This window comes from Jatrophihabitans endophyticus (assembly GCF_900129455.1).
Taxonomy (GTDB): Bacteria; Actinomycetota; Actinomycetes; order Mycobacteriales; family Jatrophihabitantaceae; genus Jatrophihabitans; species Jatrophihabitans endophyticus.
In genome coordinates this window covers 168,295-224,727 of the sequence record NZ_FQVU01000003.1, presented here as the reverse complement: position 1 = coordinate 224,727, position 56,433 = coordinate 168,295, and the positions used below count along the sequence as shown (strand labels likewise).

The window sequence follows — 56,433 nt, the reverse complement described above, 5'->3', positions numbered from 1 at the left end:
GACGAGCCGCACCGAGGAGTTGCCGTCGTCCCAGTAGTCGACGGTCGACACCGACGCGGTGTCGAGGTGCAGCCGGAACATCGCCGCGGGCGGGGCGTCCAGCGCCAGCCGCACCAACGTCTTGATCGGCGTGACGTGCGAGACGACGACGACGGTCCCGCCCGGGTGCGCGCCGATGACCTCCTCGCGAGCACGGCGGACGCGCCGCGCGACGGCCGCGAACGACTCGCCACCGGGCGGCGCGGCGTCGGGCGACGCCCGCCAGGCGTCGAGCGCGGCCGGGTCCAGCTCGCGCGCCTCGGCGAACGTCAGCCCCTCCCACGCGCCGAAGTCGGTCTCGACGAGGTCGTCGACGATCCGCACCGCGAGCCCGAGCGGGCCGGCGACGGCCTCGGCGGTCTCGACCGCCCGTCGCAGCGGCGAGGAGACCACGGCGGCGACCTGGCCGTACCGGCGGCCGGCGAGCGCGGCCGCCTGCCGCCGCCCGGCGTCGTTCAACGGCAGGTCGTTGCGACCGGAGAAGCGCTTGTCGGCCGAGTGGACGGTCGAGCCGTGGCGGACCAGGACGAGCCGGGTCGGCGGCCCGGCCGGCGGCACCCAGGCCGGCGCGGCCACGACCGGGGTCCGGGCCGGCTTCGGCGTCCTGCCCGCCGCGCGGTCCATCGCCTCGTTCGCGAGCCGGTCGGCGTGCTTGTTCTTCTCGCGCGGGATCCACCCGAAGGTGACCTCGTCGAAGCCGCGCCGCAGTGCCTGCGCCTCGCGCGAGAGCCCTTGCAGCACGGCATTCTTGACCGACCACCGACCCGACATCTGCTCGACGACGAGCTTGGAGTCCATGCGGACGTCGACGCGGTGCGCTCCGAGCGCGTGCGCGGCCTGCAGTCCGGCGATCAGCCCGCGGTACTCGGCCACGTTGTTGGTGTCGACACCGATGGCGTCCGACTCCTCGGCCAGGACGGCCCGGGACGCGGCGTCGAAGACCACCGCGCCGTAACCGGCCGGGCCGGGATTGCCGCGGGACCCGCCGTCGGCCTCGACGATGACGTGCTCGACGCCGCCCGCGCTCACAGTCCCGACTCGGCGGTACGGACGAGGATGGCGCGACAGTTGTCGCAGCGCACGACCGCGTCCGGCTCCGCCTTGCCGACGGCGGCGAGGTCGCTGCCGGACAGCTCGATGCGGCAGCCCTCGCAGCGCCGTTGCCGCAGCAGGGCGGCGCCGTTGCCGCTCTGCGCGCGCGCCTTCTCGTACAGCGCCACCAGGTCGGCCGGCAGCTCGCCGGCGATCGCGGCGCGCTCGGGCGAGCGCTGCGCGGCGGCGGCGTCGATGTCGGCGAACGCGGCGTCGCGCTCGCCCTCGAGCGCCCGCTGCTCGGCGACCAGCGCGTCGTGGCGCGACGAGGCGTCGGCGAGCGAGGCCTGCGCGGCCTCGGCGCGCTCCATGACGTCGAGCAGCTCGTCCTCGAGGTTCGACTGGCGGCGGGCCAGCGTCGCGATCTCGTGCTGCAGCCCCTCGAGCTCGCGCGACGGCAGGCCACCGGCCTGCAGCCGCGCGTCGTCGCGGGCGGTGCGTGCGCGCACCGTCTCGACGTCGTTCTCGAGGCGGGTCTGCTCGAGCTCGATGTCGGCGACGGCGGTCTGCGCGTCGATCACCTCGGTGTGGACGGCGTCCGCCGCCGTGGCCTTCTCGGCGATCCGGGCGATCTCGGGCAGCGTGCGGCGGCGGTGCGCCAGCTGCGACAGCGCGGTGTCGGCGGCCTGCAGGTCGAGCAGCCGCAGCTGCGTGGCGGGGTCGGCGTTCACGTGCTCTTCGTGCTCCCTCGTTCGGGCAGGTCGGGCGATGCCGCGTGGATCGTCCACGGGTCGGTGACGAGCCGCGACACCCGGACGTCCACCGTAGTGCCGAACCGGCCGCGCAGCGCCGCCGCGACGTCGTCGAGCCACGGCGCCTCCGTGGCCCAGTGCGCCGCGTCGACGAGCGCCATGGCCTCGGGTCCGCGCTCCGTGACGCCCTCGACGACCGGATGGTGCTTGAGGTCGGCGGTGAGCAACACGTCGGCATCGGCGGCGCGGGCGAGATCGGCGTAACCGCCGCCGGACCCCCCGCACACCGCGACCCGGCGCACCGGCCGGTCCGGATCGCCGGCGGCGCGGACGCCCCACGCGGTCGGCGGGAGCACCGCGGCCGCGCGCTCGGTGAACTCCCGCAGCGTGCTGCCCGCCGCCAGCTCGCCCACCCGCCCCGTCCCGCGCGCGCCCGGGATCGGCGCCATGGGCAGCAGGTCGAAGGCCGGCTCCTCGTAGGAGTGCGCCGCGCGGAGCGCCGCGACCACCGAGGCCCGGGCGTCGCTCGGCACGATCATCTCGACGCGGGACTCGCCGACCCGCTCGATCTCGCCGACGGCGCCGAGCGTCGGGTGCGCGCCGGCGAGCGGGCGGAACGTCCCGTCCCCCTCGCTCGACCAGGCACAGCGGTCGTAGTCGCCCAGCCGGCCGGCGCCGGCGGCGGCGAGCGCGTCGATCATCGGCTCGCGCTCGGCGGTCGGGACGAACACGACGAGCTTGTCCAGCGCCGGCCCGGGCTGCGGGTCGAGCGGCTGCAGGTCGCGCAGTCCGAAGCGGGCGGCGAGCGCGTCCGACACGCCCGGGGACGCGACGTCGGCGTTGGTGTGCGCGACCAGGTGGGCGACCCCGCCGCGGATCATGCGGTGGACGAGGCCACCCTTGGGGTCGTCGGCCGGGACGCCGTGCACGCCGGTCAGCAGCAACGGATGGTGCGTCACGAGCAGCTGCGCGCCGAGGCCGACGGCCTCGGCGACGGTGGCGGGCACCGCGTCGACGGCGAGCAGGACGCGCTCGACCGGCTCGTCGGGGTCGCCGCAGACGAGTCCTACCGCGTCCCACGACTCCGCCCACCGCGGGTCGAACCACGCGTCGAGGACGGCGGTCAGGTCGGCGAGGCGGGGCACGCGGCGAACCTACCTCGCGTTCCGCGGCACCCCGGCGCCGCACAGCTTGACCGCGTACCGTCGCCGGCGGCGGACGTCCGGGAGACGGAAGGTGTGCGCATGGTGCTCTTCGGTGGTGCGCTCGGCCTGCTGGCGCTCGGGGTGTGGATCTTCTGCGTCATCGACGCGATCACCACACCGGCCGACCAGGTGCGGACGCTGCCGAAGCTGCTGTGGGTGCTCGTCGTCGTCCTGCTCGCCGACGTCGGCTCGCTCGCGTGGCTGATCGCGGGCCGCCCCTGGAACGCGCGGGCCACGACGCCGCGGGGCGCCGGACGCGGCACCGCCGGTTACGGGATGTCGGCGCTGCCGGCGCGGCGCGCGCAGGCCCGGCCCCTGAGCCCGGACGACGACGACGAGTTCCTCGCCGGGCTGGCCGAGCGCAACGAGCAACAGCGCCGGCGCGAGCAGGGCGGCGACGGCGCCGGACCGGTCACCTGACCTCCTGCAGCACCCAGCCGTTGCCGTCGGGATCGGTCAGCTCGGTGAACGAGTTGTAGCGGGCATGGTTCGGATCGACGCCCCGTTGCCATCCGTGCGGGGTCATGTGCCGGATCTCGCCGACCTCGACGCCACGGCTCACCAGCTCGTCGCGGGCGGCCTCGAGATCGGCCACCACGAGGTGCGTGCCGACGACCGACCCCGGTACCGCGTCGGTGATGCCGAAACAGACGGAGCACGCCGAGCCCGGCGGCGTGAGCTGCACGACGCGGAACCGCTCGTTCGGGTGATGGTCGACGTCGAGCGCGAAGCCCAGCCGCAGGGAGAACTCCTTGGCGCGGTCGACGTCGGTGACGGGCAGCTGCACGAGTTCCAGTCGGTAGTCCACGATCCTCCATCCGGTGCGGTGCTGCCACGCAGCCGCGGCCCTGGGCGGCGACGTCTCGACGTCCGCAATTAGCACCGACGCAACGCGACCGCCGTCGCGACACGCCGAGGCAACGCATCTTTTTCGCTCGTTGCCTTGTCAACTGGTGGGACTTGTGTGACGGTTGAGACCGCTGAGACGTCGTGGGACTGCCCGCAGGGGGCAGCAAGACAGCGCGACACCGACGCGGGAACCTCGCCGGACGAGCCCCGCCGCCGAAAGGTTTCCTCGACGATGCCGATCGCCCCCAAGCCTGGTTCTGCCGCGCCCTTTTTCGCCGACTGGACGCAGGAGAACATCGAACGGCCGGCCCTCGCCGAGCGGCTGCGCGAGTCGCGCGGGCCACGCAACTGGGGCATCGCCGCGGCGGTCGCGACCCTGATCGGGCTCGGCGTCTCGACGCTCGTCGCCCCCGGCGGGTCGGCCTCGGCCGACCCGAGCTCCAACACCTGGTACCGGCTGCGGATGTGCGAGTCGTCCAACAACTACAAGATCAACACGGGCAACGGCTACTACGGCGCGTACCAGTTCGACCTGCCCACGTGGCGCAGCGTCGGCGGCTCGGGCTACCCGAATCAGAACTCCAAGGCCGAGCAGGACTACCGCGCGCTGCGGCTCTACCGCTCACGCGGCTGGCAGCCGTGGGAGTGCGCGTCGATCCTGGGCCTCGCCGAGGACTCCGACGCCCGCAGCGGCCGGTACGGCGACATCCCCAAGCCCGGCTCGGGCGGCTCGTCCGGCGGCGGGAGCAGCTCCGGCGGCAGCTCCTCCGGCGGGAGCAGCTCCGGCGGCAGCTCCTCCGGCGGCAGCTCCTCCGGCGTCCCGGCGTTCCCGGGTGGCTCGCACTGGTACACCTACGGCGAGACCAACCGCCACATCAAGACCTTCCAGGACCAGATGCACAAGCGCGGCTACTTCCCCGTCGGCACCGGCGAGTACGGCCCCAACACCCGCCGCATGATCAAGCGGCTGCAGCAGCTGAACGGGCTCGTCCCCAACGGCTACCTCGGCCCGAACACCTGGCGCCTCGCCTGGAAGGGTCGGTACTCCACGTCGGCATCGGCCGCAGCCCCGAAGATCCCGGCGTTCCCGGGCGGCTCGCACTGGTACACCTACGGCGAGACCAACCGCCACATCAAGACCTTCCAGGACCAGATGCACAAGCGCGGCTACTTCCCCGTCGGCACCGGCGAGTACGGCCCCAACACCCGCCGCATGATCAAGCGGCTGCAGCAGCTGAACGGGCTCGTCCCCAACGGCTACCTCGGCCCGAACACCTGGCGCCTCGCGTGGGTGGGCACCTACCGCTGAGCGGGGGCCGCCGCCGCGTCAGTGGTGGCGGTGGTGGTGCTTGTGCTTGTGCTTGTGCGCGTGCTTGCCGCGATGCTTGCTGACGGCGGTCCCGATGCCGTAACCCGCCCGGTGCTTGCTCACCGCGGTCCCGATGCCGTAGCTGCCCTTCGCCGGCTGCGCGGACGCCGCCGACGCGGTGCCGAGCATCGTGAGGACGAGTGCCGCTGACGTCGCGATGGCGACCAGGACGCGGGCAGTCGCGCGACGCACGGACGCGCGCATGGACGTGTTGCTCATGTGATCCCCCTGAGTCACCCGTCCCCCGACGGATGTGAAACAAGCGTAAAGCATGCGCCGGGCTCCGTCGAGCACGGTCGCCCGCCGGACGGGCACCGCCCGGGCGCCGGTGTGCGGTCAGCCCGGGCCGGGGCCGATCGTCGTCACGGCGGCCGCCGCACCCGCGGCGTTCGCGCCGTCGGTCGCCGCGTGCGTGCACGCGGCGTCGACGGCGTCTCGAGCCGCCTGCGGGTCCTCGCCCCGCGCCTGCGCCTCCCGCGCCGCAGCGCGTCGCCGGCGTTCGGGTTTGCTGACCAGGATCTCCGACAGTCGCATGCGAGGACGATGCCCATCGCAGCGGACGGCCAATCGGTTGCGGACGACCGGCGGCTTCGTGGGCGTTACTGGGATCGAACCAGTGACCGCTCGGGTGTAAACCGAGTGCTCTCCCGCTGAGCTAAACGCCCGGGACGCCGCGACGCGGCGCCGCTCAGGGTAGCCGGTGCCGCGGCTGCCACTCGGCTGTGCGGCCGGGTGGTGCCGACCCCGGCACGCCGTACCGTGAGGTCGTGCTCCGGACGCTTCGCCAGCCGCGCTACGCGGCGCTCGGCGTTCTCATGCTCGTCGTCGCGCTGGTGTGCGTCGCGTGCGGCGTCTGGCAGGTGTACCGCTTCGAGAGCAAGCGCGACGACAACGCCCACCTGCGCCGCAACGCCGACCGCGCGGCGACGACGGTGGCGGCGGTGCTGCCACTGGTCGGTCGGGGCCCGGCGCCGTCGCGCGACGACGTCGAGTACCGGCAGGTCCGCGTCACCGGCAGCTTCGACCCGTCCGGCGAGACGCTCGTCCGCAACCGCACCGACGGCGACGACACCGGTTTCCTCGTCCTCACCCCGCTGCGGACGGCGGGCGCGACGCTGCTCGTGGTGCGCGGGTTCGTGGTGCAGCCCAGCTCGGGGGCGATCCCGACGGCACCCGTGCCGCCGGCGGGGCGGGTGAGCGTCACCGCGCGCACGCAGTCGCCGGAGACGCGCAACGACCAGTTCGCGGCGCTGAACCGCCGTCAGGTGCTCTCGATCAACCCCACCCAGCAGCGGCAGCGCCTCGGCGGGGCGATGTACGACGGGTACGCCGAACTCGAGGGCGGTCAGCCGGGCACCGCCGGCCTGCGCGACCTGCCGGCCCCCGACCTCTCCAACCCCGCCGGCGGCGCGCTGGAGCCGCAGCACTTCGCCTACGTCATCCAGTGGTTCCTGTTCGCCGCCCTGGCGCTCGCGGCCCCGTTCACCATGGCTCGCGCCGAGACCAGGCGCCGCGACACCGGCGAGTTCGACGACCTGCCCGAGGAGGTCGAACCGGTGTCGACGCGGGACGCGTTGGAGGCGTTGGGCACAGCCACACCCACGGCGGCGGACGACGTGGTGGCCGTCCGCGCGGCCAAGCTCGCCGACCGCTACGGCCGGCCGGCGCGCTGAGCGCTCACAGCTCCTTGATCGCGGCTTCCCACGCCGCCGGATCGCGCCCCTCGCCGGGCCCGTTCATCTCGCTGAAGCGGACGACGCCGGTCTTGTCGATGAGGAACGTGGCACGGTTCGCGATGCCGGCCTCGGCGAAGAACGCGCCGTAGGCCTGGGCGACGCCCCCGTGCGGCCAGAAGTCCGACAGCAGCGGGAACTCGTAGCCCTCGCGCTCGCTGAAGATCTTGTGCGAGTACGCGGAGTCGACGCTGACGGTGAGCACCTGCACGTGGTCGTTCTGGTACGTGTCGAGATTGTCGCGCAGCGCGGTCAGCTCACCGGTGCAGATGCCGGTGAACGCGAGCGGATAGAAGACGAGCAGCACCGCCTTGTCGCCGCGGAACGACGCGAGCTCGACCTCCTCGTTGTTCTGGTCCTTGAGCGTGAAGTTCGGCGCGTCGGCGCCGACCGCCAGCGGTGTCGCCTGGGTCATCGTTTCCCTCCCGGAGTCTTGCGGCCGACGAGGCGGGCGGCCGACCACCCGTCGCCGACGGTGGTGATGGAGGTCTGCGACAACCCCGCGATCGAGGCGGCCTCGGCGATGTCGGACGGCTCCACGTAGTCGTCACGGCCCCGCTTGGGGGTCAACAGCCAGATGTAGCCGTCGTCGGCGAGCGGGGAGATCGCGTCGACCAGGACATCGGCCAGGTCGTCGTCCCCCTCGCGGTACCAGAGCAGGACGACGTCCACGACCTCGTCGGAGTCCTCGTCGACCATCTCCTCGCCGGTGTGACCGACGATGGCGTCCCGGAGTTCGTCGTCGGCATCGTCGTCGGCGCCGACCTCCATCACGATCATGCCGGGCCGCAGGCCCAACCGCTCGGCGCTTCCCACACCGTTGCCCAGGCCGTTGCCCGGCTGGGCTCCCGCGTTCACGGCGACTGCCTCCTCGAGTCCATCGGCACCATCGGTCTTGCATACCAATCGGTCAGTGATCCGTCGACCCTAGCGGGAGTCGAGGGTGTTGACTGGGGGGGACGCAAACGCCACAAGCACCAAGCGTGAGGAGCTCGCGTGACCCGCGATCGGTACAGCATCATCACCGACGGCCTACCCAATCAGCTGCCCGACATAGACCGCGAGGAGACGCGGGAATGGCTCGAGTCGCTGGATGCGGCCATCGACTCCGACGGCCGGCAGCGCGCCCGCTACCTCATGCTCCGGCTGCTCGAACGCGCCCGCGAACGACAGGTCGGCGTCCCCGGCCTGCGCAGCACCGACTACATCAACACCATCCCGCCGGAGCGCGAGCCCTGGTTCCCCGGGGACGAGGACATCGAGCGCCGCATCCGCGCCTACATCCGCTGGAACGCCGCGGTCGCGGTCTCCCGGGCCAACAAGACGGTCGGCGTGGGCGGCCACATCGCGACCTACGCGTCGGCCGCCTCGCTCTACGAGGTGGGCTTCAACCACTTCTTCCGCGGCAAGGACCTCGCCAGCGGCATGGGCGACCAGGTCTACTTCCAGGGCCACGCGGCCCCGGGCATCTACGCGCGCGCCTTCCTGGAGGGCCGGCTCACCGAGCAGCACCTCGACGGGTTCCGGCAGGAGGTCTCGCGCGCCCCGCACGGCTTGTCGTCCTACCCGCACCCGCGGCTCATGCCGCAGTTCTGGGAGTTCCCCACCGTCTCGATGGGGCTCGGCCCGATCGGCGCGATCTACCAGGCCCGGTTCAACCGCTACCTGCAGGCACGCGGCCTCGCCGACACGTCCAACTCGCACGTGTGGGCCTTCCTCGGTGACGGCGAGATGGACGAGGTCGAGTCGCTCGGCGCGATCGGTGTCGCGGCCCGCGAGGAGCTCGACAACCTGACGTTCGTCATCAACTGCAACCTGCAGCGGCTCGACGGTCCGGTGCGCGGCAACGGCAAGATCATCCAGGAGCTCGAGGCGTACTTCCGCGGGGCCGGCTGGAACGTCATCAAGGTCGTCTGGGGTCGGGACTGGGATCCGCTGCTCGCCGCCGACGGCAACGGCGCCCTGGTCAACCAGATGAATCAGACGCCCGACGGGCAGTTCCAGACCTACACCGTCGAGAGCGGCGCGTACATCCGCGAACACTTCTTCGGCAACGACCCACGGCTGCGCAAGATGGTCGAGGACCTCGACGACGACGCGCTGCGCAAGCTCTCGCGCGGCGGTCACGACTACCGCAAGGTCTACGCGGCCTTCGAGGCGGCGCGGGCGCACACCGGGCAGCCCACCGTCATCCTGGCCAAGACCGTCAAGGGGTGGACGCTCGAGTCGTTCGAGGGCCGCAACGCCACGCACCAGATGAAGAAGCTGACGGTGGCCGACCTCAAGGCGTTCCGCGACCGGCTCTACCTGCCGATCTCGGACAAGGAGCTCGAGGCCGACCTCGCGCCGTACTACCACCCCGGCGAGAAGTCCGACGAGATCCAGTACATGAAGGAGCGGCGGGCCGCGCTCGGCGGTGCGCTGCCCAAGCGCGTGATCCGGGCCAAGCCGCTCGCCCAGCCCGGGGACAAGGTCTACGCCGAGTTCCGCGGCGGGTCGGGCAAGCAGCAGATCGCGACGACGATGGCGACGGTGCGGCTGTTCAAGGACCTCATCAAGGACAAGGAGATCGGCGCTCGCTTCGTCCCGATCATCCCCGACGAGGCACGCACGTTCGGTCTGGACGCCATCTTCCCGACGGCGAAGATCTACTCGCCGCACGGCCAGGAGTACGAGGCCGTCGACCGCGACATGCTGCTGTCCTACAAGGAGTCCCAGCAGGGGCAGATCCTGCACGAGGGCATCAGCGAGGCCGGGTCGGTGGCGTCACTGATCGCGGCGGCGACGTCCTACGCCACGCACGCCGAGCCGATGATCCCGTTCTACATCTTCTACTCGATGTTCGGCTTCCAGCGCACCGGCGACCAGTTCTGGCAGCTGGCCGACCAGCTCGGCCGCGGCTTCGTGCTCGGCGCGACGGCGGGGCGCACGACGCTGACCGGTGAGGGCCTGCAGCACGCCGACGGGCACTCGCTGCTGCTCGCGTCGGCGAACCCGGCGTGCGTCGCGTACGACCCGGCGTGGGCGTTCGAGGTCGCGCACATCGTCAGGGCCGGGCTGGCCCGGATGTTCGGTGTCGGGGCGTACGAGTCGCACGAGGTCAGCGACCACGACGTCTTCTACTACCTGACGATCTACAACGAGCCGATCGTCCAGCCCAAGGAGCCCGACGACCTCGACGTCGACGCGCTGCTCAAGGGGCTGTACCGCTACTCCCCCGCCCTGGCCGACAACGGCCGGCCACGTGCGCAGCTGCTCGCGTCGGGGGTCGCGATGCCGTGGGCGCTCGAGGCGCAGCGGCTGCTCGGCGAGGACTGGGGCGTCGACGCCGACGTCTGGTCGGTGACGTCGTGGAACGAGCTGCGTCGCGACGCCGTCGCGTGCGAGGAGCACGCGCTGCTGCACCCGGGTGAGGACGCGCCGGTGCCGTTCGTGACGTCGTCGCTGGCCGACACGCCCGGTCCGGTCGTCGCGGTGTCGGACTACATGCGCGCGGTGCCCGACCAGATCTCACGGTGGGTGCCGAACGACTACGTCTCGCTCGGGACGGACGGCTTCGGCTTCGCCGACACCCGCGGCGCCGCCCGCCGCTTCTTCCACATCGACGCGCAGTCGATCGTGGTGGCCGCCCTCGAGCGGCTGGCGCGGGCCGGCGAGGTCAAGCCCGAGGTCGCCCGCGAGGCGTTCGAGAAGTACGAGCTGTCCTCGATCGAGGCGGCCGGCACCGGCACGGTCGGCGGCGACGCCTGACCGCCCCTCGTTCTGCGCCTTCCTCGGCGAGTTGGTTGATCAACAGGCCGTTCGATCAACCAACTCGCCGAGGAAGCCGGAAGATGGGCCGGAGATACGCCGAGGTCCGCGGCCAGCCGGCGAACACGTCCTGGGCGATGACACGCTCGACGCGGTAACCGTGCTGGCGCACGATGTGCTCCCGTTGCTTCTCCCGCCAGAGCACGTCGTCATCGAGGCCGACGGCGGTGTACTTGACCCGGCCGTCCACCTCGAGCACCAGCCGGAACCGCGGCCAGCACAGGTCGACACGGTAACCGCCGATCCAGCACTGCAGCTCCGGTGGTGGGAAGCCGTCGTCGTGCAGCCGCAGCCGTGTCACCGACTCGAGCGGTGACTCCGCCAACGGATCGGCCAGCGCCAGCACCTCGCGCGCCTGCCGGACGCCCGGCCACCCGACGGCCCGCACGAGCGCCGACTCGATCGTCGCCGGGGTGGCCATACCCAGTCGCACGGCGGCGTCGGCGGCCATGATCGCGTCGAAGCGATCGTGACGTGCGAGGTCGACGAGCGTGCGCGACGGCGTCGCCACGGCCACGCCGTACCAGGAGGTGATCTCGTCGTTGGCGAGCCAGCCGGTGAAGCACCCGGCCGCGGCCGGACGCACGCGGCCCAATGACTCGTCGCGCACGGTCAGCCGTGGGACGTCCGGCACCCCCATCAGCGGCAGACCGTGCAGCACCGCGCCACTGCGGCCGCTGATCGCGTCCGCCGGCCTGCGCCGGCCGGCCGCGGTCGCCGCGAGGGCGTGGGCATGCCGCGGGGTCGGCGCAGCCGTGGGGGCGACGTAACCGTGCCCCGCGATCGTCCAGGTGCCGTGGTGAGTACGCGTACGCGCCGCCGCCCGGGTGATGCCGAGCCCGGCGAGTTCGGCCGCGGTGAGGACGAAGCCACGCGTGGCCGCGAGCTCGAGCACGGGATCCGGCGGCATCCGCTCCGCCAGGCCGCGCCAATGGTCCGGCCACCGCGGCTCCGCCACGATCCCGCGCGAGTCAGGCATCGCGTCATCGTCCGGCCACGACGTCGACGGTTCGGGTTATCCACAACCCCGCCTTCGTCTTCCTCGGCGAGTTGGTTGATCAACAAGCCTGTTGATCAACCAACTCGCCGAGGAAGCGGGTGGGGCGGCGCACATCGGGGGCTGGGAGGATGGCCGGCATGACCGTCATCAAGATCAATGCGATCACCGTCCAGTCCGACAGCGGGGACGAGCTCGCGCACCGGTTCGCGGCGCGGGCCGGGGCCGTCGACGACGCCGACGGCTTCGAGGGCTTCGAGCTGCTCAAGCCGACCGACGACCGCACCCAGTGGCTCGTCATCACCCGCTGGCGCGACGACGCCGCCTTCGAGGCGTGGACGTCCTCGCCGGCGTTCGCGCACGGTCACCGGTCCGAGCAGGAGCGCTCGGGCGGCGACGCCCCCAAGCCGGTCGGGGTCCACAGCGAGCTGTGGAGCTACGAGGTCGCGGTCACCAACTAGTAGCGCGCACCCTGCGTCTGCTCGCCCAGCCCGTCGAGCGTCGCGAGCTCGTCGTCGGCGAACGCGACGTCGAAGGCGCCGACGTTCTGCTCCAGCCACTTCGTCCGCTTGGTACCGGGGATCGGCACGACGCTGACGCCCAGGCGCGGCGCCTGTGCCTGCACCCACGCCAGTGCCACCTGCGCCGCGGGCACGCCCTTGCGCTCGGCGAGGTCGACGACGGCGGCCGCGATGCGCTCGTTCGCGTCGCCGGCCTCGCCGACGAAGCGAGGGTTGTTGGCGCGAAAGTCCGAGGACGGCAGCGACGAACGGTCGAGCGTGCCGGTCAGGAACCCGCGACCCAGCGGCGAGAAAGGCACGAGCCCGACGTCGTGCTCGCGCATCGCCGGCAGCACGGTCGTCTCCGGGTCGCGGGTGAAGATCGAGTACTCGCTCTGGACGGCCGCGATCGGGTGCACGGCGACGGCGCGCCGCAGCTGCGCGTCGTCGACCTCGGAGAGCCCGAGGTGGAGCACCTTGCCCTCGTCGACGAGCTCGGCCATGGCGCCGACGGTCTCTTCGATCTCGGCGTCCTCCGGCGGGCGGTGCATGTAGTACAGGTCGATGTGCTCGACGCCGAGCCGCACGAGCGAGTCCTCGCAGGCCTTCTTCACGTAGGCGTGCGTGCCGTGGGTCCGCCGGTCGTTCCAGCCGAGGGACAGGTCGATGCCGAACTTGGTGGCGAGTTGGACCTCGTCGCGCCGCCCGACGAGCGCGCGCCCCACGAGCACCTCGTTGTGCCCGACGCCGTAGATGTTGGCGGTGTCGAGCAGGGTGACGCCGAGGTCGATGGCGCGGTGGATCACCGCGATCGACTCGTCCCAGTCGCCCTTGCCGTAGCTCTGGCTCATGCCCATGCAGCCCAGGCCCTGCGCCGAGACGGTGAGGCCGCCGAGATTCGAGGTGGGGATGCTCATGACTGCGACGGTAGTCAGACGTCCCAACCCACGACGAGGACGACGGGCCCCGCCCGCACCGCGAAGTCGTCCGGCGCCGGCTCGTCGAGGCGCAGGACTCCCCCGCCCGGCAGCGGCACCGGCGGCGCGGCGACGTCGACAGAGCGGTCGGCATCGGCGAGCAGAGTCGTCTGGACGAACACGAGCTCGTCGTCGCCACCGTTGGTCTCGGCGTGCCGGATGCCCGACCCGGTGGCCTGGACGAGCACGTCGCCCTGGCGCACCAGCAGCGCGCGCCCGTCGTCGTCCTGGTGTCGCAGCGTGCCCGAGACCACCCACGAGACGATGACCACGCCGCGGTGGGCGTGCCAGTCGAACCCGGCGCCGGGCGCGACCGTGTGCTCGTCGCAGCCGATCACGGCGCCGGCCGAGAGGTACGCCGGGTCGTAGTGCGGCCCGGCCGAGAAGACGTGCCGCGTGACGATGCCGGGCTGCTCGGTGCGGAACCGGAAGCCGTGGATCACGGCCGGACGGCGTGGTCGGCGGTCCAGGCGAGCAGCTGCTCGCGCGACCACGTGTTGACGACGGCCCCCGCGTCGACCCCGCACCGGGCCGCCCGCTCGCAGCCGTTGGGCTGCCAGTCGAGTTGCCCCGGCGCGTGCGCGTCGGTGTCGATCGAGGTCAGGCAACCCGCCTCGACGGCCAGCCGCAGCAGTCGCTTGGGCGGGTCGAGCCGTTCCGGACGCGAGTTGATCTCGACGGCCACGCCGAACTGCGCGCAGGCGGCGAACACGACCTCGGCGTCGAACCGCGACTCCGGGCGCGTACCCCGGCCACCGGTGACGAGCCGGCCGGTGCAGTGGCCGAGGACGTCGGTGTGGCGGTTGGCGACCGCGGCCACCATGCGCGGCGTCATCTCGTCGGCGGGCATCGTGAGCTTCGAGTGCACGCTCGCGACCACGACGTCGAGCCGTTCGAGCAGCGACGGCCTCTGGTCGAGCGTCCCGTCGTCGAGGATGTCGACCTCGATCCCGGTGAGGATGCGGAAGTCGCCGTCGGCGGCGTAGCGCTCGTTCAGCGCGGCGACGACGTCGAGCTGCCGTTCGAGCCGGTCGGCGGACAGCCCGTTGGCGACGGTGAGGCGCGGCGAGTGGTCGGTGAGCACGACGTACTCGTGCCCGAGCCGGCGCGCGGTCTCGGCCATCTCCTCGATCGGCGAACCACCATCGGACCAGTCCGAGTGCGTGTGCAGGTCGCCGCGCAACGCCGCACGCATCGCGGCCGTGGCCTCGTCCAGCGGCTCGTCCTCGGTGGCCTGCAGCCGACGCAGGTAGACGGGCGGTTCGCCGCGCAGCGACTCGGTCACGCACAGCGCCGTCACCTTGCCGATGCCGGTGAGCTGCTGCAGCGTGCCGGCGTCGGCCCGCTCGGCGAGCTCGCCGGGGTCGAGCTCGGCGACGACGCCGGCCGCCGTGCGGAACGCCTTGACCCGGTAGGTGGGCTCGCGGGCGCGCTCGAGCAGGAACGCGATCTCGCGCAGATCCGCCACCGGGTCACGAGCGTCGGGCACGCGTCGACCGTACTGGCACGTGGCAGGCTGGCGGGATGACCGAGGGACGGACGAGACACGCCGGCCGTCCCGGCATCGGCGAGCAGACCGTCCGCGCGATCGAGCAGGCCACCGGCCGGCTCGCCACGCAGAGCGTGGCGCGCATGGACGAGGAACTGCCGTGGTTCCGCGAGCTGCCCTCGGACCAGCGCTCGTGGGTCACCCTCGTGGCGCAGTCGGGGCTGCAGTCCTTCGTCGAATGGCTGCGCACACCCGACGACGTCCTGCACCTCACCGGCGGGGTCTTCGCCGCCGCGCCGACGGCGATGGCCCGTTCGGTGACGCTGCAGCAGACCGTCGAGCTCGTCCGGACGGCGATCGCGGTGGCGGAGGCGAACCTGCCCACCCTGGCCGCCGGCTCGGACGTCCCCGTCGTGCGCGAGGAGCTGCTGCGCTTCAGTCGCGAGATCGCGTTCGCGGCCGCCCGCGTCTACGCGACGGCCGCGGAGAACCGGGGCTCCTGGGACCGCCGGCTCGAGGCACTGGTCATCGACAACCTGGTGCGCGGCTCGGTGGTCGGCGACCCGCTGCCGAGCCAGCTCGCCGCGCTGGGCTGGCGCGAGACGGGCCCGATCTTCGCGGTCGCCGGGGCCGCGCCGGACGGCCCCGGGGACCTCATCCTCGCCGCCGCCCACTCCCGGACGCGCCGGCTCGGCGCCGATCTCATGGCCGGCGTGCACGGCGACCGGCTGATCGTCGTCGTCGGTGGCGCCGCCGACCCCGACGACGTCGCCGCGCACCTGCTGCCCGCCTTCGGCGACGGCCCGGTCGTCATCGGCCCGCTCGCGCCGGACATCGAGCACGCCCCGCTCGTCACGCAGGTCGCCCTGAGCGCGCTGCGGGCGGTGCCCGGTTGGCCGGCGGCGCCCCGCCCGGTGCACGCCGACGCCCTGCTGCCCGAACGTGCCCTCGCCGACGACGCCGAGGCGCGCACCCGGCTCGTCGTCGACGTGTACGCGCCGCTCGTCGCGGCCGGCGGCTCGCTGGTCGAGACGGTCGCGGCGTTCCTCGACGCCGGGGGCGCGCTGGAGGCCACGGCGCGCGCGCTGTTCGTGCACGCGAACACCGTCCGCTACCGGCTGCGGCGGGTCGCCGAGGTCTGCGGCGAATCACCCACCGACCCCCGGGGCGCGCTGACACTGCAGGTCGCGCTCGTGCTCGGACGGTTGGAAACAGCACGTTAACCCACAACCAAAACGGACATTCCCGGGACAGAGTTTCCGTGACGTTTGGCGGCTTCCTACAAAAGCTGATCGGCAACTGTGTGGGTGTCGGCGTCGCCACGGTCCGGGTCGGAGGACGATCCTGAGACGGTGATCGCCGTCTTCGCGCCCGGCCAGGGCGCCCAGTCCCCCGGCATGCTCGCCCCCTGGCTCGACCTGCCGGGCGTGGCCGAGGAGCTCGCCGGGTTCAGCGACGCGACCGGACTGGACCTGCAGCGGCTCGGCACCACCGCGGACGCCGACGAGATCAAGGACACCGCCGTCACCCAGCCGCTGCTGGTCGCGCTCGGCGTGATCGCCGCCGGCCGGCTCGGACTGGACGGTGGCGAACGCGTGGTGGCCGGTCACAGCGTCGGTGAGCTGACCGCGGCCGCCGTCGCCGGTGCCCTCACCCCGGTCGACGCCGTCGCGTTCGCGGCTCGCCGCGGTGCGGAGATGGCTGCCGCCTGCGCCGTCACGCCGACCGGGATGTCCGCCGTCCTCGGTGGCGAGGCCGACGAGGTCGTCGCGGGCATCGAGGCCGCCGGGCTCACCGCCGCCAACCGCAACGGCGCCGGCCAGATCGTCGCCGCGGGCGAGCTCGACCGGCTCGAACGGCTGGCCGCCGAGCCGCCGGGCGGCGCCCGCGCGGTGCGGGCCCTCGCCGTCGCCGGCGCCTTCCACACGCACCACATGGAGCCCGCGGCGAAGGCCCTCGGCGAGTACGTCGACACGCTGGACGTCGCCGACCCGCGCCCGATCCTGCTCTCGAACGCCGACGGTGCCGCCGTGACGACCGGCGCCGACCTCGTCGCCCGGCTGGTGCGGCAGGTGACCCTGCCGGTGCGTTGGGATCTCTGCCTGCGCTCGTGCGCCGATCTCGGCGTCACCGCCGTGATCGAGCTCGCGCCCGGCGGCGTGCTCACCGGCATCGCCAAGCGGGAGCTGCCGGGCGTCGAGCTGCTGGCGATCAAGTCCCCCGACGACCTCGAGAAGGGTCGCGCGCTCGTCGCCAGCCGGCCGCAGCACGGCCAGGGTGAGCACACGCCGGAGTTCCGGATCGTCGTGACGCCCACCAAGGGCGTCTTCACCCGTGCCGGGGTGGACGAGGGCGGCCAGGTCGCCCGCGGCGCGCAGCTCGGCACGATCCGCACCAACCAGGACGAGCACGTGATCGTGGCGCCGCAGGCCGGCGTCCTCGCCGAGTGGCTGCGCCACGACGGCGACATCGTGGCCGCGGGGTTGCCGGTGGCACGCCTCGCCGACGGATCGGAGTACTGAGTGAGCGACACCGCCGCTGCCGGAACCCCTGGGACCGCTCCGGGTGCCGCCCGGCTCGCCGTCACCGACGGCGCCACTGCCACGCGCATCCTCGGTCTCGGGCACTACCGCCCCAGCAACGTGATCACCAATCAGGACCTCGTCGACCGCGGTGTCGACACCGACGACGAGTGGATCAAGACCCGGGTCGGCATCGCCGAGCGCCGCTGGGCCGACGCCGACGAGACGGTCGTCGACATGGCCGAGCAGGCCGGCGCCAAGGCGCTCGCGAACAGCGGCGTGGCGGCGACCGACGTCGACCTCGTCCTCGTCGCCACCTGCACCATGCCGACCCCGGTGCCCGCGGCGGCCCCGAACCTCGCGCACCGGCTGGGCATCGACGCCCCCGGCGCCTTCGACGTCAACTCCGGCTGCTCGGGCTTCGTGTACGCGTTGAACACGGCGTCGGCCGCGGTCCTGACCGGTCAGGCGCGCAACGTGCTGGTGGTCGCCTCGGAGCGCTTCTCCGGCTGGCTGGACATGGCCGACCGCAGCACCTGCATCATCCTGGGCGACGCGGCCGCGGCCGCCGTCGTCGGACCCGCCGACGCGCCGGGCATGGGCCCGGTGGTGTGGGGCAGCGCCGGCGACCAGTCCGACGCCGTCGTCATCGAGGAGGACACCCGCTTCTTCAAGCAGGAGGGGCAGGCCGTCTACCGGTGGGCCACCGGCGAGATGGCCCCGATCGGCATCGAGGCGTGCCGCCGCGCCGGCGTCGCCCCCGAGGACATCGCCGCGTTCGTCCCCCACCAGGCCAACCTGCGCATCATCGACGCCCTCGCCCGCCGCATCGGCCTGCCCAACGCCGTCGTCGCCCGCGACATCGTCACGTCGGGCAACACCTCGGCCGCGACGATCCCGCTCGCGTTGTCGCGCATGGTCGAGCGTGGCGAGATCGAGTCCGGGGCGCCGGTGCTCATCCTCGGCTTCGGCTCGGGCCTGGCCTACGCCGGCCAGGTCGTGCTCGCCCCGTAGCGTCGGGCGCGCAGCCAGCAGACTGCCGCGCCGACCCGACCGGGTCGGCGCTCACCAATCAGAAGGGAACCGTTCCGTGCCCAGTAGCGACGAAGTCCGTCAGGGACTCGCCTCGATCCTCGCCGAGGTCGCCGACGTCAACCCCGACGACGTGTCGGACGACAAGAGCTTCGTCGACGACCTCGACGTCGACTCGCTGTCCATGGTCGAGGTCGCGATGGAGGCCGAGACGCAGTTCGGCGTCAAGATCCCCGACGACAAGCTGTCGGACCTGAAGACCGTCAAGGACGCCGTCGACTACATCGTCGAGAACGGCTGAGATGACTCCGAGCGCACACACCGACAGCGACCACGACACCGTCGTCGTCACCGGTCTGGGCGCCACGACCCCACTCGGCGGTGACGTGGCGACGTTCTGGAACGGCCTGATCGAGGGCCGGTCCGGCGTCGTCGCGCTCACCGACGAGTGGGCGACCGACCTCTCCGTGCGCATCGCGGCCCGGATGGCGGTCGAACCGACCGAGGTCCTGCCGCGCGTCCAGGCGCGCCGGCTCGACCGCAGCGAGCAGGCGGCCATCGTCGCCGCCCGCCAGGCCTGGCATGATGCCGGGTTCACCGGCAGGGCCAGCGAGAACGGCCTGGATCCGCTGCGCGTGGCGGTCGTCATCGGCACCGGCATCGGTGGCGTGACGAGCCTGCTCACGCAGTACGACATCCTGAACGAGAAGGGCCCGAACCGCGTCTCGCCGCTGCTCATCCCGATGAACATGCCCAACGGCGCCGCGGCGTACGTGGGTCTGGAGATCGGCGCGGGTGCTGGCGTCCACACCACCGTCAGCGCCTGCGCGTCGGGGGCGGAGGCCGTCGCGCACGGCCTCGACCTGCTGCAGCTGGGCCGGGCCGACGTCGTGCTCGTGGGCGGCACCGAAGCATGCATCCACCGGCTGAACATCGCCGGCTTTGCGCAGATGCGCGCAATGTCGACCCGCAACGACGAGCCCGAGCGTGCATCCCGGCCGTGGGACAAGAACCGCGACGGCTTCGTGCTCGGGGAGGGGGCGGGCGTGCTCGTCCTCGAACGCGCGTCCGACGCGGCGGCCCGCGGCCGCACGCCCTACGCCGTGCTCGCCGGCGCCGGCATCACCGCCGACTCCTACGACATCGTCAAGCCCGACCCCGAGGGCGCGGGCCAACGACGGGCCGCCGAGTCCGCGATCCGCCGTAGTGGCCTCGCCACGGCCGACGTCGTCCACGTCAACGCCCACGCCACCTCGACCCCCGCCGGTGACGGCGCCGAGGCCGCGTGGATCGCGGCGCTGCTGGGGGATTCGGCCGTCGTGACGGCCACGAAGTCCATGACCGGGCACCTGCTCGGCGCCGCGGGCGCGATCGAGGCCATCGCCACCGTCCTGGCGGTCAACAACGACCTCGTCCCCCCGACGATCAACCTCGACGACCCCGACGACGGCCTGCGCGTCGACGTCCCCGACAAGGCACGCGAGATGCCTGTGCCGGCCGCCCTCAACGACTCGTTCGGCTTCGGCGGCCACAACGTCTCACTCCTGTTCCGAAAGGCGTAGCACCATGACCGCGCTCGCGAGCCCGCCCGAGATCGATCCCCGCGACCCGGTCCTGCGCCTGGAGAAGCTCTTCGACGCCGGCACCGTCGAGCTGCTGCGTCCCCGTGACGACAGCGGTGTCGTCGCCGCGCGCGGCCGCGTCAACGGCTCGCCCGCCACGGCGTTCTGCACCGACGCCACCGTCATGGGCGGCGCGATGGGCTCGGCCGGGTGTCGGCACATCGTCGACACCATCGACATCGCGGTGCGCGAACGCGTCCCGGTGATCGGGCTCTGGCACTCCGGCGGTGCGCGTCTCGCCGAGGGCGTCGAGGCCCTGCACGCCGTCGGGCTCGTCTTCCAGGCGATGATCCGCGCGTCCGGCCGCGTGCCGCAGATCTCCGTCGTCCTCGGCCCGGCCGCCGGCGGCGCCGCGTACGGCCCGGCACTCACCGACGTCGTCATCATGTCCACGGGCGGCCGCGTCTTCGTCACCGGTCCGGACGTCGTCCGCTCGGTGACGGGCGAGAACGTCGACATGGAGTCCCTCGGCGGCCCGGACACCCACGGCCGGCGCAGCGGCGTCGTCCACGTCGTCACCGACGACGAGGACGCGGCGATCGCGGCCGCCCAGTCGGTGACCTCACTGCTCGCCCGGCAGGGCTCCTTCGACGTCGCGCAGGTCGGGCCGGGCACCGACCTCAGCGCGCTGCTGCCGGAGAACCCGAAGCGCGCCTACGACGTCCACCCGCTCGTCGTGTCCATGCTCGACGAGGGCGGGTTCCTCGAGCTGCACGCCAAGTGGGCCCCCAACATCGTCACCGGGTTCGGCCGGCTCACCGGCCGCACGATCGGCGTCATCGCCAACAACCCGCTGCGCCTCGGCGGCTGCCTCGACTCGCCGTCGGCGGAGAAGGCCGCGCGCTTCGTGCGGATGTGCGACGCGTTCGGCGTGCCCTTGCTCGTGCTGGTCGACGTCCCCGGTTACCTGCCCGGCGTCGGCCAGGAGTGGGACGGCATCGTGCGCCGCGGCGCCAAGCTGCTGCACGCGTTCGGCGAGTCCGTCGTCCCGCGGGTCACGCTCGTCACGCGCAAGACCTACGGCGGCGCCTACATCGCCATGAACTCGCGCGCGCTCGGCGCGACCAAGGTGTTCGCGTGGCCCGGCGCCGAGGTCGCCGTCATGGGCGCGTCCGCGGCCGTCGGCATCCTGCACCGCAAGAAGCTGGCCGCGGCCCCGCCCGGCGAGCGCGAGGCGCTGCACGCGCAGCTCGCCGCCGAGCACGAGAAGATCGCCGGCGGCGTCGCCCGCGCCATGGAGCTCGGCACGGTCGACGAGATCATCGACCCCGTCACGACGCGCGCCGCGCTCGCCGAGGCGCTCGCCGCCGCGCCGTCCGGTCGGGGTGCGCACGGCAACATCCCGCTGTAGCCCCGCAGACTCCTCCACCTCCCGGCGGACTCCGGCAGGAAGATCCGCCCCGCCTCGCGATCTACAGGCGTCGCGCGGGCCGAGGTCCCGTCAGCCCGCGGAGTGCAGCAGCGTGACGGGGGCACCGTCGCCGCCGGCGCGGTAGGGCTCGAGCTCGGCGTCCCACGCCGAGCCGAGCAGCTCGGTGAGGCCGTGGCGGTACTCCTCGACGGTGCGCGCCCGCGAGAGCAGGCCGCGCAGCCGCTCCTCCCCCACGATCACGTCGCCATTGGCCGAGACCGCGCTGCGATGGAAGCCGCGACCGGGGACATAGGCGAGGCGTTCGCCGTCGGTGATGGCGGTGCCGTCCTCGGTGATCTCGAAGACCAGCATCGGCCAGGCGCGCAGCGCCGCGGCGATGGCGGCGGCGGTGCCCACCGGGCCGGACCACGCGACCTCGGCACGCAGGTGCTGCGGAGCGGCCGGCTGACCCACCCACTCCAAGCGGGCGGGACGGGCGAGCACACCGGCCAGCGCCCACTCCACGTGCGGCGCGAGGGCGGACGGGCAGCAGTGCATGAAGACGACGCCTCGCGTCGTCTTCGCAGCCGAATTGGACCCCGTGCGGGCACTGGACATCGCACACCTCCCGTTGCTCGACGGCGACGCCTTCCCCAGCGGTCCGTCTCACGCGAGCTGCGCGACATCCATTGTGTCGTATGTGCCCACTGATACGCCAGTGGTAGATGTGATTGGCGTGAAATTCAGCCCTCGGTGGCGAGCCGGACGCCGAAGCCGATGAGGACGGCGCCCGCCACGGCGTCCATGCGGCGACGGACGCGCTCGCGCGAGAAGAGCTCGGTGACCTTGGTGGCGAGGAGTACGAGCGGTAGCTGGTAGGCCAGGTTGAGCAGCACGAAGACGGCGCCGAACAGCAGCAGGGTGGGCGTCACCGGCGAACCCGCCGGGACGAACGCGGGCAGGAACGTCACGAAGAACACGCCCACCTTGGGGTTGAACAGGTTGCTCAACAGCCCGGCCCGGAAGCCCGTGCCGGCGAGCGCGCGACGCCCCGCGGCACCGGCAGCACCCTCGACGGCGGCACCCTCGACGGCCGGATCGGCGACGGCGCGACCGCGGGAGCGCCACGACTGCACCCCCAGCCAGATGAGATACGCGGCACCGACGATGCGCAGGGCGGTGTAGGCGACCTCGCTCGCGCGCAGCAGCGCGGCGAGGCCGAGGACGGCGGCGGTGATCCACACCACGAGACCGGTCTGGATGCCGAGCACGGTCGCCACCCCGCGACGGCGGCCGCCGCGGACGATGCTGCGGATGATCACCAGCGTGTCCGGCCCGGGCAGCAGCACGAGGACGGCGGCGGCGAGGGCGAAGGAGCCGAGGGCGACGAGCACCCGGTCAGGCTAGCCGGGCCGCGCCCCGCGGCGTAGCGGATTGCGTCATCCGGCGAGGGCGGCCAGCACCCGGCCGAGCGGGGCCGCCACCTTGACGTCGGCCAACGGGTCGCCGCGCGTCTCGCCCTGGTTCACGATCGCGACCGGTATGCCCAGCTTGGCGGCCCGTCGGACGAAGCGCAGCCCGGACATCACCGTCAGCGACGAACCGAGCACGAGCAGCGACCGGGCACCCTCGACGATGTCGTAGCAGGTGGCGACCCGCGGCTTCGGGACGTTCTCGCCGAAGAACACGACGTCGGGCTTGACGAGGTCGGAGTCGCAACGCGTGCAGCCCACGAGCGCGAACCCGTCGAGCTCGGCGTCGTCGATATCGGCGTCCCCGTCGGGGTTGACCCGCGTCACGGTGGCCCCGAAGCCGGGGTTGGCCGCCCGGAGCCGCTCCCCGAGCGACGTCCGACGTTCCCGCAGCCCGCAGGCGAGGCAGACGACGAGGTCGAGGCCACCGTGCAGCTCGACGACGTCGTGCGCGCCCGCGGCCTGGTGCAGGCCGTCGACGTTCTGGGTGATGATGCCGGCGAGCCGACCCTGCCGCTGTAACCGCGCGACGGCGCGATGGCCCTCGTTGGGCCGTGCGGTCGCAATCTGCGTCCAGCCGAGGTAGCTGCGTCCCCAGTAGCGCCGCCGGGCCGCCGCGGAGCCCACGAACTCCTGATAGGTCATCGGCGTCGAGGTGCGCCGTGCGCCGGTCGGCCCGCGGTAGTCGGGGATCCCGGACTCCGTCGACAGGCCGGCGCCCGACAGGACGGCCACCCCTGCCGACGAGACCAGCTCGCGCAGCGCGTCGAGGCCGGGTCCGGCCACGGGGTCGAGGTCGGGCTGCTCGACGAAACCGGCGGTCACCTCACCATGGTGCCTGGCCTCGGCCACACCCGGCAGCACGGCGTCACTCCTCGGCGAGCGCCCGCCCGTAGCGCTCCGTGACGCGCTGCCGCAGCAGCTCGTCCCCGCGAGGCGCCGGCTGGATGAAGATCTCGTCGAGGAACGGCCACTTCTCGCGCATCTCGCGGTCGAGCCGGACGCACGTCTCCTCGAGCTCGCCACCGGTCGTCGTGTCGACGAAGTCGACGCGGGCACAGAGCAGGATGCTGTCGACGCCGGTCATCATCGTGAGCAGGTCGACGACGTCGACGACCTCGGGCTGCTCCTCGAGCCACGCCTCCGTCGCGCGCACGAAGCGCCGGTCGGCCTGCTTGCCGACGAGCAGGGTCTCGCAGGCCCGCGCGAGCGTCAGCGTCACGGTGAGCAGCAGCAGGCCGATGACGATCGAGGCGACACCGTCGAAGACCTTGTTGCCGGTGACCTGGTGCAGCGCGACGCCGAGGGCCGCCACGGCCAGGCCGAGGATCGCCGCGCTGTCCTCGAGCAGGACGCTGTTCACGGTGGGGTCGCGGGGCGTGCGGACGTAGTCGGCGAGCGACAGCCGCAGCCGCTTCGTCTCCTTCTTCATCTGCTTCGCCGCCTGCCGCAGCGAGGTGCCCTCGAGGATCGCGGCCAGTGCCAGCACCGGATAGTTGATCCAGAGCTTGCTCGCGTCCTCCTCGGGACCGACGATCGTCTCGTAGCCCTGATAGAAGGAGAACATCGCGCCGGCGACGAAGATGCCCACGGCGGCGATCAGGGACCAGAAGTAGCGCTCCTTGCCGTAGCCGAAGGGGTGGCTGCGGTCGGCCGGCCGGGCCGAGCGCTTCTGCGCCACCAGCAGCATGATCTCGGTGATGCAGTCGCCGACGGAGTGCGCGGCCTCCGACAGCAGCGCGCTGGAGCCGCTGACGAGACCGGCGATCAGCTTGAGGATGCCGACACCGGCGTTCGCGGCGAGGGCGAGCAACACGGTGAGCGAACTCTCACCCTTGTCACCGGCGCTCGGGGCGACGGGCGATGCCGGATGATGGATGGGGGCTTCGGTCACCGATCCAGCCTGCCCGCGCGGTCGGTCCGGTTACCCGCGGGTCGGCCGAGCCGGTCCTCGTGCCGCGTTCACACGCACGTTCAATACCCTGACCGGAGCCCGCGACACGAAATATCGCCGTGCCGCCGGGCATTGAGACCACGGAACCGTACGACCGGCATCCGAACGTTGCCGCCCGACCGTCGCAGGAGGACGCCGCCGATGAGTTCCGCCGTGGGGTACGAACTGACCCACCTCGACCGGCTCGAGTCCGAGGCGGTCCACATCTTCCGCGAGGTCGCCGCGACCATCGAGAAGCCGGGGCTGCTCTTCTCCGGCGGCAAGGACTCGGTCGTCATGCTGCACCTCGCGGTGAAGGCGTTCTGGCCCGCGCCCGTCCCCTTCCCGGTCATGCACGTCGACACCGGCCAGAACTTCGACGAGGTCATCGAGTTCCGCGACCGCACCGTCGAGCGGTACGGCCTGCGCCTCGTCGTGGCCAAGGTGCAGGACGACATCGACGCCGGCCGCGTCGTCGAGGAGGGCGGGCCGCTCGGCCCGCGCAACAAGCTGCAGACGGTGACGCTGCTGCGCGGCATCAACGAGAACCGGTTCGGCGCCGTGTTCGGCGGCGCGCGCCGCGACGAGGAGAAGGCCCGCGCCAAGGAGCGCGTCTTCAGCTTCCGCGACGAGTTCGGCCAGTGGGACCCGCGCAACCAGCGTCCCGAGCTGTGGAACCTGTACAACGGCCGGCACCGCAAGGGCGAGAACATCCGGGTCTTCCCGCTGTCGAACTGGACCGAGCTCGACATCTGGTCCTACATCGAGGCCGAGGGCATCGACCTGCCCGACCTGTACTACGCGCACACCCGTGAGGTGGTCGAGCGCGACGGCATGCTGCTGGCGGTCAACCGGTTCATCAGCCCCGAGGGCACGGAACAGCCCTTCACGGCCACGGTGCGCTTCCGCACCATCGGCGACGCGACCTGCACCGGCTGCGTCGAGTCCGAGGCCGCGTCGGCCCAGGACGTCGTCGCCGAGGTCGCCGCGGCGCGGTTGACGGAGCGGGGTGCCACCCGCGCCGACGACCGGATCAGCGAGGCCGGCATGGAGGACCGCAAGAAGGAGGGGTACTTCTAGATGTCCGAGCTGCTGAGACTGGCGACCGCGGGCTCGGTCGACGACGGCAAGTCCACCCTCATCGGGCGGCTGCTCTTCGACTCCAAGGCCATCTTCGAGGACCAGCTGTCCGCCGTCGCCAAGACGAGCGAGTCGCGCGGGCAGGCCGCGCCCGACCTCGCGCTGCTGACCGACGGCCTGCGCGCCGAGCGCGAGCAGGGCATCACGATCGACGTCGCGTACCGCTACTTCGCGACCCCCAGGCGCAAGTTCATCATCGCCGACACCCCCGGCCACATCCAGTACACGCGCAACATGGTCACCGGCGCCTCCACGGCGGACGTCGCGATGATCCTCATCGACGCCCGTAACGGCGTGCTCGAGCAGTCACGCCGCCACGCGTTCCTGGCCAGCCTGCTCGGCATCCCGCACCTGATCGTGTGCATCAACAAGATGGACCTCGTCGACTTCTCGCAGGAGCGCTTCGAGGAGATCCGCAGCGAGTTCCGCCGGTTCGCGACCAAGCTGGAGATCAGCGACCTCGCGTTCATCCCGATGTCGGCGCTCTCGGGCGACAACGTCGTGCAGCGCAGCGACGCCATGCCCTGGTACGAGGGGACGTCGCTGCTGCACCATCTCGAACAGGTGCACATCGACTCCGACCGCAACCTCATCGACGTGCGGTTGCCGGTGCAGTACGTGATCCGGCCGCAGCAGACGGCCGGCACCGAACTGCACGACTTCCGCGGTTACGCGGGGACGATCGCCGGCGGCGTCATCCGTACCGGGGACGAGGTCACCGTCCTGCCGTCGGGCTTCACGACGTCGGTGTCGGCCGTGTGGGCACCGGGCGGACGCAAGCTCGACGAGGCGTCGGCCGGCCAGGCCGTCACGCTGGAGCTCGCCGACGACATCGACATCTCCCGCGGCGATCTCATCTGCCGGCCGCACAACCGGCCACACGTCGGGCAGGAGCTCGACGCGATGGTCAGTTGGATGACCGCCGAGACCGAGCTCAAGGCCGGCGGCCGCTACGTCGTCCAGCACACGACCCGCTCGACGCGCGGCGTCGTCCGCGAGCTGGACTACCGCCTGGACGTCAACACGCTGCACCGCGACGAGACCGCGCAGTCGCTGCAGCTCAACGAGATCGGTCGCATCCGCTTCCGCACGCAGCAGCCGCTGCTCTTCGACGCGTACCGGCGCAGCCGCGAGACCGGCAGCTTCATCCTCGTCGACGAGGCCACGAACAACACCGTCGCCGCCGGCATGATCACCGGGCCCGCCCAGCGCGAGTCGCACGTCGTGTGGCACAGCGGCTCGGTGCAGCGCGGCGAACGCGCGACCAAGGGCATCACCGTCTGGCTGACCGGGCTCTCGGGCTCGGGCAAGTCGACCGTCGCCGCCGAGGTCGAGCGCCGCCTCGTCGCCTCCGGCCGGCCGGCGTACCTGCTCGACGGGGACAACCTGCGGCACGGCCTCAACGCCGACCTCGGCTTCTCGGCCGCCGACCGGGCCGAGAACGTCCGCCGGACCGGCGAGGTCGCCCGGCTGCTCGCCGACGCCGGCCTCGTCACCGTCGTGTCGCTCGTCAGCCCCTACGCGGCCGACCGCGAACGGGTCCGCGCCGCGCACGCCGAGGGCGGCCTGCCCTTCGTCGAGGTCTTCGTCGACACCCCGCTGTCGGTGTGCGAGCAGCGCGACCCGAAGGGCATGTACGCCAAGGCGCGGGCGGGCGAGATCTCGCACTTCACCGGCGTCGACGATCCCTATGAGGCCCCCGAGTCGCCGCACCTGCGGCTGCGGCCGGAGGACGGCGACGCCGCCGCCCAGGCCGCGCTCGTCCTGGACCTGATCGAGCGCATCAGTGACTGAGCCGGCCAGCACCGACGCCCGGTTGGCCGCGGAGCTCGCCGGCCGGGCCGGCGACCTGCTGCTGGCGCTGCAGGCCGACAGCGGACTGACCGGCAAGGAGCTCGGCGCGCGGGGCGACCACGACGCCAACGAGCTGCTGCTGCGCGAGCTGGCGGCCCGGCGTCCCGACGACGCGGTGCTCTCCGAGGAGTCCGCGGACTCCCCCGCGCGGCTCCGGGCCGAGCGGGTCTGGATCGTCGACCCGCTCGACGGCACCCGGGAGTACGGCATGCCCGGCCGGCCGGACTGGGCCGTGCACGTGGCGCTCTGGCACCGCGGTCGCGGCATCACCGACGCCGCGGTCGCGCAGCCCGCGCTCGACGCCGTGTACGCCTCCGACCACGCCCGCGCCGAGTCGTCCTCGGCGCCCGACCGGCCGCGCTTCCTCGTCAGCGACAGCCGGCCGCCGGCCTGGGCACAGCCGGTCGCCGACGCGCTCGGTGCCGACCTGGTCCCGATGGGCTCGGCCGGGGCCAAGGCGATGGCCGTCCTGCGCGGCGAGGCGGAGGCCTACCTGCACGCGGGCGGCCAGTGGGAGTGGGACTCCGCCGCACCGGTCGGCGTCGTGCGCGCGGCCGGCCTGCACGCGACCCGCATCGACGGCAGTCCCCTCGAGTACAACCGCGAGCACCCGTACCTGCCGGACCTGCTGATCTGCCGCGCCGAGCTGGCGACCGAGCTGGTGCGCGCCGTCGCCGCCGCTGCCAGCTGATCGCCGCACGCCGCTGACCGCCGGCTGGACGTCGTGCCGGTTCGGCCTTCGTACGTCCAGGACGAATTGCCGGAGATCCTTGGCGCATTTCGTCAGATCGCTGTACATGGCCGGCGTTGTGATGTTTGCTCCTCGTGAGCTCACTCACGGTATTTGACTCTTACGCTCCGTTTCTCCCTTTACATCCTCACGCGACGCGCATCCTGCCGGCCGCGATCCGGTGCTGTCCGCGCGTCCTTCCGCCGACCCCAGGAGGGCCATCATGACCATGACTCCGGTTCGCCACGAGCTCGCCGACGTCCGAGTGCTGCACGGGCGCGTCTTCGACACCGAGGTGTACGACGGCGCGCAGTGGGTGCCCGCCGGACGGTTGCTCCTGTCCCCGGACTTCGTCGCGCACGACGACGCGCGTGTCCACACCAGCGTGGTCCGCGAGTCGCAGCAGGCCTTGCTGCTGCACGGGAAGGTGGGAGATCCGGCCTTCCGTGCCCGGTTGAACATGACGGCCGACGGCACCGCGTTCGTCGGGACGATGGCGAGCGGCACGGCTGCTCCCCGCGCGTTCCGCGGCGCCGGGCTGACCGTCACCTACCGCACCCGACGGCGCCCCCAGGACGACCCGAACGCCCCGTTCGAGTCGTGGGACGACCTCTCGATCCACACCGAGTGGGTCGAGGGCGAACTCAAGGTCACCTATCTGCTGGGCGACCAGGACATCAGCGACCGCACCCGCGTGACGAAGGTGGACCGCGCCAAGGGCGAGACGTGGTTGGAGATGGCCCAGGAGGTCACCCCGCCGTTCGACTCGGACCACTTCGCGATCCTGCTGGTGTCGGGCAGTCGCTCGTTCGGCGGCACCTACACCAGCGACGACGAGACCACGTACGACTGGACGGGCGAGATCGCCGACCACGTCGCCGACGAGCACGCCACGGCATTTCGATCCGCCCTCGCCGCCGCGCCGGCCGACGCCACGGTGGGCGCTCCCGACGCGACGCTGTCGCTGCAGGATCTGGACAACATCTCCTCGATCCAGATCGTGACCGCGCCCGACGGCAAGCAGATGACCGTCGACTACGCGCAGACCACGTGCGGCAAGTACTTCAACAAGGGCCTGGCGAATTGCCTGGACGACCAGTGGGTGAACGGCATCTACGGTCACCGCTACGACCTGCCGGCGGGCGCGCAGCAGGTCGTCGACGCGTCGAAGACCTTCTTCACCGACAACGCGGTGCTCGGAACGGGGCAGATGCTCTACGACAACCTGGCGACGTGGCCGCAGTACAGCGATCTGCTGAAGCGGGTGGACGGGTCCACGATGGAGACCGCGTGGAAGCAGCTGGGCAAGGACCCGAAGACCGCGCCGGCGTACGAGACCGCGACCAACGCCATGTACATCCAGGGTTACCGCGACGGCGTCCCGCAAATGCAGGGCTACCTCGAGGACGACCCCGAGGGGTGGGCCAGCCGGTACTTCGACTGGCTCAGCGATGACGCCAACCTGCTGACCTGGCAGCTGCAGGTGGCGAGCGGCCAGTTCGACAACGTGAAGACACGCATCTACGAGTGGTACGTCAAGCTGCAGGTGCTCGCCCCCGACCACGACTACGGCGAGCGGTTCACCAGCATCGCGTACGCCGCGCTGCTCGGCGTCGCCTTCTCGCGCTCCACGTGGTCCGACGACCTCAAGCCGTACCTCGAGGCGATGATCGAGAACGCGGTCAAGGGCCAGGTCGACCCGTCGATCATGACCGAGATCCAACAGCAGGCCGCGAAGGAGAACCAGGAACTGCTGCAGTCCCTCGTCACCACCGCCGACCAGATCACCCTGCTCGTCGACGCGATCGCCGCCGGGCTCACGTCGTACGCCGCGAAGAAGCGGCTGCAACAGCTCGCGAACGACCCCGGCGCGCAGGCGGCCATCGCCCAACACCTCGACGGCGCGCAGTTCACCGCGTGGAGCGACCTAAGCACCCGCGGCAAGCTGGGCGGCGTCCTCAGCACCGCGTTCTACGGCGCATCGGCCGCCTTCCTCATCTACAACATCGTCGAGGACTCCAAGAGCCCGCAGACGCCCAAGCAGGTCGTGAGTGAGGTCAACCTCGGCGTGCTGGCACTCGCCATCCTCGTCAAGGGCGTCGAGAAGCTGATGTCGATCGGCGTCGGCCGTGCCCTGCAGCGGTTCGCGAGAGCCGGCGAGGGCGGCGCGTTCCGCACGTTCGCCGAGCAGTTCGCGACCTGGTTCCAGGAAGGCGGCAAGGTCGTCCCCGAAGGGCCGTTCGGCAAGGCGATGGTGTCGATCTTCGGCGAGAACTCCGCCGAGTTCCTCGCCCGCCGCATCGGGCCGGCGATGGCGGTCGTCGGACTCGTGCTGGCCGCGTTCACGCTGGCCGACGCGATCAAGTCCGGCGACGTCCGCAACATCATCTTCGAGTCGCTCAACACCTTCGTCGCCCTCGCGTCCGTGGTTCTGATCGGGCTGGAGCTGATGAGCTTCGCGTGGGCCGGGCCGGCGGGCCTGGTGGTCGCCGCGATCGGCATCGTCATCACGCTGGTGCAGTTGATCTGGAACCTCGTCGACCCGCCGGCGCCGCCGCCGGACCCGATCACCGAGTTCGTCACCGGCCCCATGGTCACCAAGGGCTACGCGCACTGAGCGCGGCGGAACGGGACAAGCATGATCATCACACTGTCGAGCCCGCCGATCTCGCTGGTCGGCGACGTCGACCCCACCATCCAGGAACTCGTCAACCTGATCCCGGACTTCAGCGCCGGGCAACGCCTGCACGGCCTGTACGTCAACCACGTCATGGCCCAGCTGCCGGGCAACTATTCCCAGATGTTCGGGACCGGGCCGTCGTTCCGTTCGGTCTTCTACCCCGGTTGGCAGCAGGACCCTCTCACCGGGCTGCTCGGCGACACCGGCCTCGACGACGGCTGGTGGAGCGGCTTCGCGATCGCCGTGCTGTGCCAGGCGATCGCCGACATGGGAAGCGACATCCGTGGTCAGATGCTCGGCGACAAGATCAACGGCGACATACAGGGCATGAACGCGACACTGCGATCCCGGTCCGCACGCGTGTACGCGAACGTGCTCGGGGCCTCGTTCACGCCGTTGACCGAGCTGTTGACGCGCCTGCCCGACCGGGCCGCGGCGAAGCAGCAGTACCACGATGCGCTGCTCGACAACGTGCTCAACCATCAACTCTGGTATCAGGCCGGCGCGTGGACGAACCCCGACTGGGAGCTGTTCAACGCCTACGCGAAGTACATCGTGTTGGGGGCGAGCGACGCCGAGGTCGACGCACTCATCGGCGAGCTGGCCGCCGACGGCCTGCCCATCCCGCCCATCGTGGACCAGTCGGGCTGGCGCACCTACGCCAATGAGCTCCGCGACAAGCCCGACGTCGACCTCAACGACGTCCGCGACGCCTGCGCGGGGCCGGTGACCGCGGCCACCTACGTGTCCCAGTCGCGGATTCCCAACGGCAACTGCTACGAGTTCACCGCGAACTCGCAACCCGGCAGCTCGTACCGGCAGCTGCCGGGCGGCGGGTGTTGCTTCGCCGCGGACACGCAGGTGCTGGACGGGACGGGCCAGCCGGTTCCGATGTCGGGCCTGCGGCCCGGCGATCTCGTCCTCACGCGCGATGCGACCGCGGCCGTGGGCTACGTCGCCACACCACTGCGTGGCGAGCGGCCGCTCTACCGCCCGGCGGGCGGCGGTGCCGCCTTTACCGCCACGCATCCGGTCGTCAACGCGGCCGCCGAGCTGCACGGGCAACCGCAACCGGCGGTGCTCGCGGTGGAACCGACCGCGTTGCTCGACGCGCTCCCACTGTTCGCCGCCGGCGGCGTCGGCCCCCTCGGCGCCGGATCGCGGCTGTGGCATCGTCGCCCCGGTTCCGGAGTTCCGGTCGACGCGGTCACCGTCACCGGGGTCGAGCCGGTGAGGCCGATACCCGCCGACGAGCACCTGCTCGACCTGCACCTCGCCCCGTCGGACGGGTCGCGCCAGGAATTCTGGGTCGGCGACGGCACGACGTTCCACCTGGCCTGCCCGGAGTTTCCCGTCCTCGACAGTGCCGGCGCGTCCGCCTACTCCGTCGTCGCGTTGATGGAGGCGCTCGTCGCGTCGAACGGGCCCGACGGAGCAGGGTGGCCCGCCGACACGGTGCAGGTGATCCAGGACCTCGGCGTCGGCATCTTCGGAAACGCGCTCGAGCACGCGCTGGCCACCACGCCGTCGTTCGACGCCCCGCCGGCGACGGGCACCGTCGTCGAACGGGTGGCCCGCCTGTACTCCCAGCTCGAGGACTCCTCCCCTGCGACGTCGGCGCTCGTCGCGTCGCTGTTCGACGGCCTCCTCAGCGCGACGGGCCAATGGCTGCCCTCGCTGGTCTCGACCGGCTGGCGCACGTCGACACTGCTGGGAGGTGGGGTCCTGGCCCTCACGGTGTTCGACCTCGCGCTGCTTCCCGGCTCGCTGATCCGACACGACGACGACCTGCGCCTCGACCTCACCGTCGTCGGCCGGCGATCGTCGGAGTCGGTGTCGCTGTGGCCGCAACCCGGGCCGGACGACACCGCGTTCCACCGCCGGATCGACCGCGTCACCCACATCGACCTCGGTGCCGACGAGCCGACGTCGATCTCGTTGCGGATCGTCAGGAACGGCGAGACGCTCCCCCGCGTGTTCGCCGACGCCCCGCTGGGGTCGGGCGAGCACCGGCTGCGGTCCGCGCTGCTGCGCGACGCCTCGGGCAACACCGTCGGCGAGGTCCGCTTCGACGCACGCTGCCTCGGCCGCGAGGCCGCGGCAGCCGAGCTCGGCAGCAGCGGGTTGTGGACCGGCGCCGCCGCGTCGAGCTACGCGCAGGCGCTGGGGACGGCCATGGTCGCGCCCGTCCTCGCCGGCATCCGGACCGCATGCGCGAACCGGCCGATCGTCGCCGTGGCGGGGTGAACCCGCGTCGCGGGCGCTCGGCCGGACGGCCGGGCGCCCGCGGCGTCATTGCGGGCGCAATTGGCTACGGAGCCGCCGGAACGGGCGAAACCGGCATCGGCGCGGTAACCTGATGCGCGCACCTGACCCGACCGGAACCGCCGCCGGGTTGCTGGCGTCCGGACCGGACGCCGAAAGGCGAACTCGTGACGTCCGAGCACAGCACCGCGCCACATCCGCCCACGTCCGCCGACGCGCCCCTCGAGATGTCGGTCGAGACCGTTCGCTGCGACGCCACCCACGCCCTGGTGCGGGTCGCCGGCGAGCTGCGGCTCGCGACCTCGGCCCCGCTACTGGCCGTGCTGCGCTCCCACCACCGGACCGGACGCCGGTTCGTGCGTCTCGACGTCTCCCGCGTGACGCATGTCGACGACGCCGCCCTTCCCGACATCGTCCGCGTCCACCAGGATCTGCTGGCCACGCGGGGCACGCTCGTCGTCACCGGCGTGCGCTCGGCCGTGGCCCGGGCCCTGCGTCGAACCGGCCTGGACGAGGTGCTGTTCGTCGGCGGTGCGCGGGCCGACGGCGACACCCCGGACGGGTTCGAGCTGCGCGACGTGCTGGCGCTCGCCGCGCGCTGACCCCGGTTCCCGCGGCGCGGCCCGCGGCGGATCGCGCCCCCCGCGGCATCCATTACCGTGACGACGTGGCCGCACCCGATCCCCGCGTCCGGCTGCCCGACCGCACCAAGGTCCGCAGCCCGATCGCCAAGATCAGCATCCGGTTCGGCATCGCGCTGGGGATCGTGCTGGTCAACTGGGCCATGGTCGTCGTCGAGCGTGGCGGGTACCGCGACAGTTTCGACAAGGACGTGTCGGTCTTCGACGCGCTCTACTACACGACCGTCACGCTCTCCACGACCGGGTACGGCGACATCACCCCGGTGACGACGAGCGCCCGGGTCATCAACGCGATCGTGGTGACGCCGCTGCGCCTGGTGTTCGTCGTCCTGCTCGTGGGCACGACCATCAACGCCCTGACCAGCCAGTCACGGCAGGAGTTCCGCCACGCCCGCTGGAGGAAGCGCGTGCACGACCACACCGTCGTCCTCGGTTACGGCACCAAGGGACGCAACGCCGTCCGCGCGATGGTGCTCAAGGGGGCCGATCCGAGACAGATCGTCGTCGTCGACGCCCGTTCCGCGGCGGTCGGTGCCGCCACCGAGGCCGGGCACGTGGCCGTGCAGGGGAACGCGACGGACGAGGCGACGCTCCGGCGGGCGCTGGTGGACAGGGCCGCGGCGGTCATCGTGGCCCTCGACCGCGACGACAGCGCGATCCTCACGACGCTGACCATCCGGCGGCTCACCGACTCGGCGGACGTCGTCGCCGCGGCCCGCGAAGCCCAGAACGCCGAGCTGCTCAAGCAGGGCGGGGCCAACTCGGTCATCGTGTCGTCCGAGACCACCGGCCGGCTGCTCGGGCTGGCCCCGACGAGCCCCGAGTCCGTCGCGGTGGTCGAGGACCTGCTCGCGTTCGGCGTGGGGCTCGACATCGCCGAGCGTCCGGTCCGGCCGGACGAGATCGGCCGGCACGCCCTCGAGCTGGACGTGCCCGTGCTGGCGGTGCTGCGCGACGGCGCCGTGCTGCCCTACGACCACGCCGACTCGGCCTCCCTGCGCGCGGGCGACCGGCTCGTCCACGCCGTCGCGGTGACCGACGGGTAGGGAGCCGGGACGGAAGGTCAGACTGTCAGTCGTGACCGACAACACCGAGACGTGCGTCGAGGGCTCCACCACGGCGGCCGAGGGCCCCGACAGCGAGCCGGACGCCCCGAACGCCCGCGGTTCGGCGACGCACCCCAGCGCGCGGAGCGCGAGCGTCTTCGGCCTCGCTCTCGGCGCCCTGGGCGTGGTCTTCGGCGACATCGGCACCAGCCCGCTGTACGCGATGCAGACCGTCTTCTCGCTGGACGGGGGGACGATCAAGCCCAACTCCGGCGACGTGTACGGCATCATCTCGCTGGTCTTCTGGTCGATCACCATCGTGGTGTCGATCAAGTACGTGGCGTTCGTGATGCGCGCCGACAACGACGGCGAGGGTGGCGTGATGGCGCTCGCTGCGCTGGCCCGGCGCTTCGCCGGTGACGGCCGCCTCGTCGGGTTCTCACTGCTGCTCGGCGTCTTCGGCGCGTCGTTGTTCTTCGGTGACAGCGTCATCACGCCGGCCATCTCGGTGCTGTCCGCGGTCGAGGGGCTCGAGGTCGCGTCTCCCGGCCTGGCCGATGCCGTCGTCCCCATCGCCCTCGTCATCATCGTCGTGCTGTTCGTCGTCCAGCGCTTCGGGACGCACACGGTGGGGCGCTTCTTCGGCCCGGTGATGCTGCTGTGGTTCCTCGTCCTCGCCGTGACCGGGCTGCCGCACGTCATCGCGAACCCCGCCATCCTGCGCGCGCTCTCCCCCACCTACATCGGCGCCTTCGTCGCCGACCACCCGTTCCTCGCGTTCATCGCGCTGGGCGCCGTCGTCCTCTCGATCACCGGCGCCGAGGCGCTGTACGCCGACATGGGCCACTTCGGCCGGGCGCCCATCCGGCGGTCGTGGTTCGTCGTCGTGTTCCCGTGCCTGACCGTCAACTACCTGGGCCAGGGCGCGATGGTGCTCGACGACGCGCACACCATCAGCAACCCGTTCTTCCTGCTCGGCCCCAGCTGGGCGCGCATCCCCCTCGTGGTGCTGGCGACGCTCGCGACCGTCATCGCGTCGCAGGCCGTCATCTCGGGCGCCTTCTCGATCGCGCGGCAGGCGGTGCGACTCGGCTTCCTGCCCAACCTCACCGTGCGGCACACGTCGACGCGGGAGAGCGGGCAGATCTACGTGCCGGCGATCAACTGGCTGCTGTTCGCGAGCGTGCTGACGCTCGTGGTCGCCTTCGAGTCGTCGCAGCGGCTGGCCACGCTCTACGGCTTCGCCGTCACCGGGACGTTCCTGATCGACACCACGCTGTTCCTCGTCGTGGCCGCGACGATGTGGCGGTGGGCGCGCTGGAAGCTCGTCACCGTCGGTGTCGTCTTCGGCGTGGTCGAGCTCGCGTACTTCGGGGCCAACGCGACGAAGATCCTCAGCGGCGGCTGGCTGCCGCTGCTCATCGCCGCGGTCATCAGCACCGTGATGACGACGTGGCAGGCCGGGCGGCGCATCGTCACCGACCGTCGCCGCGAGCTGGAGGGCCCGCTGCAGGCGTTCGTCGACGAGCTGCACGAGAAGCAGCTGCACCGCGTGCCGGGCACGGCGGTGTTCCCGCATCCGACGAAGGAGACGACCCCGCTCGCGCTGCGGCAGAACGTCGAGTTCAACCAGGTCCTGCACGACACGGTGATCCTGGTGTCGGTGCGGTCGGAGAACGTGCCCTACATCTCGCCCGACGAGCGGATCACCGTCGACCCCCTGGTCCACCAGGACGACGGCATCACGCACATCGACGTGCGGTTCGGCTTCCAGGACGACCAGGACATCCCCGAGATGCTGCGACAGGCCGTCGGCATGACCGACGAGCTCGACTTCGACCCCGAGACCGCGTCGTACTTCCTGTCCCGGCTGTCCATCGAGCGGGGCGAGGCGGACGGCCTCGCCACGTGGCGCAAGCGGCTGTTCATCGGCCTCGCGCACAACGCCGCCAACCCGGCGATGAACTTCGGCCTGCCGATCGACCGGACGACCGTCATGGGCGCCCACCTCGACCTGTGAGGCCGCCCCGCTAGACCGGCGGCACCGCCGGTTGCTGCTGCGTGATGCAGTGGATGCCACCGCCGCGCTCGAACAGCGGCCGGGCGTCGACGGTGACGACCTCGCGGCCGGGGTATGCGTCGCGCAGCACGGCGACGGCCTCGACGTCGTGCGGGTCGTCGAACGCGCACGCGATCACCGCGCCGTTCACGAGCACGTGGTTGACGTAGCTGTGGTCGACCCAGCCGTCGGCGTCGCGCAGCGTGCGCGGTGCCGGCAGGTCGACGAGCTCCAGCGGCTTGCCCCGGGCGTCGACGGCGTCGGCGAGCACCGCGCGGACCGCTGCCGTGACCGCGTGGTCCGGGTGACCGTCGTCGCGCTGGTCGTGCAGCAGGACGACGCCCGGCTCGGCGAACGTCGCGACGATGTCGACGTGGCCGCGCGTGCCGTAGGTGGCCGAGTCGCGGGTCAGCCCGCGAGGCAGCCAGATCGCATGGGTGGCGCCCAGGGTGCGGGCCAGCTCGGTCTCGACGTCGGCACGCGAGAGCCCGGGATTGCGGCCGGGGTCGAGCTGCACGGTCTCGGTGACCAGCACCGTCCCCTCACCGTCGACGTGGATGCCGCCGCCCTCGTTGACCAGGTCGGAGTCGACCCGTTCCGCCCCGGCCCATTGCGCCACGGCCGGCCCCAGCGTGGCGTCCAGGTCCCACGTCGCCCACTCCTGCGCGCCCCACCCGTTGAACACCCAGGTGACGGCACCGAGCCGGGGGCCGTCGGTGACGAACGTCGGCCCGGCGTCGCGGATCCAGGCGTCGTCGATGCCGCGCGCGCGGATCTCGACCGCCGCGCTCAGGTGGTGGCGCGCCACGTCGACGTCCTGCGGGCAGGCGACGACGGTGACCCGTTGGAACTGTGCCGCGGCGTTCGCGACCGCGGCCCAGGTGCGCCGTGCGGTGGCGGCGTCCTCGGCCGTGTCGCCGAGGGTGTATCCCTTCGTCGGCCAGGCGACCCAGAGCCGGTCCTGCCGCACCCCCTCGTGCGGCATGGTCCAGGTCACGACGACTGCCCGTACGGCGCGTCGAGGTCGACCGGGCTGACGAGCGGGCCGTAGGTGTCCGGGCGGCGGGTGCGCAGGAACGGGAAGAGGTCGAGCCAGTCCTCGCGCTGGGCGAGGTCGAGGTCGGCGACCAGCACGCACGGTTCGTCGCGCGGCGCCTGCACCAGCACGCGCCCGTAGGGGTCGGCGACGAAGGACGAGCCGTAGAAGGTGTTGCCGGGTGTGCCGTCCGGTCGTGTCTCGGCCCCGGTGCGGTTCGGCACCACCATGAACAGCCCGTTCGCGATGGCGTTGCCGACGATCACCTGCTGCCACAGCGGCTGGGTGTCGAAGTCGGGATGGTCGGGCTCCGAGCCGATCGCGGTCGGGTAGACGACGATGTTGGCGCCGGCCAGGGAGTACGCGCGGGCCACCTCGGGGAACCACTCGTCCCAGCAGGTCGGCAGGCCGACGCGGGCGCCGGCGAGGTCGGGCAGCACGTGGACGCGGTACGGGTCGTCCGGACCGGCGGGACCGGCGCGGAAGTACTTGTCCTCGTAGTAGCCGGCCGTGACGGGGATGTGCAGCTTGTTCGTCGCGGCGACCACCTCGCCGGTCGGCGCGACGATGATCGCGGTGTTCAGGCCGAGGCCGTCGCCGGCATCGTCGCGGCGGTAGACCGACGTGTGGACGTACACGCCGGACGCTTTTGCGGCGTTGCGCGCAAACTCGACCGTCGGCCCGGTCTCGAGCTCCTCGGCGACGACGCTGGCATCGCCGTCGGGCAGCGTGTCGGCCGGGTAGCGCGACAACGTCACCTCCGGCAGGAACACGATGCGGGCGCCGCGGCGCGCCGCGGCGGCGACGGCGTCGGTCAGCCAGGCGGTGAGGCCGTCGGCCGACCAGGCGTGCTGCACGACCCCCACCCGCAGCGGCGCGGCGGTCCGCGGCCGGACGCGGGCGAGCGACTCCGGTGGCGGTGCGCCCTCGATGACGCGTGGCTCGACCATGCACCCAGCATGGCAGCCGGGACGCGGTTACCGTCGGCGGGTGACTGCGTTACGCATCGCGTCGTTCAACGTCCGCACCTCCACCGGCATGGACGGCCGCAACCACTGGCTGCTGCGCCGCGCTGCCTGCGTGGCCGCGATCCGCGGCCTCGCACCGGACGTGCTGGGCGTACAGGAGGCGCGGCCGGGCCAGCTCGCCGATCTGCGCCGTGCGTTCCCGGACTGGACGGTCGCCGGTCGCGGCCGCGACGCGAACGGCGGCGGGGAGCATGCGGCGGTCCTTGTCTCGCCCGGCCGCTGGCAGCTGGAGTCGAGCGACACGCGCTGGCTCTCCCCTACCCCCGACCGACCGGGCTCGCGCGGGTGGGGCGCCGAGCATCCCCGCGTCGTCACGCTCGCCCGGTTGCGTCACGACGACGTGCGCGTGGGCGTCGCGAACACGCACTTCGACCATTCCAGCCACGTGGCCCGCGAGCACAGCGCCGCGCTGGTGGCGCAGTGGCTCGCCGACGAGGACGACCGGTACTGGGTGGTCGTCGGCGACCTCAACGTCGGGCCCGACGACCCGCCCGTGCGCGCGCTGCTGGCCGCCGGCTGGACCGACGCGCTCGCCGGGGTGTCCGGCGGCACCGAGCACGCGTTCACCGGCGCCATCGACCGGGTGCGCATCGACCACGTCCTGGTCGCGCGTGGGGTCGGGGTGACCGACGCGCGCATCGACCACACCCGGCCCGGGGGTCGGCTGCCCAGCGATCACTGGCCGGTCGTCGCCGACCTCGAGATCCCCGCCTGAGCAGCGCTCAGCGCGCGGCCTGCGAGAGCAGGTCGCGCAGCAGGTCCGGGCTCGCCACGCGGGGCTTGGCGAAGTCGCCGTCCTCGGCGTACGCGCCGGCGTAGGCCGGCTGGTCGCGCTCGTAGCGCCAGCTGTCGTCCAGGCCGCCGGAGTCGAGGACGTCGTAGCCGAGCCGGTCGATGAACTCGGCCGCTCGCTGCTTCGCGCCGGCGTCGTCGCCGGCGATGATCAGGGTGTTGCGGTCGGCCGCGCCGCGGGGCCGACCCAGCGAGCCCAGGTGCTCGAAGTAGATGTTGTTGAACGCCTTGACGACGTGCGAGGTCGGCAGGTGCTCCTGCAGCAGCCGGCTCGTGGTCGTGCGCTTCTCGTCGAGCTCGGGGAACGCGCCGTCGCGCTGCGGGTAGTAGTTGTTCGTGTCGAGCACGAGCTTGCCGGCGAGCGGTTCGACCGGGACCTCGCGGTAGGCCTTGAGCGGCACGGTGACGACGACGATGTCACCTGCGGTCGCCGCACCCTGCGCGGTCGCCGCGCTCGCGCGCGGGCCGAGGGTGGCGACGAGGTCCGCGAGCGTCTCCGGCCCGCGTGAGTTGGAGACGACGACGTCGTAGCCGGCGTCGACCGCCAGCTTCGCGACCGTGCTGCCGATGTTGCCGCTGCCGATGAATCCGATGGTGGTCATGTCGGTTCACAAGGCGGCGGGGCCGGTGGGCATTCCCGGCGCGAGCCGCCGACCGGTCACCCGTGGCGGGCCAGCCGGACCGCGCGCCGGCGCGCCTGCTCGACCGGGTCGGCCACCGGGGCCGCGGCCAGCAGCTCCTCGGTGTACTCGTCGCTCGCGGTGACGAGCACGTCCTGCGCGGTGCCGAACTCGACTATCCGCCCGTCGCGCATCACCGCGACCTCGTGCGCGACGGCACCGACGACCGCGAGGTCGTGCGTGATGAACAGGCAGGCGAAGCCGAGCTCGTCCTGCAGCCGCCGCAGCAGCGCGAGGATGGTGGCCTGCACCGAGACGTCGAGGGCGCTGGTCGGCTCGTCGGCCACGAGCAGCCGCGGCCGCAGCGCGAGCGACCGCGCGATCGCGATCCGCTGACGCTGGCCGCCGGAGAGCTGGTGCGGGTAGCGGTGGGCGAAGCCTGGATCGAGGTCGACGGCGCCCAGCAGCTCGTCTACCCGGGCCGCGGCGTCGGCCTTCGACCAGGACGCCAGTCGCAGCGGCTCGGCGATCGAACGTCCCACCGGATGCTTGGGGTTCAGCGACGACCCGGGGTCCTGGAAGACGATCCCGATCTCGCGCTGCACCCGTCGCAGCCGGGACCCGGTCGCCGTGCGCAGGTCGACCTCGCCGACCACCACCTGCCCCCCGTCGGGCCGCAGCAGGCCCGCCAGCACGCGCCCCAGCGTGGACTTCCCCGAACCCGACTCGCCGACGAGGCCGACGGTGCGACCGGCCGGCAGCTCCAGGTCGACCCCGTCGACCGCGCGGACCGGGGTGCCCGCGCGTCGACCGAGCCGCACCCGGCCGACGCCGTAGTCCACCGTCACGTCGCGCAGTCGGGCGACCGGGGCGGGCCGTTTCGTCAGCGACTGCCCGGGGATCGAGCCGAGCCTCGGCACCGCGGCGAGCAGCGTGCGGGTGTACTCCTCGCGCGGCGCGGTCAGCACGTCGGCGACCGAGCCGCGTTCGACGACGGTGCCCGACCGGAGCACGACCACCTCGTCGGCGAGATCGGCGACGACGCCCATGTCGTGCGTGATGAGCAGGATGCCGGTGCCCGCCGCGGCCAGCGAGCGGAACAGGTCGAGCACGCCGGCCTGCACGGTGACGTCGAGCGCGGTCGTCGGCTCGTCGGCGATGACCACCGCCGGCCCGGCGCTCGTCGCCATCGCGACCATGGCGCGTTGCAGCTGCCCGCCGGAGAGCTGGTGCGGGAACGAGCCCGCGATACGAGCGGGGTCCTCGAGCCCGACGCCCGCAAGCAGCTCGCGCACCCGCTCCCCGGTCGCCGGTCGCTCGGCCGACTCGTGGGCGCGCAGCGCCTCGGCGAGCTGGACACCGACGGTCTGCACCGGGTTCCAGGCGCCCATCGGCTCCTGGAACACCATGCCCACCCCGGCGCCGCGCACCCGACGCAGGGTCGCGGCGTCGGCGTGCATGAGGTCGGTCCCGGCGAAGCGGACCGCGCCGTCCACGCGCACCGCCGGGTCGAGCAGCCGCAGCACCGACAATGCCGTGACCGACTTGCCCGACCCGGACTCGCCGACCAGCGCGGTCACCCGGCCGGCGGTCACGTCGAGGTCCACCCCGTGGACGACCTCGCGTGGCCCACCGCCGGCCGGGAACGCGATCCGCAGGCCGCGGATGGCGAGCACCGCGTCGGTGCCGGCCGGCTCGTCCCGGCCGGCGGGCGCTTCGACCGTCACGAGCTCAGCGAGACCCGCAGGTAGTTGGGGTAGTTCGGGAACCCCGAGTCGTCGAAGTTGGACACCGCCGAACCGCGCATGAAGGCGTTGCGCGAGTACAGCAGCGGCACCACCGGCGCGTCCTGCATGATCCGCCGGTCGGCCTGCGCCCACAGCTGCTGCGCGGCGGTGGGGTCGACGGTCGAGGTCGCCTTGTCGATGAGCGTGTCGACCGTCGCGTTGGAGTAGCGGGACAGGTTGTAGTTGCCGCCGCCGATCTGCGACGACGCGAACAGCGGCTGGATGTTGCCGTTGGCGCTGGGGAAGTCGGGCTGCCAGCTGGCGACGGTCAGGTCGTAGTTGCCCTGGTCGTTGGTGATGGCGTCGGTCCACGCGTTGACGTCCAGCGGCACGATCTTCGCGGTCAGCCCGATGTTCTTCAGGCTCTGCTGGACGGCCTCCGCCTGCCCGACATAGGTGTTCTCGTTGCGGGTGACCAGCCGGAGCGTGCCGCTGCGCACGCCGGCCTGCGCGAGCAGCTGCTTGGCCTTCGCGACGTCACCGGCGGCCGGCGCCTTGTAGAGGTCGTACGACGCGCGGCCGGGGATGCCCGGCGTGATCAGCGTGGACGCGACACTGCCCCCCTGCGTACCGCCGGCGTTGAGCTGGAAGGCGCGCTTGTCGACGCCGTACTCGATGGCCTGCCGCACCCGGACGTCCTTCAGGATGCCGTGTTGCGTGTTCATGGCCAGGTACACCAGGGCGCCGGGATCGGACAGCGCGACCCGCGACTTCGCGGACGCGTTCGCGGTGATCTGCTTGAGCTGCGACGGGGGCACCGGGTCGGCACCGAAGGCACTGCGCGCCTCACCGGAGTCACCGATCAGCTGCTGGGCGGCGACGGTGTCCTCCTGGCCGAGCTTGAACACGATCTTGTCGGGCCCGGCGCCGCGGACCGAGTCGGTCTTGGCGCTCCAGTCGGGGTTGCGCACCAGCGTGGCCGACGTCCCCTGGTGGTAGCTCTGCACCTGGTAGGGGCCGGATGCGACCGGTTTGGTGCCGTAGGTGCTCGGCTTGGTGTCGGCCGACTTCGGCACGGGCGCGAAGGCGGGCATCGAGACGATCCACGGCCAGTCGCCGTACGCCGAGTTGAGCCGGAACACGATCGTCTTGGCGTCCGGCGTCGTGATCGAGGCGAGCTGCTTACCGGTGTAGGGGCCCTTGTACGAACTGCCGCCGACCAGCAGGGCCTTGTGGTAGCCGAGGCCGCCGGAGAGCTCCGGAGCGAACGACCGCTCGATGCCGTACTTGATGTCCTGGCTGGTGATCGTCTTGCCGTTGGAGAACGTCAGCCCGTCCTTGAGCTTGTAGGTCCACACCCGGCCGCCGTCGCTCGGCGTGCCGGTGGTGGTGGCGAGGTCGGGGACGACCTTGGGCTGGTGCCCGGGGCGGATGTCCCACGTCGTGAGGCGGCGGTGCACGAGTCCCTGCGAGGTGACGGCCAGGCTCTGGCTGATCGCCGGCTCGAACGGGAACTCGGTCTGCGACGTGTACACCGTGAGCGTGCCGCCCTTGTGGATCTTGCCGTCGGACTTCTTCTCGTCGCCGGTCGAGTTGGCGTCGCAGGCGCTCAGGGCGAACACGGCGACGGTCAACGCGGCCAGCGCGGCGGCCGGCCCTCTGCTGCGGATCATCGAATTCCTTTCGGGTGGGGCGGAGCGCTCAGGCGCTCTCGGTGATGCGCGGGTCGAGGACCGCGTAGGCGATGTCGACGACGAGGTTGGCGAGGACGATGAGGACGGCCGAGAACAGCGTGATGCCGAGGACGACGGGCAGGTCGAGGTTGTTGATCGAGTCGACCAGCAGCGCGCCGAGGCCCTGCATGCTGAAGATCTTCTCGGTGATGACGGCGCCGCCGAGGAGCACGCCGAGGTCGAGACCGAACAGCGTGACGACCGGCAGCAGCGCGTTGCGCAACCCGTGCCGTACGACCACGCGGCGCTCGCGCAGACCCTTGGCCCGGGCGGTGCGCACGTAGTCCTCGGACATGGTCTCGAGCAGCTGGCTGCGCGTGAATCGCGTGTAGATCGCGGCTTCGGTGAACGCGATGACGAGCCACGGAAGCACGAGGTGGTACGCCCACTGGCCCGGGCTCGCGGTGAACGGGACGTAGTTGCCGACGGGCAGCACGTCGAGCTTGAAGCCGAGCAGGTAGATGCCGGCGAGCCCGACCAGGTAGGTCGGCGCCGACACCCCGACGACCGTCGAGGCGAGCGCGGCGCGGTCGAGCGCGGTGCCGCGTCGCAGCGCCGCGACCACGCCGCCGACGACGCCGGCGAACAGCCACACCAGCGCGCCGCCGACGGCGATCGAGGCGGTGATCGGGAAGCGCTGCCCGATGAGCGAGGCCACCGTGTCGCTGAGGCGGAACGAGTAGCCGAAGCACGGGGCGCTGCAGTCGACGCGGGCCCCACCCTCGCCGTAGCTGCGTCCCACGACGACACCGCGCACGAAGTCCCACAGCTGGACCAGTACCGAGTGGTCGTAACCGAGGAATTGGCGCACCTCGGCCCGCCGTTGCGCCGTGCACGGCTTGCCGCACGACGCCTGCGAGACGTCACTCGGCAGCAGTTGGAAGATCACGAACGACAGCGTGGCGATGACCAGCAGGACGACCAGTGTCGACGCCAGCCGTCGCGCGACGTAGCGGACGGTGCGCCCGCGCAGCAACGTCATTCGCCACCGGCCAGGCGCGGGTCGAGCGCGTCGCGCAGGCCGTCCCCGACCAGGTTGAACGCGAAGGTCACGAGGAACAGCGCCGCCGCGGGCGCGAGCAGGTACCACGGATCGGTGGCGATCCACGCGACCGCGTTGCTGATCGTGCGTCCCCACGCCGGCGTCGGCGGCGGCACCCCCACGCCGAGGAACGAGAGCGCGGCCTCGTACCCGATGTTGATCGGGATGTGCGTGGCGGTGATGACGATCAGGGTCGAGGCCAGGTTGGGCAGCAGCTGCTCGCGCAGCAGGTGCGCCGGCCCGGCCCCCATGGCTCGGGACGCGGTGACGAAGTTGCGTTGCATGAGGGACAGGCACTGGCTGCGGACGATGCGCGCAGTCGACCCCCACCCCAGCAGGCCGATGACGAGCACGACCAGCAGCCCCTTCGGGAAACCCTCCGGCGCGAACGCGCCCAGTGCGATCATGAAGATCAGGCTGGGGAAGCCGACCACGACGTCGGTGACGCGGCTCAGGATGCGGTCGGTCCAGCCGCCGAACAGTGCGGCGGCGGCACCGAGCAGGCCGCCGATCACGACCTCGACGACCGTGGCGCCCACTCCCACCAGGATCGACGTCCGGGCCCCGTAGAGGACGACCGCGAAGAGGTCACGGCCGGTCAGCGGTTCGACGCCGAACCAGTGGGTAAGCCCGACACCGCCGAGCGCGCCCACCGGGGCGCCGTCGTCGCCGAGGGCGCCCCGGTAGGCGTAGCTGTAGGGGTTCTGACCGTTGATCGCGGTGATGAGCGGGGCTGCGAACGCGGCCACGACGAGCACCACGACCACGACCACGCCGGCGACGGCCCACCGGTCGCGGCAAAAGCGCGACACGACCGTCTCGCCGCCGGCGCGGACCGCTGCCGACGTCGCCGACGGTGGCGGCGCGTACTCGGACGCAGACATGTGCGACGTTCCCCTGTTTCGCGCTCGACTCGACGACGTGGACGGGATACATAAACCCTGTCGGATCAGTAGACAATAGAGGAAGGTGGTTCCTTCCCGGCGCGGGCACCAGGATGGGGCCGTGGCCGTATACCTCGCCTGGTCCGATGCCGCCGTCGACGTCACCGTCCCCGGCCCGTGGGAGGCCCTGCATCCCGCCGCGGACGGTCTCGTGCTCGTCGCGAGCGACGCGTCGCTGTCCCGGGTGTACCACGAGCTCAAGTGGTCGCTGCCCGACGCCGCCGCCCTGCTCGTCGTGCCGATCGAGCAGCGTCCGAAGCTCGCCCGCGTCGCCGCCGGGACCCGGACGTGGCTGCGCGAGCGGCTGCCCTGAGACTGGGGAATGAGCGCCGTCGGGCAACCGTTGCGGCGACGACACCGTTCCCAGGAGGACCAGATGCACGTCGGCGTCGACAGCTTCGTCTCGACCGTCACCGACCCGGCGACCGAGCGCGTCGTCGGGGCACAGGAGCGCATCGAGCACCTGCTGGCCGAGATCGCCCTCGCCGACGCCGCGGGCCTGTACTCGTTCGGGATCGGCGAGCACCACCGCGAGGAGTACTACGACTCCGCACCACCGATCCTGCTCGCCGCGGCCGCCGCGCAGACGTCACGCATCCGACTCAACAGCGCGGTCACCGTGCTGAGCGCCGCCGACCCGGTCCGCGTCTTCCAGCAGTTCGCCACCCTGGATCTCGTCTCGGGGGGCCGTATCGACCTCGTCGTGGGGCGCGGATCGTTCACCGAGGCATTCCCGCTGTTCGGGCTGGACCTCGCCGACTACGACTCGCTGTTCGCCGAGAAGCTCGACCTCCTGCTCGCGATCCGCGAGTCCACGCACGTGACGTGGTCGGGCCGGCACCGGCCCGCCCTGACCGGGCAGGGCGTGTACCCGCGCCCGGTGCAGGACCCGTTGCCGATCTGGGTGGGCGTGGGAGGCACTCCGGAGTCGTTCGTGCGGGCGGGCCTGCTCGGGCTGCCCCTGATGGTCGCGATCATCGGCGGCGAGCCGCGCCGGTTCGCCCCGCTCGTGGAGCTCTACCGCCGCGCCGGGGCCGAGGCCGGCCACTCACCCGACCGGCTGCGCGTGGGCCTGCACGTCTTCGGTTTCGTCGGCGACAGCGTGCAGAGCGCGGCCGACACGATCTACCCCGGGTGGCACGAGATGTTCACCAAGGTCTCGCGCGAGCGCGGCTTCCCGCCGCCGTCGCGCGCACAGTTCGACCTCACCAGCGGCCCGGACGGCGCGTTCTTCCTCGGCGACCCCGACACCGTCGCCGGCAAACTGCGGCGGGTGTCGCAGCAGCTCGGCGGCCTCGACCGGGTGTCGATCCAGATGACGAACACCCGGCTGGCGCACGCCGACCTGCTGCGCGGTATCGAGCTGCTCGGCACCGAGGTCGCCCCCCGCGTGACCGACGTCTGACGTCCTCGGGTCGGCATCCGCGTCAGGGGCGGGCGGTGCCGTGGATCGTCCGGGCGCGCCGCGCGTACAGCCGCGGCGCGACGCGTGGCAGTACCAGTCGCGGGACGGCCGGCGCGGCTCGCAGCATGTCGCGCAGCACGGCGGGGTCGCCCTCGTAGGCGAACATGCCGAAGGCCAGCGCGAGGGCGGGCTTGGGCATGGCCGCCGCGGCGGCGGCACCGATCGCGTGCCACTCCCCCGACGTCAGCACGCCGGCCGCCAGGGGCAGCAGCACGCGCTCCTCGAACTCGAGGTGGTCGCGGAGCAGGACGTGCAGGGCCCCGAGGTGGCCGGCGAGGCCGTCACGGTTGCCGACATCGGGTGTTTCGACCCAGGCCTCGAGCAGCTCGCCGACGCGACGCAGCGCCGCGTCGAGCCCGTCGTGCTGCGTCTCGCCCTCGTCGATCAGCCGCTGCGCCGCCGGTGCCGCGCGTTCCCGCAGCGGCGGCCAGAGCAGCGCGTCCTCGCCCTGATGGTGGTGGTGCAGCAGCTCGCACACGAAGCGCAGGTGCGCGGCCACGGCTGCGACCCGGCGGCGGTCGCCCGAAGCCGTGCGGGTCACGGCCATCGGCGCGAGCCGGAACTCGCGCAGCAGCGCGGTGTGGACCACGAGCATGTCCCGGACGTCGACCAGTGGCCGGTCCATGGCGTCTGGTACCTCGGCAGGGCGGGCGGTCGACGGTTCGGCGGGCTGCGCGCCGCAGCTCCAGCGGGCCTGGTCCGGATTCCACCAGCAGCGGGCGGTGTGGGCGTGTGTCTCGGTCGTCATGGCCTCGAGCGTGGCCGCATGCGGGACGCGGGCCCATCCCAGAATTGTGGGGACTTCGGGCCGGTTCCGCGAGACCGCCGACGCGGTCACCATGGACCGATGGCGACGGTGCGCACCCGCACGCTGGCCGAACGCCTCGGCACGGCCACCGCGTCCTGCCCGGACGTCGAGTCGCTGTCCCGGGCGGTGTTCGGCGCCGTGCGCCGCCACGTGCCCTTCGTCTTCGCCTGTCTCGCGACCACCGACCCGGCCAGCGAGCTGATCACCGCCGCCTACAAGTCCCACCCGTTGCCGATGGGTGACGAGGACTTCGCCGCCGCCGAGTACGGCCGACCGGACGTCAACCAACTGGCCGAGATCGCGCGCCGGCCGGTGCCCGTCGGGGTGCTGTCGATCGACACCGGCGGGGAGGTCGGGCGCTGCCGGCGCCTGCGCGACTACATGACGCCGGCCTTCGGCTTCACCGACGAACTGCGGCTGGTCTGCCGGGCGCGGGGTGCCGTGTGGGGGGCGCTGGCGCTGTACCGGGGTGAGGGTGGGCCGCCGTTCACCACGCGCGAGGCGGACGAGCTGGCCGGCGTCCACGAGCTCCTCGCCGACGGCGTCCGGCGCACGCTGTTCGCGCCGCCGGCCGCGCACGCTGCACCGACCTGCGGCGCGGCGGTCCTGGTCGTCGACGACACCGACCGGGTGACCGACATGACCGCCACCGTGCCGCGGCAGATCGACGACCTGGGCGGCTGGGACCACGGCTCGCTGCCCGCGAACGTGCTGTCGGTCGTCGCGCTCGCCCGTGCGAGCCGGGAACCGGCCCGCACGCGGGTCCTGGGCCGCCACGGACGATGGTTGGCCCTGCACGCGATGCCGCTGGACGGCGGGTCCGGCGCGCGGTCGGTGGTCGTCACCGTCGACGTCGCGGCCCCGGCGGCCGTCGGTGAGCTGGCCCTCGCCGCCCGAGGTCTGACGGCACGCGAGCAGGACGTCGCGCGGCTCGTCCTGCAGGGGGCGTCGACCAAGGTCATCGCCGCGTCGCTGCACCTGTCCCCGCACACCGTGCAGGACCATCTGAAGGCGGTCTTCGACAAGCTCGGCGTCAGCAGCCGCCGCGAGCTGATCGCCCAGCTCGTGCTGGCGTGACGGCGTTCAGTCGACGCCGGTGAGGTCGACGGCCGCGAGGTGGGAGCGACGGCCCTCGTGGTCGAGGATCGCCAGGATCTCGACCGGTCCGTCGTGCGCGGTCACGGCGTGCGGGGTCATGCAGTCGAACTGCGCGGCCTGGCCGGTCTCGACCAGGATCACCCGGGAGCCGAGGTGCAGCCGCGCCGTGCCGGACAGCACCGTGAACCAGTCGTGGCCGGGGTGTACGCGCAGCTCCCCCCGGGGCGTCCGCGCGGTGTAGCGCAGCTTGGCCACGGTGAGGCCGCGCGGCCCGTCCGGCTTCGAGAGCACCCAGCGGGTCATGCCGTGGGCACGATCGCGGTGCGGGCGGATGACGACGTCCTCGTCCTCGCTGGTGTCGACCAGCTCGTCCAGCGTGGAGTCGAGGGCGCGCGCGATCGGCACGAGCTGGTCGATCGAGATGCGACGGCCACCGGTCTCGATGCGGCTCAGCGTCGACGCGCTCATGTGGCAGCGGCCGGCCAGCGCGTCCAGCGACCACCCGCGGGCGAGCCGCAGCCCCCGGATCCGGGCCCGGATGACGGCGTCGAGGTCTTCTTGCGTCATGCGCAAGATGGTATGCCGTAGCCGCATGGCCTGACTACCGTGTCCGGCATGGACGACAACCACCTCGCCGACCTGCTCGACCTCGACGGTGACACGCTGCCCGCCTACTGGACCACCGCCACGACGTGGGTCGCGGAGCACGCGCCCGACGCACACCGGGTGCTCGACATCGGCGCCGGCACGGGGGTCGGCACCCTGGCCCTGGCTCGTGCGCTCCCGAACGCGTCGCTGCTCGCGCTCGACACCGACGAGGCCATGCTGGCGCGCCTGCGCGAGAAGGCCGCCGCCGCCGGCACGGCCGACCGGGTGACCACGCTGCGGGCCGACCTCGACGACCCGTTCCCACGGCTCGACCCGGTCGACGTCACCTGGGCGTCGATGTCGCTGCACCACATGGCCGACCCCGAACGCGTGCTGCGCGACCTGCGCACCGTGACGTCGGCCGGCGGGCTCGTGGCGGTCGCCGAGTTCGCCGACCCCGTCCGGTTCCTGCCCGATGACCTCGGCGTCGGACGTCCCGGCCTCGAGACCCGGCTCGCCGCGGCGCGGCTGGAGTCGCACCGTCACCAGCTCCCCCACCTCGGCGGCGACTACGCGGCGATGCTGACCGCCGCCGGGTTCGACCTCGCCGGCGAGCGGGTGTTCGACATCGCCGAGCGACCGGCCCGCCCCGATCTGGCCGCCCGCTACGCGCGGGGCTGGCTCGGTCGGCAGCGCGAGCACTTCGGCGACCGGCTCACCCCCGAGGACCACCAGACGCTGGCCGTGCTGCTCGGGGACGGCCCGGGCTCCCTCGAGCGCCGCGACGACCTGTTCCTGAGCGCCCGACGCACCGTCCTGCTCGCCCGCCGCGCGGAGCCGGCCTGACCCCGCGGGTCAGCGCGCGAGCCGCACCGCCAGGTCGTGCGCGCTCCTGCGGTACCCGCCGCCGAACAGCACGGCGTGCACGAGCAGCGGGAACAGCTGCCAGAGCGGGATCCGCTCCCGCCAGCCGTCGGCGAGCGGTGCGACCTCGTCGTAGGCCGCGGCGGTCCGGGCGGGGATCGTCCCGAACAGGTCGAGCATCGCGAGATCCATCTCGCGGTGGCCGCCGTACGCGGCGGGGTCGATCAGCCACGGCCGGCCCTCGGTGTCGGCCAGCACGTTGCCGCTCCAGAGATCGCCGTGCAGGCGGGCCACCGGTTCGACCGGGGCCTCGACCCGCACCTCCGCGACCTCGCGGTCGAGCCCCACGCGCCGTGCGAGCGGCAGGCAGCGGTGCTGCAGGTAGTAGTCGTTCCAGTCGTCGCCCTCCGGCGAGTCGAGCTCGCACCGACCGACGAGGAACGCGCCGGGGGCGGGCAGCGAGCCGAAGCGAGGCGCGCCGGCCGCGTGCACCGTCGCGAGCATCCGGCCGAGCTCCTCCTCGCCGCCGGCGGCCAGCCGACCGCCGTCGATGCGTCGCAGCTCGAGGCGTCCCGGTCGGGCCGAGACGATGTCGGGCACCCGGGCGCCCGCCTCGGCCAGCCAGCGCAGCCCGGCCGCCTCGAGCGGTGCCGGGTCGTGCTTGACGAACGTCGTCACGTGAACAGGTCGCCGGCCCGGGCGTCGAGCTCGCTGCTCAGGAACGACGTCATCAGCCGCTCGTCGGCGTCGAGCCAGTTGCCGCCGCGCTCCTTGCGGCCGTGCAGGAACCGTTCGAGCTCGCCGGAGGTGTAGCCCGACACGACGTCCGGATGCACGTAGTGCGCCCGGCAGACCGATCGGGTGTTGCCGAGTTTGAGCGAGGCCGCGTCGATCGCCGCGAGCACGTGCTGGTCGGCCTCGTCGCCGGCCGGCACCCGGTCGCGCAGGTGACGGAACGCGGTGAGGGTGCCGTTCCAGGTACGGAAGTCCTTTGCGGTGAGGCGGGTGCCCGACAGCTCGGCGAGCCGGGCGTTCACCTCGTCGGACCCGACGGTCTGCCCGTCGACGGTGAACAGTCGCCGGCCCCGCCGCTCCAGCAACGCCGTCAGCACGCGGGCGACGCCCGCGTCCGTCATGCTGACCTCCGCCCGCTTGTTGGACTTCGCCGGGAACCGGAAGTCGATGCGCGGCCCGTGCACCTCGACGTGCCGCTTGGTCAGCGTCGTCAACCCGTAGCTGTCGTTCTCCTCGGCGTAGGCCTCGTTGCCGACGCGCAGCCCCGCGACGTCGATGATCCGCAGCATCGCGCCCAGCACGCGGTCCTGGTCGAGCGTCCGGCGACGCAGCTGCGCGTCGACGTCGGCACGGATGGCCGGCAGCGCTGCGGCGAAGCCGATCAGCCGGTAGAAGTTGAGCTGGTCGCGCAACGAGCGCCAGCGCTCGTGGTAGATGTACTGGCGCCGGCCGCGGTCGTCGTCGCCGACGGCGAGGATGTGCCCCTCGGGCAGCGTGCAGATCCACACGTCCTGCCAGGCGGGCGGGATCGCGATCCGCTTGATCCGGTCGCGCACCTCGACGTCGACGACGGTGACGCCCGCCGCGTCGCGGTAGGTGAATCCCTTGCCGCTGCGGCGCCGCGTCAGCCCGGGGTCGGTGGGGCTGACGTAGGCCAGCTTGGCGATGCGGGCGCACTCCTCGGGATCGTCGTGCAGCTTCGCGATGAGATCGGCGGCCTTGCTGGTGCGCGAGGCCGCCGCCTTGCTCTGCCCTGGTGCTCTCGACGTCGCCACGCCGCAGGTCTACCCACGGCGTGACGACGGTCGACGACGATCTCGTCTCAGTGCAGCGGGTGCGTCCGGTAGGGGTGGCGGTCGATCGCGCCGTGACCGGCGGTGCGCTTGAGGGTGAGGCGATCGATCTCGCTGTACTGCTCGTTCGTGCCGGGCAGCGCGTCGGCGAGGGTCCGGATCGTGAACGTCGTCGCGCGGCCGGGTGCGGCCGGCTTCACGTCGACGGCGATGAAGGCGTAGGCGTCGTAACGCACCTGCGACCAGTCGACGGTCTCGGGCACCTTCGTCCCGGCCGGGTACCCCGACGCGTTGACCGCGGTGCCGTCACTGGACCACACGTAGCTGTTGAGCACGTTCTCGGTGTTGTTCTCGGTCGCGTTCTTGCCACCGGGCGGCTGGTAGCCACGGAACCGCTGCCCCTCGGGCAGCGCCTGCGCCCCGGACGGCGTGACGCCGGGCGGGGCCGGGGCGTCCGCGCTCGGGGCGGGGCGGAAGGGGTAACGCGGCCGGCCGCCGGAGCCCGCACAGATGTAGGTGACGCCGTCCTCGGCCGGACGGACCGTCGAACCGTCCGGCGCGTCCCGCGTCTTCTTGCCGTGGCGGATCGGGTCGGTCCGCTCGAACAGGTGATTGTGGCCCTGCACGACGAGGTCGACCTGGTACTTGCTGAACAGCGGGTCGAGCGCCTTGCGCACACCGCCGTCCGAGGCGTGGTTGTTCGTCGTCGAGTAGGCGCAGTGGTGGAAGAACGCGACCACGAAGTCGATGCCCGGCGCGACGTGCGGGTTCGTCCGCCACTCGTGCAGCGTCTCCTTGAGCCACCTGAGCTGCGCACCGTCGGAGTAGCCGGTGTTGGTCTGGATCTCGGCGGACAGGTCGTTGGCGTCCACGGAGATGACGGCGACGTTGGCGTACACGAAGCTGTAGACGGACGGGCAGGTGCGCGGGCCGTTCTTCGGCAGGTCGAGCCGCTTCGCGTGGCCGCCGTAGCCGTGAGAGGGGCTGTCACCGAGGAATTCGGTGTTGCCGTACAGCGGCTCCATGTCGTGGTTGCCGGTCGCGAACATCCACGGCGTGTACGCAGCCTGGCTCTCGATCTGGTTGAGGAACACGTCCCAGACGTAGGGGTTGAACGCGTTCTTGCCCGCCGGGGTCGGCTGCGTGTCGTCGGCGGGCAGGCCGGTGCCGGACGGGTCGGCGTAACAGATGTCGCCGGCGAGCAGTGTGAACCGCGGCCGCTGCGAGGCCATCAGGTTGGTCTGCGTCACGGCCGGATGGGGGTCGGTGCCGTTCGTGCCGGCGATGGGGTCGCCCGCCGCGTAGTAGTTGTTGTCGAACACGCCCTTCGGCCACGTGCCACCGTTGCCGGTCACGGTGGCCGGGTCGTTGCCCCACGCGTACTTGGGGTCGGTCGGCGCGTTGTTGGTGCCGACGTCGGCGAACGCGGTGAAGGTGAACTCCTCGGCCACCCGGTGGTGCCGGCCGACGGTGCGCACGGGCGCGGTGGTGAAGTAGGCGTCGCCGGTGGTCGTGCCGTCGGAGAGCCGGATGCGGTAGTGGTAGACGCTGTCGGCGCGCAGCCCGGTAAGGCGCGCCTTGACGTAGAACTGGTTGCCGACCGGACCGTGTGCGATCGCGTACTGGCCGACGAGGTGCACGATGTCGGCGTCGACGCGGTGCCCGTAGCGCCCGGGTTCGGTGCCGACGTCGACGAAGGCGCGCAGACCGCGCGGCAGCGAGCCGGTCTTGCTGACGATCTGCGCGGTGACGGCCATCGCCGACTCGGGGCGTCCCCCGTGGTCGTTGACGAAGGAGAGATGGCGACCGGAGACGACGACACCGGCAGTCCCGGCCGTGCCGCCGCCGGCGGCGAACGAGGCGTTGGCGATGCCGAACTGCGCGAGCGCGATACCGCCCGCGCCGGCCGCCACCGCCTTCAACATGCTGCGTCGGCTCACGCCCTGCCGCGCGAGCTCGGTTGCGTTCCACTCGGTGTACTCGTCGACCGTCAGCGGCCGGTGCGAGGTGTTCGTCGGCATGGCTCTAGTTCCGCAAGCCGCCGTGACGCCCCCCGGGCACATCCCGTGGCGGGAGGGCGAAGTGACGGTGAACGGTCGGTGTCGGGCGAAGCGCGCCCTTCGCGTCCGTCACGTCGATCGGCGACCTCCCGCGTCGACCGGCACCCTCCCGCGTCGACCGGCACCCTCCCGCGTCGACCGGCGACCTCCCGCGTCGACCGGCGACCTCCCGCGTCGACTGGCGACCTCCCGGCCGACTGGCGACCTCCCGGCCGACTGGCGACCTACAGGTCGCCAGTCGGCCCCGAAGTCGCCAGTCGGCCGGAGAAGTCGCCAGTGACGGCCAGCTCGACGAGCAGCACCGCGACGTCGTCGTCGAGCTCGGCGCCGAGCATGTCGCCCATGACCGCGTCGACCCGGGCCGCCCCGGTGAGCGTGTGGTGACGCTCGAGCGAGGCCCGGAGCGCGACGGTGCGGTCGAGCAGGTCGGTGCCGCGCAGTTCGACGAGGCCGTCGGTGTAGAACAGCACCGCCGAACCCGGCTCGACGACGACCTCGTGATCGGGCCGCCGGGTCTCGGGCAGGACCCCCAGCATGACGGCCGGGCCGCCGTCGTCGAGGACCACCGAGGTGCCGTCGGGCCGCAGCAGGATCGGGGCGGGGTGCCCCGCGTTCGTCCAGCGCATCACGCGCCTCGCGCCGGCGTCGTCCGTTCGCTCGAACGTCGCGAGGACGGCGCTGGCGTACGTCTGCACCTGCAGGTCACGCATGGCCCGGTCGAGCTGGCGCAGGATCAGCGACGGCGGCTCCTCCGACGCCCACGCGAACGCCCGCAGCATGCTGCGCAGCTGACCCATGACGGCCGCGGCGAAGATGTCGTGCCCGCTGACGTCACCGATCGCGACGGCGGTCTTCCCGTCGCGCAGCGCGAGCGCGTCGTACCAGTCACCGCCGACCCGGTCCCCGACGGCGGCGGCGCGGTAGCGCGCGGTCAGGCGCAGCGGCTCGACGGCCGGCAGCGTGGTCAGCATCGCGAGCTGCAGCGCCTCGGCGGTCGAGCGGTCGTGGGCGCTCGCCTGCTGCAGCCGCAGGTTGAGGACCTCCAACTCGGCGGCCCGCTGCCGCAGGTCGAGCTGCGCGGCCGCGACCCGGCGTTGCAGGTCCACGTTCAACCGCCGCGCGGAGTCGCGCGCCTCGCGCTCCCGGACGAGGTGAGTGACGTCCTCGGTGAAGTGCAGCACGAGATCGACCTCGCCGGCGTCGTCGAGCACCGGGATCTCGTTGACGTTCCAGTAGCGCACCTCGAACTCGCCCGCGGCGAGCGGGATGTCGTAGCGGTACTCCGCCAGCAACTGGGGCAGGCCGGTCGTCACCGCCGCGCGCATCACCCCCTCGAGCGAGGCGGCCTGGTCGTACCCCTCGCGCGTGACCGGGCTGTTCGGGAAGACGTCGAACACGTACCGGCCCCTGATCTCGTCCAGGTCCTTCGCGGTGGCCGCGAGATAGGCCGGGTTGGCGTGGGTCATCAGCAGGTCGCGGTCGAAGACCATGAGGGCCACCGGCGTGGCACGGAAGAGCGCTGCGTACTGCGCGTGGGTGAGCGCGGTGACCACCGAGGACCTTCCGGACGGGGGCGTCGGACCACCCTAACTTCGGTTGCGCGCCACGCAAGGACCCGTGCGGCCGTCAGGCGAACGCGGCCGCGCTCCGGCGCAGCACCCGCAGCGACCCGTGCTCGGCGACCTGCTCGAACGCGCCGCCGCCGGTGGCGCGCTGCACCA

At 72.3% G+C, this 56,433-nt stretch carries 53 protein-coding genes, 1 tRNA gene and 1 pseudogene (2 of these 55 cut by a window edge); 24 read left to right on the top strand and 31 right to left on the bottom strand.

The window, feature by feature from the left end; all coding sequences use genetic code 11:
- The 3 genes in view from BUE29_RS22820 to BUE29_RS11175 are tightly spaced (each overlapping or abutting the next) and all read right to left on the bottom strand, a layout consistent with a single transcriptional unit that may run on beyond the window.
- Positions 1-1,068: the 5' portion of a bifunctional RNase H/acid phosphatase gene (locus tag BUE29_RS22820; RefSeq protein WP_073390165.1), read on the bottom strand. Its footprint begins 36 nt before the window's first position; 1,068 of the gene's 1,104 nt are visible here — the first part of the coding sequence; its start codon is at positions 1,066-1,068; its stop codon lies beyond the left edge, outside the window.
- Positions 1,065-1,802 carry a zinc ribbon domain-containing protein gene (locus BUE29_RS22815; RefSeq protein WP_073390163.1) on the bottom strand — a complete coding sequence of 246 codons (738 nt, stop codon included), beginning with the start codon at positions 1,800-1,802 and terminating at the stop codon, positions 1,065-1,067. The genes BUE29_RS22820 and BUE29_RS22815 overlap by 4 nt, the downstream gene beginning before the upstream one ends.
- Complete coding sequence (locus tag BUE29_RS11175; protein ID WP_073390160.1) at positions 1,799-2,968, bottom strand: Nif3-like dinuclear metal center hexameric protein; 1,170 nt, start codon at positions 2,966-2,968, stop codon at positions 1,799-1,801. The genes BUE29_RS22815 and BUE29_RS11175 overlap by 4 nt, the downstream gene beginning before the upstream one ends.
- Positions 2,969-3,067: 99 nt before the next feature.
- Here BUE29_RS11175 and BUE29_RS11170 point away from each other — a divergent pair, with 99 nt between their 5' ends.
- On the top strand, positions 3,068-3,448 hold the full coding sequence (locus tag BUE29_RS11170) for a PLDc N-terminal domain-containing protein (protein WP_073390157.1): 381 nt from the start codon (positions 3,068-3,070) through the stop codon (positions 3,446-3,448).
- Here the strand turns inward: BUE29_RS11170 and BUE29_RS11165 are convergent.
- A complete protein-coding gene (locus tag BUE29_RS11165) occupies positions 3,441-3,836 on the bottom strand; it encodes a VOC family protein (protein ID WP_073390155.1) in 396 nt (131 codons plus the stop codon). The two genes, BUE29_RS11170 and BUE29_RS11165, sit on opposite strands and share 8 nt — an antisense overlap.
- A gap of 273 nt (positions 3,837-4,109) precedes the next feature.
- Here BUE29_RS11165 and BUE29_RS23495 point away from each other — a divergent pair, with 273 nt between their 5' ends.
- On the top strand, positions 4,110-5,186 hold the full coding sequence (locus BUE29_RS23495; protein ID WP_073390152.1) for a peptidoglycan-binding protein: 1,077 nt from the start codon (positions 4,110-4,112) through the stop codon (positions 5,184-5,186).
- An 18-nt stretch (positions 5,187-5,204) separates the two neighbouring features.
- On the opposite strand, the gene BUE29_RS11155 is transcribed toward BUE29_RS23495, so the two are convergent.
- From BUE29_RS11155 to BUE29_RS11145, 3 genes are all read right to left on the bottom strand, one after another.
- A complete protein-coding gene (locus tag BUE29_RS11155; protein ID WP_073390148.1) occupies positions 5,205-5,465 on the bottom strand; it encodes a hypothetical protein in 261 nt (86 codons plus the stop codon).
- A 117-nt stretch (positions 5,466-5,582) separates the two neighbouring features.
- Positions 5,583-5,780: a hypothetical protein gene (locus BUE29_RS11150; RefSeq protein WP_073390145.1), complete on the bottom strand. Its 198-nt coding sequence runs from the start codon at positions 5,778-5,780 to the stop codon at positions 5,583-5,585.
- Between the two features lie 59 nt (positions 5,781-5,839).
- Positions 5,840-5,911 (bottom strand) — tRNA-Val (locus BUE29_RS11145).
- A 102-nt stretch (positions 5,912-6,013) separates the two neighbouring features.
- On the opposite strand from BUE29_RS11145, the gene BUE29_RS11140 reads away from it, so the two are divergent.
- Positions 6,014-6,919 carry an SURF1 family protein gene (locus BUE29_RS11140; RefSeq protein WP_143168135.1) on the top strand — a complete coding sequence of 302 codons (906 nt, stop codon included), beginning with the start codon at positions 6,014-6,016 and terminating at the stop codon, positions 6,917-6,919.
- 4 nt (positions 6,920-6,923) lie between these two features.
- Here BUE29_RS11140 and BUE29_RS11135 read toward each other — a convergent pair whose 3' ends face one another.
- Together BUE29_RS11135 and BUE29_RS11130 are read right to left on the bottom strand one after the other, a co-directional pair.
- Positions 6,924-7,394, bottom strand: a complete 471-nt coding sequence (locus tag BUE29_RS11135; RefSeq protein ID WP_073390140.1) for a peroxiredoxin — start codon at positions 7,392-7,394, stop codon at positions 6,924-6,926.
- A complete protein-coding gene (locus BUE29_RS11130) occupies positions 7,391-7,837 on the bottom strand; it encodes a DUF3052 domain-containing protein (RefSeq protein ID WP_084180966.1) in 447 nt (148 codons plus the stop codon). Before BUE29_RS11130 ends, BUE29_RS11135 begins: the two co-directional genes overlap by 4 nt.
- Before the next feature lie 138 nt (positions 7,838-7,975).
- Between BUE29_RS11130 and aceE the strand changes: the two genes are divergently transcribed.
- Positions 7,976-10,729 (top strand): pyruvate dehydrogenase (acetyl-transferring), homodimeric type, encoded by a 2,754-nt coding sequence (aceE, locus tag BUE29_RS11125; RefSeq protein ID WP_073390137.1) that lies wholly within the window; start codon positions 7,976-7,978, stop codon positions 10,727-10,729.
- A gap of 55 nt (positions 10,730-10,784) precedes the next feature.
- Here aceE and BUE29_RS11120 read toward each other — a convergent pair whose 3' ends face one another.
- Positions 10,785-11,768 carry a PDDEXK family nuclease gene (locus BUE29_RS11120; protein ID WP_143168134.1) on the bottom strand — a complete coding sequence of 328 codons (984 nt, stop codon included), beginning with the start codon at positions 11,766-11,768 and terminating at the stop codon, positions 10,785-10,787.
- A gap of 158 nt (positions 11,769-11,926) precedes the next feature.
- On the opposite strand from BUE29_RS11120, the gene BUE29_RS11115 reads away from it, so the two are divergent.
- Complete coding sequence (locus BUE29_RS11115; protein WP_073391083.1) at positions 11,927-12,247, top strand: antibiotic biosynthesis monooxygenase family protein; 321 nt, start codon at positions 11,927-11,929, stop codon at positions 12,245-12,247.
- Here BUE29_RS11115 and BUE29_RS11110 read toward each other — a convergent pair.
- From BUE29_RS11110 to BUE29_RS11100, 3 genes are read right to left on the bottom strand one after another with little or no spacing between them, the layout of a single operon-like run.
- Entirely contained in the window at positions 12,244-13,203 is a 960-nt protein-coding gene (locus BUE29_RS11110) for an aldo/keto reductase (protein WP_073390131.1), read from the bottom strand. The two genes, BUE29_RS11115 and BUE29_RS11110, sit on opposite strands and share 4 nt — an antisense overlap.
- A 14-nt stretch (positions 13,204-13,217) precedes the next feature.
- The gene (locus tag BUE29_RS11105) at positions 13,218-13,706 is read right to left on the bottom strand and encodes a pirin family protein (protein WP_073390128.1); all 489 of its coding nucleotides are present in this window, start codon (positions 13,704-13,706) and stop codon (positions 13,218-13,220) included.
- Entirely contained in the window at positions 13,703-14,752 is a 1,050-nt protein-coding gene (locus tag BUE29_RS11100; RefSeq protein WP_073390125.1) for a PHP domain-containing protein, read from the bottom strand. Before BUE29_RS11100 ends, BUE29_RS11105 begins: the two co-directional genes overlap by 4 nt.
- Before the next feature lie 35 nt (positions 14,753-14,787).
- Between BUE29_RS11100 and BUE29_RS11095 the strand changes: the two genes are divergently transcribed.
- From BUE29_RS11095 to BUE29_RS11070, 6 genes are all read left to right on the top strand, one after another.
- Positions 14,788-15,975, top strand: a complete 1,188-nt coding sequence (locus BUE29_RS11095) for a PucR family transcriptional regulator (protein ID WP_073390122.1) — start codon at positions 14,788-14,790, stop codon at positions 15,973-15,975.
- 129 nt (positions 15,976-16,104) lie between these two features.
- Positions 16,105-17,274: an acyltransferase domain-containing protein gene (locus BUE29_RS11090; protein WP_073390119.1), complete on the top strand. Its 1,170-nt coding sequence runs from the start codon at positions 16,105-16,107 to the stop codon at positions 17,272-17,274.
- A gap of 87 nt (positions 17,275-17,361) precedes the next feature.
- Entirely contained in the window at positions 17,362-18,288 is a 927-nt protein-coding gene (locus tag BUE29_RS11085; protein WP_073391082.1) for a beta-ketoacyl-ACP synthase III, read from the top strand.
- 76 nt (positions 18,289-18,364) lie between these two features.
- Positions 18,365-18,607: an acyl carrier protein gene (locus tag BUE29_RS11080; protein ID WP_073390116.1), complete on the top strand. Its 243-nt coding sequence runs from the start codon at positions 18,365-18,367 to the stop codon at positions 18,605-18,607.
- A gap of 1 nt (position 18,608) precedes the next feature.
- Positions 18,609-19,868, top strand: coding sequence for a beta-ketoacyl-[acyl-carrier-protein] synthase family protein (locus BUE29_RS11075; protein WP_073390113.1), 1,260 nt, complete (start codon positions 18,609-18,611; stop codon positions 19,866-19,868).
- Between the two features lie 4 nt (positions 19,869-19,872).
- A complete protein-coding gene (locus tag BUE29_RS11070) occupies positions 19,873-21,279 on the top strand; it encodes an acyl-CoA carboxylase subunit beta (RefSeq protein WP_073390110.1) in 1,407 nt (468 codons plus the stop codon).
- Between the two features lie 90 nt (positions 21,280-21,369).
- Here BUE29_RS11070 and BUE29_RS11065 read toward each other — a convergent pair whose 3' ends face one another.
- The 4 genes from BUE29_RS11065 to BUE29_RS11050 form a co-directional block, all read right to left on the bottom strand.
- Positions 21,370-21,897, bottom strand: a complete 528-nt coding sequence (locus BUE29_RS11065; protein WP_073390107.1) for a DUF3145 family protein — start codon at positions 21,895-21,897, stop codon at positions 21,370-21,372.
- A 125-nt stretch (positions 21,898-22,022) separates the two neighbouring features.
- Complete coding sequence (locus tag BUE29_RS11060) at positions 22,023-22,673, bottom strand: LysE family translocator (protein ID WP_073390105.1); 651 nt, start codon at positions 22,671-22,673, stop codon at positions 22,023-22,025.
- 45 nt (positions 22,674-22,718) lie between these two features.
- Entirely contained in the window at positions 22,719-23,576 is an 858-nt protein-coding gene (locus tag BUE29_RS11055) for an NAD-dependent protein deacetylase (protein ID WP_084181064.1), read from the bottom strand.
- A 43-nt stretch (positions 23,577-23,619) separates the two neighbouring features.
- Positions 23,620-24,645, bottom strand: coding sequence for a cation diffusion facilitator family transporter (locus tag BUE29_RS11050; RefSeq protein WP_234971420.1), 1,026 nt, complete (start codon positions 24,643-24,645; stop codon positions 23,620-23,622).
- 201 nt (positions 24,646-24,846) lie between these two features.
- On the opposite strand from BUE29_RS11050, the gene cysD reads away from it, so the two are divergent.
- The 8 genes and pseudogenes from cysD to BUE29_RS11010 all read left to right on the top strand — a co-directional run bounded on the left by cysD (position 24,847) and on the right by BUE29_RS11010 (position 37,060).
- Positions 24,847-25,764 carry a sulfate adenylyltransferase subunit CysD gene (cysD, locus tag BUE29_RS11045; RefSeq protein ID WP_073390102.1) on the top strand — a complete coding sequence of 306 codons (918 nt, stop codon included), beginning with the start codon at positions 24,847-24,849 and terminating at the stop codon, positions 25,762-25,764.
- Positions 25,765-27,618, top strand: a complete 1,854-nt coding sequence (cysN, locus tag BUE29_RS11040) for a sulfate adenylyltransferase subunit CysN (protein ID WP_073390099.1) — start codon at positions 25,765-25,767, stop codon at positions 27,616-27,618. It abuts the gene before it with no gap.
- Positions 27,611-28,366 (top strand): annotated as a pseudogene (locus BUE29_RS11035) (3'(2'),5'-bisphosphate nucleotidase CysQ); the annotation flags it as partial. The gene cysN and the pseudogene BUE29_RS11035, both read left to right, overlap by 8 nt.
- Before the next feature lie 265 nt (positions 28,367-28,631).
- A complete protein-coding gene (locus BUE29_RS11030; RefSeq protein WP_073390093.1) occupies positions 28,632-31,025 on the top strand; it encodes a hypothetical protein in 2,394 nt (797 codons plus the stop codon).
- A 21-nt stretch (positions 31,026-31,046) separates the two neighbouring features.
- On the top strand, positions 31,047-33,335 hold the full coding sequence (locus BUE29_RS11025) for a Hint domain-containing protein (RefSeq protein WP_073390090.1): 2,289 nt from the start codon (positions 31,047-31,049) through the stop codon (positions 33,333-33,335).
- 185 nt (positions 33,336-33,520) lie between these two features.
- On the top strand, positions 33,521-33,955 hold the full coding sequence (locus BUE29_RS11020) for an STAS domain-containing protein (protein ID WP_073390088.1): 435 nt from the start codon (positions 33,521-33,523) through the stop codon (positions 33,953-33,955).
- 65 nt (positions 33,956-34,020) lie between these two features.
- On the top strand, positions 34,021-35,040 hold the full coding sequence (locus tag BUE29_RS11015) for a potassium channel family protein (RefSeq protein ID WP_073390085.1): 1,020 nt from the start codon (positions 34,021-34,023) through the stop codon (positions 35,038-35,040).
- A gap of 223 nt (positions 35,041-35,263) precedes the next feature.
- Positions 35,264-37,060, top strand: coding sequence for a potassium transporter Kup (locus tag BUE29_RS11010; protein WP_407657328.1), 1,797 nt, complete (start codon positions 35,264-35,266; stop codon positions 37,058-37,060).
- 10 nt (positions 37,061-37,070) lie between these two features.
- Here BUE29_RS11010 and BUE29_RS11005 read toward each other — a convergent pair whose 3' ends face one another.
- Positions 37,071-38,096, bottom strand: coding sequence for an agmatine deiminase family protein (locus BUE29_RS11005; RefSeq protein ID WP_073390083.1), 1,026 nt, complete (start codon positions 38,094-38,096; stop codon positions 37,071-37,073).
- On the bottom strand, positions 38,093-39,085 hold the full coding sequence (locus BUE29_RS11000) for a nitrilase-related carbon-nitrogen hydrolase (protein ID WP_073390080.1): 993 nt from the start codon (positions 39,083-39,085) through the stop codon (positions 38,093-38,095). Before BUE29_RS11000 ends, BUE29_RS11005 begins: the two co-directional genes overlap by 4 nt.
- A gap of 40 nt (positions 39,086-39,125) precedes the next feature.
- Here BUE29_RS11000 and BUE29_RS10995 point away from each other — a divergent pair, with 40 nt between their 5' ends.
- Complete coding sequence (locus BUE29_RS10995) at positions 39,126-39,878, top strand: endonuclease/exonuclease/phosphatase family protein (protein WP_200800151.1); 753 nt, start codon at positions 39,126-39,128, stop codon at positions 39,876-39,878.
- A gap of 7 nt (positions 39,879-39,885) precedes the next feature.
- Here BUE29_RS10995 and BUE29_RS10990 read toward each other — a convergent pair whose 3' ends face one another.
- The 5 genes from BUE29_RS10990 to BUE29_RS10970 are packed head-to-tail and all read right to left on the bottom strand — an operon-like array spanning position 39,886 to position 45,961.
- The gene (locus BUE29_RS10990; protein WP_073390074.1) at positions 39,886-40,557 is read right to left on the bottom strand and encodes an NADPH-dependent F420 reductase; all 672 of its coding nucleotides are present in this window, start codon (positions 40,555-40,557) and stop codon (positions 39,886-39,888) included.
- A 56-nt stretch (positions 40,558-40,613) separates the two neighbouring features.
- Positions 40,614-42,302 carry a dipeptide ABC transporter ATP-binding protein gene (locus tag BUE29_RS10985; RefSeq protein WP_073390071.1) on the bottom strand — a complete coding sequence of 563 codons (1,689 nt, stop codon included), beginning with the start codon at positions 42,300-42,302 and terminating at the stop codon, positions 40,614-40,616.
- Positions 42,299-43,975: an ABC transporter substrate-binding protein gene (locus tag BUE29_RS10980; RefSeq protein WP_073390068.1), complete on the bottom strand. Its 1,677-nt coding sequence runs from the start codon at positions 43,973-43,975 to the stop codon at positions 42,299-42,301. Before BUE29_RS10980 ends, BUE29_RS10985 begins: the two co-directional genes overlap by 4 nt.
- 28 nt (positions 43,976-44,003) lie before the next feature.
- The gene (locus BUE29_RS10975) at positions 44,004-45,017 is read right to left on the bottom strand and encodes an ABC transporter permease (RefSeq protein WP_073390065.1); all 1,014 of its coding nucleotides are present in this window, start codon (positions 45,015-45,017) and stop codon (positions 44,004-44,006) included.
- Entirely contained in the window at positions 45,014-45,961 is a 948-nt protein-coding gene (locus BUE29_RS10970) for an ABC transporter permease (RefSeq protein ID WP_073390061.1), read from the bottom strand. The genes BUE29_RS10975 and BUE29_RS10970 overlap by 4 nt, the downstream gene beginning before the upstream one ends.
- Before the next feature lie 121 nt (positions 45,962-46,082).
- Between BUE29_RS10970 and BUE29_RS10965 the strand changes: the two genes are divergently transcribed.
- Positions 46,083-46,334, top strand: coding sequence for a hypothetical protein (locus BUE29_RS10965; protein ID WP_073390058.1), 252 nt, complete (start codon positions 46,083-46,085; stop codon positions 46,332-46,334).
- Positions 46,335-46,397: 63 nt separating this feature from the next.
- Entirely contained in the window at positions 46,398-47,426 is a 1,029-nt protein-coding gene (locus BUE29_RS10960; RefSeq protein ID WP_073390055.1) for an Atu2307/SP_0267 family LLM class monooxygenase, read from the top strand.
- A 22-nt stretch (positions 47,427-47,448) separates the two neighbouring features.
- On the opposite strand, the gene BUE29_RS10955 is transcribed toward BUE29_RS10960, so the two are convergent.
- Entirely contained in the window at positions 47,449-48,234 is a 786-nt protein-coding gene (locus tag BUE29_RS10955) for a hemerythrin domain-containing protein (protein WP_084180963.1), read from the bottom strand.
- Positions 48,235-48,333: 99 nt separating this feature from the next.
- Between BUE29_RS10955 and BUE29_RS10950 the strand changes: the two genes are divergently transcribed.
- On the top strand, positions 48,334-49,371 hold the full coding sequence (locus tag BUE29_RS10950) for a response regulator transcription factor (RefSeq protein ID WP_073390050.1): 1,038 nt from the start codon (positions 48,334-48,336) through the stop codon (positions 49,369-49,371).
- 6 nt (positions 49,372-49,377) lie between these two features.
- On the opposite strand, the gene BUE29_RS10945 is transcribed toward BUE29_RS10950, so the two are convergent.
- The gene (locus tag BUE29_RS10945) at positions 49,378-49,959 is read right to left on the bottom strand and encodes a helix-turn-helix domain-containing protein (RefSeq protein ID WP_073390047.1); all 582 of its coding nucleotides are present in this window, start codon (positions 49,957-49,959) and stop codon (positions 49,378-49,380) included.
- A gap of 48 nt (positions 49,960-50,007) precedes the next feature.
- On the opposite strand from BUE29_RS10945, the gene BUE29_RS10940 reads away from it, so the two are divergent.
- Positions 50,008-50,826, top strand: coding sequence for a class I SAM-dependent methyltransferase (locus BUE29_RS10940; RefSeq protein ID WP_073390044.1), 819 nt, complete (start codon positions 50,008-50,010; stop codon positions 50,824-50,826).
- Positions 50,827-50,835: 9 nt separating this feature from the next.
- On the opposite strand, the gene BUE29_RS10935 is transcribed toward BUE29_RS10940, so the two are convergent.
- The 5 genes from BUE29_RS10935 to BUE29_RS10915 all read right to left on the bottom strand — a co-directional run.
- Positions 50,836-51,522 (bottom strand): fructosamine kinase family protein, encoded by a 687-nt coding sequence (locus BUE29_RS10935; RefSeq protein ID WP_073390041.1) that lies wholly within the window; start codon positions 51,520-51,522, stop codon positions 50,836-50,838.
- Positions 51,519-52,634, bottom strand: coding sequence for a DNA topoisomerase IB (locus BUE29_RS10930; RefSeq protein ID WP_084180962.1), 1,116 nt, complete (start codon positions 52,632-52,634; stop codon positions 51,519-51,521). The genes BUE29_RS10935 and BUE29_RS10930 overlap by 4 nt, the downstream gene beginning before the upstream one ends.
- 47 nt (positions 52,635-52,681) lie before the next feature.
- A complete protein-coding gene (locus BUE29_RS10925; RefSeq protein ID WP_073390038.1) occupies positions 52,682-54,673 on the bottom strand; it encodes a purple acid phosphatase family protein in 1,992 nt (663 codons plus the stop codon).
- Between the two features lie 263 nt (positions 54,674-54,936).
- The gene (locus BUE29_RS10920) at positions 54,937-56,265 is read right to left on the bottom strand and encodes a PP2C family protein-serine/threonine phosphatase (protein ID WP_073390035.1); all 1,329 of its coding nucleotides are present in this window, start codon (positions 56,263-56,265) and stop codon (positions 54,937-54,939) included.
- 73 nt (positions 56,266-56,338) lie between these two features.
- Positions 56,339-56,433, bottom strand: the final stretch of a protein-coding gene (locus BUE29_RS10915) for a class I SAM-dependent methyltransferase (protein WP_073390032.1). Its footprint extends 556 nt past the window's final position; the window shows 95 of its 651 coding nt (coding positions 557-651); its start codon lies off the right edge, out of view; the stop codon is at positions 56,339-56,341.

What these genes read in the sequence shown, in the direction of transcription:
- BUE29_RS11170 (WP_073390157.1), top strand. Translation starts at nt 3,068, where the DNA reads ATGGTGCTCTTCGGTGGTGCGCTCGGCCTGCTGGCGCTCGGGGTGTGG.
- BUE29_RS23495 (WP_073390152.1), top strand. Translation starts at nt 4,110, where the DNA reads ATGCCGATCGCCCCCAAGCCTGGTTCTGCCGCGCCCTTTTTCGCCGAC.
- BUE29_RS11155 (WP_073390148.1), bottom strand. Translation starts at nt 5,465, where the DNA reads ATGAGCAACACGTCCATGCGCGCGTCCGTGCGTCGCGCGACTGCCCGC.
- BUE29_RS11150 (WP_073390145.1), bottom strand. Translation starts at nt 5,780, where the DNA reads ATGCGACTGTCGGAGATCCTGGTCAGCAAACCCGAACGCCGGCGACGC.
- BUE29_RS11135 (WP_073390140.1), bottom strand. Translation starts at nt 7,394, where the DNA reads ATGACCCAGGCGACACCGCTGGCGGTCGGCGCCGACGCGCCGAACTTC.
- BUE29_RS11120 (WP_143168134.1), bottom strand. Translation starts at nt 11,768, where the DNA reads ATGCCTGACTCGCGCGGGATCGTGGCGGAGCCGCGGTGGCCGGACCAT.
- BUE29_RS11115 (WP_073391083.1), top strand. Translation starts at nt 11,927, where the DNA reads ATGACCGTCATCAAGATCAATGCGATCACCGTCCAGTCCGACAGCGGG.
- BUE29_RS11110 (WP_073390131.1), bottom strand. Translation starts at nt 13,203, where the DNA reads ATGAGCATCCCCACCTCGAATCTCGGCGGCCTCACCGTCTCGGCGCAG.
- BUE29_RS11095 (WP_073390122.1), top strand. Translation starts at nt 14,788, where the DNA reads ATGACCGAGGGACGGACGAGACACGCCGGCCGTCCCGGCATCGGCGAG.
- BUE29_RS11075 (WP_073390113.1), top strand. Translation starts at nt 18,609, where the DNA reads ATGACTCCGAGCGCACACACCGACAGCGACCACGACACCGTCGTCGTC.
- BUE29_RS11070 (WP_073390110.1), top strand. Translation starts at nt 19,873, where the DNA reads ATGACCGCGCTCGCGAGCCCGCCCGAGATCGATCCCCGCGACCCGGTC.
- BUE29_RS11065 (WP_073390107.1), bottom strand. Translation starts at nt 21,897, where the DNA reads ATGTCCAGTGCCCGCACGGGGTCCAATTCGGCTGCGAAGACGACGCGA.
- cysD (WP_073390102.1), top strand. Translation starts at nt 24,847, where the DNA reads ATGAGTTCCGCCGTGGGGTACGAACTGACCCACCTCGACCGGCTCGAG.
- cysN (WP_073390099.1), top strand. Translation starts at nt 25,765, where the DNA reads ATGTCCGAGCTGCTGAGACTGGCGACCGCGGGCTCGGTCGACGACGGC.
- BUE29_RS11030 (WP_073390093.1), top strand. Translation starts at nt 28,632, where the DNA reads ATGACCATGACTCCGGTTCGCCACGAGCTCGCCGACGTCCGAGTGCTG.
- BUE29_RS11025 (WP_073390090.1), top strand. Translation starts at nt 31,047, where the DNA reads ATGATCATCACACTGTCGAGCCCGCCGATCTCGCTGGTCGGCGACGTC.
- BUE29_RS11010 (WP_407657328.1), top strand. Translation starts at nt 35,264, where the DNA reads ATGCAGACCGTCTTCTCGCTGGACGGGGGGACGATCAAGCCCAACTCC.
- BUE29_RS11000 (WP_073390080.1), bottom strand. Translation starts at nt 39,085, where the DNA reads ATGGTCGAGCCACGCGTCATCGAGGGCGCACCGCCACCGGAGTCGCTC.
- BUE29_RS10990 (WP_073390074.1), bottom strand. Translation starts at nt 40,557, where the DNA reads ATGACCACCATCGGATTCATCGGCAGCGGCAACATCGGCAGCACGGTC.
- BUE29_RS10980 (WP_073390068.1), bottom strand. Translation starts at nt 43,975, where the DNA reads ATGATCCGCAGCAGAGGGCCGGCCGCCGCGCTGGCCGCGTTGACCGTC.
- BUE29_RS10975 (WP_073390065.1), bottom strand. Translation starts at nt 45,017, where the DNA reads ATGACGTTGCTGCGCGGGCGCACCGTCCGCTACGTCGCGCGACGGCTG.
- BUE29_RS10970 (WP_073390061.1), bottom strand. Translation starts at nt 45,961, where the DNA reads ATGTCTGCGTCCGAGTACGCGCCGCCACCGTCGGCGACGTCGGCAGCG.
- BUE29_RS10960 (WP_073390055.1), top strand. Translation starts at nt 46,398, where the DNA reads ATGCACGTCGGCGTCGACAGCTTCGTCTCGACCGTCACCGACCCGGCG.
- BUE29_RS10955 (WP_084180963.1), bottom strand. Translation starts at nt 48,234, where the DNA reads ATGACGACCGAGACACACGCCCACACCGCCCGCTGCTGGTGGAATCCG.
- BUE29_RS10950 (WP_073390050.1), top strand. Translation starts at nt 48,334, where the DNA reads ATGGCGACGGTGCGCACCCGCACGCTGGCCGAACGCCTCGGCACGGCC.
- BUE29_RS10945 (WP_073390047.1), bottom strand. Translation starts at nt 49,959, where the DNA reads ATGACGCAAGAAGACCTCGACGCCGTCATCCGGGCCCGGATCCGGGGG.
- BUE29_RS10940 (WP_073390044.1), top strand. Translation starts at nt 50,008, where the DNA reads ATGGACGACAACCACCTCGCCGACCTGCTCGACCTCGACGGTGACACG.
- BUE29_RS10925 (WP_073390038.1), bottom strand. Translation starts at nt 54,673, where the DNA reads ATGCCGACGAACACCTCGCACCGGCCGCTGACGGTCGACGAGTACACC.